Source organism: Intrasporangium calvum, from assembly GCF_028446585.1.
GTDB classification, from domain to species: Bacteria; Actinomycetota; Actinomycetes; order Actinomycetales; family Dermatophilaceae; genus Intrasporangium; species Intrasporangium calvum_A.
Window position 1 is genome coordinate 1 of sequence record NZ_JAPFQL010000045.1, and the last position, 42,853, is coordinate 42,853.

The following is a 42,853-nucleotide window of genomic DNA, read 5'->3' on the forward strand; positions in this document are numbered from 1 at the left end:
CGATGGGCGGCATGCGGGCCATCGAGTGGGCGGCGACCCGGCCGGAGCTGGTCGACCGCTCCATCGTGCTCGCGAGCACGGCCTACGCGACCGCGGACCAGATCGCCTGGTGCCAGCCACAGCTGCTCGCCATCCGCCAGGACCCGAACTTCGCCGGTGGGGACTACTACCGGACCGGCCGGTCCCCGGAGGAGGGATTGGGTCTGGCCCGGCGCATCGCGCACGTCACCTACCGCAGCGGGGCCGAGCTCGACGACCGGTTCGGGCGCCAGGCCCAGCTGGGCGAGGACCCCCTCCGGTCGGGCGACCGGGGCCGGTTCGCGGTGGAGAGCTACCTCGACCATCACGCCGGCAAGCTGGCGCGACGATTCGACGCCAACTCCTACCTCGTCCTCACCGACGCGATGAACTCCCACGACGTGGGACGCGACCGTGGCGGGGTGGCTGCGGCCCTGGCGCGAGTCACCGCGGAGTGCACGATCGCGTCGGTCGACACCGACCGGCTCTACCCGCCCTCGCTCTCCGACGAGATGCACGAGCTGCTGCCCCGGTCCGTGCGGGCGCACATCAGCTCGCGCCACGGACACGACGGCTTCCTGATCGAGGAGGAGCAGGTCGGCCGGATCATCCGGTCCGCGCTCGGCTGACCCCACCCTGGGCCGTCTCCCGCGGCACTGTGGCCGACGCACCACGACAGACACCTCCCGGACCGCCCTTTTTCGGGTAGCGTCCGAGCACAGACATTTCCGTCCCAAGGAGGTCCGGGCACAGTGGCCATTGTCGTTGGATACGTCGCGACCAAGGAAGGCCGCGCCGCACTCAAGCGAGCGGCAGAGGAGTGCGTGCTCAGGGGCACGAAACTCGTCGTGATCAGCTCGCACAGGGGAGGCAAGGACTTCGACGCAGACGAGTCCGCGCGCTTCGAGAGCGAGCTGGAACGAGTGAAGAGCGTCCTCGAGGAGCGAGGCCTCGAGCACGAGGTGCGTCAGCTGGTTCGCGGCAACGACCCGGCCGAGGACCTCATCGCGGTGGCGGAGCAGGAGAACGCCGACTTCATCGTCATCGGCCTGCGTCGTCGCAGCCCCGTCGGCAAGCTGATCCTCGGCTCGAATGCCCAGCGGATCCTGCTGGACGCGAGCTGCCCGGTCCTCGCCGTCAAGGCGGACTGAGCGTCCGCCCCGGCGGCCCCGGGTGCCGGCCGAGCCGGGAGCGGGGCCGCCGAGGGCGGACCGGGAAGGGCGGATGCCGACCTCGGCGCCAGCTGGCCGAGGCCGGCCGGGGCCTCTCGACGCGGCCGACGGGGGGCGCACGTTCGCCCGTCGGCCAGCGGGCGTTTTATAATGTCGAGAGAGCCGGATCGCACGAGGCGCACCGAGAGATCGACGGAGGGGTCGACTCCTACATGCCAAGCATTTCCGGAGCGAATCCCCATTCTCGTTCGTTGATGATTCATGCCCACCGAGGGTCATGCAGACGACGACTCCGTGCGACCGAAAGGTGACGTCCTCCGTGCCGAAGGCAACCCCAGCTGCAACCCCGACCGCCCTTCCAAAGGTGTTCCAGCACGACGCGATCATGCAGCTGCTCGTCAAGGGCCGCACGACCGGGACCATCACCGGGACCGAGATCGCCCGGGCGCAGGTGGAGGCTCAGCTCGACCCGAAGCAGATGAAGCCGGTCCTGACGACCCTCGAGGCCCACGACGTCGAGATCCTCGTCGACACCGCGGCCACCAACACCCAGACTCGCAGAGGTAGCAAGGGAGGCACTGTGGCAACCGCTCGCAAGACGACCGCCGCGGCCGCAAAGTCCGCAACCCGGACCACGACCACCAGCACCACCAGGGCGAAGCCGGCGACCAAGGCCGCCGCCGCGTCAGGGTCCACGAAGGGCTCCACGGCCGACGTGACCTCGGCGTCCGCGAAGGCAGAGCCGGCCAGGAAGGCCACCCCGGCCAGGAAGGCCACGACCAACGCGGAGGTCGCCAAGGCGGCCGCCAGCCCCGCGAAGAAGGCCGCTGCCAAGAAGGCGACCAAGGCTGCGTCGAAGAAGACCGCGACCAAGGCGACCGCTGCGAAGGCTGCCGACGCGCAGGATGCGGACGCCCTCGAGTCCGAGGAGCCGATGGAGGCCGACGAGAGCGAGCTCGAGGAGGTCGAGGTCACCGACGTCGAGACCCCCGGCGACGAGTCGGCCGAGGAGTCGACCGACACGGACGAGGAGGACGAGACGGCCACCGGTGACAAGGCCGCCTCGCCCGAGGCCGAGGAGGAGTCCGGCTTCGTCATCCGCGACGACGACGAGGACGACGCACCGGCGCAGCAGGTCGTCACCGCGGGCGCCACGGCCGACCCGGTCAAGGACTACCTCAAGCAGATCGGCAAGGTCGCGCTCCTCAACGCGGAGCAGGAGGTGGAGCTCGCCAAGCGGATCGAGGCCGGGCTCTTCGCCGAGGAGAAGCTCAACTCGGGCGAGAAGATCGACATGAAGCTCAAGCGTGAGCTGTGGTGGATCGCCCAGGACGGCAAGAAGGCCAAGAACCACCTCCTCGAGGCCAACCTCCGCCTCGTCGTCTCGCTCGCGAAGCGTTACACCGGTCGCGGCATGCTCTTCCTCGACCTGATCCAGGAGGGCAACCTCGGGTTGATCCGTGCAGTCGAGAAGTTCGACTACACGAAGGGCTACAAGTTCTCCACATATGCCACGTGGTGGATCCGCCAGGCCATCACCCGAGCCATGGCCGACCAGGCCCGGACGATCCGTATTCCGGTGCACATGGTCGAGGTCATCAACAAGCTCGCCCGTGTTCAGCGGCAGATGCTGCAGGACCTGGGTCGCGAGCCCACGCCGGAGGAGCTCGCCAAGGAGCTCGACATGACGCCCGAGAAGGTCGTCGAGGTGCAGAAGTACGGCCGTGAGCCGATCTCGCTGCACACCCCGCTCGGTGAGGACGGCGACTCGGAGTTCGGCGACCTGATCGAAGACTCCGAGGCGGTCGTGCCGGCCGACGCCGTCAGCTTCACGCTGCTCCAGGAGCAGCTCCACTCGGTGCTCGACACGCTCTCCGAGCGGGAGGCCGGGGTCGTCTCGATGCGCTTCGGTCTCACGGACGGTCAGCCGAAGACCTTGGACGAGATCGGCAAGGTCTACGGCGTGACCCGCGAGCGGATCCGCCAGATCGAGTCGAAGACGATGAGCAAGCTGCGCCACCCCAGCCGGAGCCAGGTGCTCCGGGACTACCTGGACTGACGGCTTCCTCGCCACAGCGACCCGTTCCAGGAACGGGCTGGGGTGGTCGGGACGGGCGATGCTCCGTCTCGGCCACCCCTTCGTCATGAGTGAGCCCGTCTGCAGCGGCTCAGCGCCTTCGACGGAGCGCCTGACTCCGGCGACGCCAGACTCCCTGCCACACCGACACGCCTTCCGTCGGCCAGAGGAAGGACCTGAGTCGCGTCGTCCAGGCCCGGGTCCTGGACACCTGGCGCCGGATCGAGCGGATGTCCCGGTGCAGTTCCTCCGTCTGCTGGGGCGTCGTTCGCTCGGGTCGGTCGTATCGCGCCCGCTCGAGCGTGGCCGTGACGCGCCGCAAGGCGGTGGCGTGGTCGGCGTCCAGGTGGCCGTCCGTGATGTAACGCTCTCTGGCCGTCCGCAGGGTCGCGCCTGGCGGTGCGACGAGCCCCAGGTCGTCGAGGTGGCTCCTCAGCGCCGCCCACTCGATCTCGACGAGATCCTGACGGGTGGCTGCACGGTGACGGCGGACGTTCCGCGTCAGCCAAGCGGTCAGCGGCATGAGCAGGGTGCCCAGGGCAACGACGAGGAGGGCGCTGAGGATGACGAGGTTGCTGCCGCTCAGCCACTGCTCCCACCACGACGTCCGTGTCGCCGTGCCCGTGGCGTCGCCCTCGTCCACGGGGCGGCGGGAACCCGTCGGGGTCGCCGTGTTGCTGGTCGACCCGGAGTCGGTGGTGGCCCCGCTCGTCGGCGTGTCGACCCCTGCCAGGGAGTAGACGGGTGGCCCCGACCGGCCGACAGTGGGCTCGAACCGCAACCATCCGGATCCCTGGAAGTACAGCTCGGGCCAGGCGTGGGCATCCGACTGCCGCACGAGGTTGGAACTGCCCTCGCGCCTGCCCTCGATGAACCCGATGGCCATCCGGGCCGGGATGCCCTGGGCTCGAGCGAGCATGATCATGGCAGTGGCGAACTGGGTGCAGTATCCGAGGCGCGTCTCGTAGAAGGCGCTGATGGGGTCGAGGTCCTCACCGTTCTCGTCCTGTGGGGTCTCGCCGAGGTCGAGGCTGTACTGGTAGCGGGTGGAGTCGCGCAGGTGGGCCTGGATCGCCACGGCCCTGTCGTAGTCGTTGGCGGCCCCTCTGGTCACCTCGTCGGACCATCGCCTGATGAGATCTTCTGCATCCGCGGGAAGGGTCAGGTCATCCTCGAGGATGTCCGGCGATGATGGCGGTCCGGCCGATCGAAGCTTGTCGGGCGAGGGGTTCACCACGGAGTACGTGACCTGGTAGGAGTCGACGGTCTCTCGCACCTGGATGTCGCGCGTCACGCTGTCGATGGTGAACGACGTCCCCTCGATGGCCGGGGTGACGACCGGGTAGGGAGCAGCCAGCCGGGGTGCCTTGAGGACGTTGTTGCTCACCGTCATGATGTATTCACGCCGGTCCGCCTGGGGCGGCAAGGGCACCGGACGGTCGGGCCCCTCGCTCTGTCGGCGGGCGATGCGCCACTCGCCGCTGGAGTAGTAGGACGTGGCGAAGACCCGGAGCGGCGCGGTCGCCGGCCCGGTCGAGGTGTAGCGCAGGACCGGGCTCGGGTCGGTGCTGAGCAGGCTGGTGCGCAGGTCGATGGTGTCGTTGATACCGACGGTGCCGATGCCCCCCGACCCGGTCGACCGGGCCAGGCCGTCCGTCAGGTAGCGGGGCGGCGCATGCCACGTGACGGCCGGAACGACGAGGGCGAGAAGGACCGCGATGCCACCGAGCTTCGCCGCGCCCGCGGTCAGGGAGCGCAGGGCGGTCGTGTCATCGGAGGCGGGCCCGTCCTCGCCGACGTCGGTGGCGCTCGTCGTGCTCCACCGTCCGAAGCTGGCCCGCGCGGTCGTGTGGAGCATGACGAGCCAGAGAGCGACCGGGACGACGAAGTAGCGCACGGCAGAGGTGGAGTCGCTGTTGGCCGCAGTGATGAGGTAGGCCGTGAGCAGGGGCAGCCCTGCTGCTGCTGGGGCACGCCAGGTGGCGGCCATGGCGTCGACCACGACCGCGATCAGGGCGACGGCGCCGACGAGGTAGACGGTGACGCCTTCGGTGAGCGGAGCCGGGGCAGCGTTGCGCTGGATCGTCTCGAGGGCCTGCAGGCCGAGCACGTTGAGCCGCTCGACGGTCTCGGCGGTCGGCAGGCCCCAGGTGAAGGTCTCCCGCACGGTGAGTGCGAGCACGCCGTAGAGCACGAGCACCAGCTGTGCGAACAGGGTGAGCAGGCGTGATCTCGTCAGGCCCCGGAGGAGCAGCCCGACGGCCGCGGCCAGCGCGATGACCAGCACGGCGTCCCTCAGCCACGCGTCGCTCCGGAAGAGGCTCGAGATCGGGTAGACGGCGGCGAGCGTCGCCAACGCGGCGAGCAGGGTGATGCGCCACCGTCGCCGCGTCATCGTGCGCCTCCCACCGTTGCCGCGGTCAGCACGGCCCACGCGTGTGGGACGTCCTCGTCGCGGCCCACCGGGATGGCCCGCCAGCCGGCGAGCCGGAGCGCGTCGACGTGGGCTGCCACCGGATCGGGCCGCGGACCGGAGCCCCCGGGCCGGCCCGGCGGCTGGCCGAACGCCAGCGCGTCGAGGACGAGGGCGAGGCCGGTGGTGCCGGGCTGCCGCAGGCTGGCCAGTCGTCCGGTGACCTCGTGCCCGCGCGGGCCGACCACGGCGACCACGAACCCGCCCGCAGCGGCCAGCGCCTGAGCCTCGCGGAGCATGAGGTCGTCGGTGGCCTGCGAGCGGAGCTGGGTCATGGCGAGCACGTCGAGGATCTCGTCGATCTGGAGCGAAGCCGTGACCCGCCCGCTCTCCACCGTCTCGGGGCACACCAGGTGCACCGCGTAGCCGGTCTCGCACAGGTGGGCTGCGATGGAGGCGCACGCGGACACGGCCCACTCGTAGGAACCCATGGCGCCGCTGCCGCCGTGTGCGTCGGGGCGTGGGTCGAGCAGGACGACGGCTCGCCGCTGGGCGGGGCGGTCCTCCTGGCGCACCATGAGGTCTCCGGTCCGGGCGGTCGCGGGCCAGTGGATGCGACGCAGGTCGTCCCCGTCGCGATACTCCCGGATGGTGACGTCGTCCTCGCCGTGCAGGGCGATGAGGTGAGCCAGCTCGCCCTCTGACCCGACGCCGGAGCTCGGCTGTCGGCTGGCTGACAGGGGGTGGACCTGGGGGAGGATCACGAGGTCAGCGGTGCCCTCGAGGACGGCTGCCCGGGTGGCGAGGCCGAAGGGGTCCTGGACCTGGACGCCGAGGGGCCCCAGGTGGTGGCGGCCGCGCAGGTGGGACCGCACGGTGTAGTCGATGATGCGCACCCGGCCCGGCGGGATGCGACCGACGATGAAGCGCGGCCGGTCGCCGAGGACGTAGTCGAGACGTTCCTCGGCGAGGAAGACCGGCGTGGTCGTGGTGGAGACGTTCTCGAACGCGAGGGCCACATGGGCGTCCTGCCCCACCGTGATCCGGTCGGGCGAGATGTGGCGCTCGATCCGCAGCCGGGTCTTGCGGGTGCGCACGAGCATCGCACTGATGTAGGGGAGCGCGACGAGCAGGACGCCGAAGCGGGTCAGGTCACGAAAGCCGAAGAGGATCCCGGCGAGCGCCAGGGTGACCCCGGCCCCGACGAAGGCGCGGCCTCGGGTCGTCAGCAGTCGTCGGAGCGAACGCACCTGGGCCCCCGCTCACCGCGTCCCGGACGGGACGGGCACCTGGCGCAGGAGGTCGGTGACCACCTCTGCGGTCGTCCGCCGGGCGAGCTGGGTCTCGCTCGACGGCATGAGGCGGTGAGCGAGGACGGCGACGGCGAGCGTCTGGACGTCGTCCGGGATGACGTGGTCACGTCCGCCGAGGGCCGCCTGGGCCCGGGCCGCGCGCAGCAGGTGGAGTCCGGCGCGCGGTGAGGCGCCCAGTCTCAGGGCCGTCGTGGAGCGCGACCGCGTGACGAGGTCGACGATGTACTGACGCACCGCGGGGCTGGCGTGCACGGTGGTCACCGCCTCCACGACGGTGTTGATCGTCGCCGCGTCGGTGACGGCGGCGAGGCTGTCCAGCGGCGAACGCGCGCTGTGGCTGTCCAGCATGGTCAGCTCGGCCCGCGGAGACGGGTAGCCCATCGAGATCCGCGCCATGAAGCGGTCGCGCTGCGCCTCGGGCAGCGGGTAGGTGCCCTCCATCTCGATCGGGTTCTGGGTGGCCATGACGATGAACGGCGCCTGGAGCGGGTAGGTCGTGCCGTCCACGGTGACCTGCCGCTCCTCCATCGACTCGAGCAGCGCGGACTGCGTCTTGGGTGAGGCGCGGTTGATCTCGTCGCCCACGACGACGTTGGCGAAGATGGCGCCCGGCCGGAACTCGAACCGCCGAGCGTCCTGGTTGAAGATGCTGACGCCGGTGATGTCGCTGGGCAGGAGGTCGGGTGTGAACTGGACCCGGCGCACCGAGGCATCGATGGACCTGGCGAGGGTCTTGGCCAGCATGGTCTTGCCGACGCCGGGCACGTCCTCGATGAGCAGGTGACCGCCGGCGAAGAGCACGGTGATGGTGGTGCGCACGACGTCCGGCTTGCCCTCGATCACCTTCGTCATGGTCGCGAAGAGCTGGTCCGCGACCCTTCTGACCAGATCGAGATCTCCCGCGGTCCCCACTCCACTGGTATCGGTCGTCACCCTGTCCTCCGTCTGTCACCGCCCGAGTCCTCGAGCACTGGTCCCGTCGGGTTCGTCCCGGCGCAGCGACCCGACAGTACGTGGTGGCGGCGGCGCGAACCTGTTGGTGATCCTCTCCCATGACGCGCGTCACTCGGAAGTGTCGGGAGAGTCGTGACCCGATGGAGACGTCCCGGACCAGCCGCCTCGATACGCTCCACCACTCTCCTCCACCAGTGTCGCGCCTTCCGTGGCCCGCGTCCCCTGATTTGGGCTCTTGCGCACGGATCCCGGTGCCGTATGCCGCTCAGCCCGGCCCCGCTCACCAGTGAGGGCGCGCGCGTGGCGAGCTCAGCGGCATCCTCCTCCATTTCCCTCCACCCCTCCTGACGTGCACAAATGCGCCGAGAAAGTGGTCGAAAGCGGGTTTGTTTCGTTGACGGTGGGGGAAAGTGGAGTATCGTGGAGCACCAAGGAAGGCGTTGGGGACGCCGACGGGTCGAGGTAGGGGAGGTGGCGGACCGTGTTTCTCGGTACGCACACGCCGCGCCTCGACGAGAAGGGCCGGCTCTTTCTGCCGGCGAAGTACCGCGACCGCATGGCGGGTGGACTGGTCGTGACGCGCGGTCAGGAGCGCTGCCTCTTCCTCTATCCGATGGACGAGTTCGTCAAGGTGGCCGAGCAGATGCGCCAGGCCCCGACGACGAGCAAGGCCGCCCGGGACTACATGCGCGTGTTCCTGTCCGGGGCGTCGGACGAGGTGCCCGACAAGCAGGGGCGTTTCACCATTCCGGCGAACCTGCGGCAGTACGCCGGTCTGGACCGAGAGGTGACGGTCATCGGCGCGGGGTCACGGCTCGAGGTCTGGGACAGCACCGCGTGGAACTCCTATCTCGCGGCGACGGAGCAGAGCTTCGCCGAGACGGAGGAGGAGGTGATCCCGGGCCTCTTCTAGCACCCGTGACGTTGCTGCCTCCAGCTCCCTCCACCCCCCTCCAGAACAACCTGTGCGCCGGCCTCCAGCCGCTCCGCTCCCGGAACGACTTCCCCCGTTCCGGGCGGGGACGCGGATGGGGACCAGCTCCCAGGTCGCGACAGCCCGCAGCCCCAGCTCAGCCCTCCACCCGAAGTGCACCGCTCCACGACGAACAGCCAAGACAGCACCACCAGCACCAGAGCAAACGCGCCGGCGCACCGCGCCGGGAGGGACGGGAAGGGACGAGGATGACGGACCGTGGACCGGCGCACGAACGCCACGTCCCGATCATGCGGGACCGCATCCTCGACCTGCTCGAGCCCGCCCTGTCCAGGCCCGGCGCCGTCCACGTGGACGGCACGCTGGGGATGGGAGGGCACGCCGAGGGCGTGCTCAGCCGGTTCTCCGGGTGCCGCGTCATCGGGATCGACCGGGACCGCGAGGCACTGGCGCTGGCAGGCGAGCGGCTGGCCGCCTTCGGGAGCCGTTTCATCCCGGTCCACGCCACGAACGACGAGATCGCCCAGGTGGTGCTCGATGCCGGGCTCGAGCACGTCGACGGGATCGTGTTCGACCTCGGTGTGAGCTCGCTCCAGCTCGACGAGGAGGACCGCGGCTTCGCCTACCGGGTCGATGCCCCGCTCGACATGCGGATGGACCAGAGCCGGGGGCGGACCGCCGCGGACGTGCTCAACACCTATCCCGTGGAGGAGCTGACCCGGATCCTGCGCGAGTACGGCGAGGAGCGGTTCGCCCGCAAGATCGCCTCGGCGATCGTGCGGGATCGCGAGTCGGAGCCCTTCACCACGTCCGGCCGCCTCGTGGACCTGCTGCGCCGGGTGATTCCGGTGGCTTCCCAGCGGCAGAGCGGGCACCCGGCGAAGCGGACCTTTCAGGCGCTGCGGATCGAGGTCAACGACGAGCTGGGCGGCTGGGAGCGGGCCGTGTCCGCTGCCGTGGACGTGCTGGGCGTCGGCGGCAGGATGGCGGTCCTGTCCTTCCACTCCCTCGAGGACCGGCTCACCAAACGCGCCTTCGCCCTGGGGGCCACCTCGAGTGCCCCGCCCGGACTACCCGTGGAGCTGCCGGAGCACGCGCCCTATCTCCGGCTCCTGACAAGGGGGGCCGAGGAGCCCGGCGACGCCGAGGTGCTGGCCAATCCGCGGGCAGCATCCGCGAAGCTCCGCGCCGTCGAGCGGGTGAGGGACACCGGCGCCTCGGCCGGCACGGCGGTCCAGCGGCTCCTTTCGACCCGCGACCAGACCCGGCTCGAGCGCACGTCACCCGAGAGCCCGCGGCAGCCGAGGCCCTCGCGACCCCAGACCATGCGCACCCAGACCATGCGCACCCAGCGGCACACCAAGAAGGGAGGCTCCCGATGAGCCAGGCGACCGCCACTGCCAGGCCGCTCCGCTCCCCGGGGCGCAGCCCTCGGGGTGCGCCGGCCCCCGCGACACTTCGCGTCATCCCCGCCCGCATCACGACGACGGGCCACGGCGCCTTCGCGTCCATCTGCGTCGTGCTGATGACCACCGGTCTCGTCGCTCTGCTCCTGCTCAACACCGCGCTCGCGCACGGGTCGCTCGAGCTGGGGGCCCTTCAGCGAGAGTCCGCCGTCCTGAGCGAGACGGCGGGCAACCTCCAGGAGGAGATCGACCGGGCCTCGGCGAGCGGCGCGCTGGCCAAGAAGGCGAGCCAGCTCGGGCTGGTACGGGCCAACGAGCGTGCCTACATCGACCTGACGACCGGCACGGTCACGGGCACCGCCTACCCCGCCACGAGCGCCCAGGCCCTGTCCGTCGTCACGAGCCCCACGCCCGTGGCCAAGCCCAAGGCGACGACGAAGCCCGCGGCGGCCACGCCCACCGGCACGCCATCGCCCCGGGCGTCCACGTCCGAGGCGACCGCGAGCGCCACGCCGACGAAACCGGCCGCCACCGCTTCTGGGGCTCCCACGGCGACACTGGGGACGAGCCCGACGGGTGAGCCGACCACGCCCGCGAGCGACCCAGTGACGACCCCGACGGCGACGAGGTGACCCGTGACGAACTCTCGACGGTCAGGGCCGTCCGGTCGTTCGGGTGACCCCTCCCGCGCCGGGGCGGGAGCTCGGAAGGCTGGGCCCGGAGGGAGCAGGTCTTCAGGAAGCTCGTCGCGCAGGGCCGCCCCTGACGGGGGAGCACCGCGCAGGGCGGGGTCTGCGCCCCGCCGGCAGGACGGCTCCCCACCTCAACGGAGGACTCCTCGGCCGAGCGGGGAGCAGCGGGGTCACCCGGAGCGGCGCGGCAACCAGGCGCCCCCGAATCCGGGTCGGCGCACCGCCGACACCGGGGGCCGTGGCCGTGGAGCGGCCCAGCCGAGTGCACCGGGACGACGCGCGGCGCCAGTGCAGGGTGCGGAGCGCGGCCGCGCGACGCGTGCCGCTCGAAGCGCTCCCGACCGGACTCGCACCGACCGGACCCGCACCGACCGGACCCGCACCGACCGGACCCGCACCGACCGGACCCGCACCGACCGGACCCGCACCGACCGGGCTCGGTCAGCCGGCCGCGGCCGACCTGATGCTTCCAGGCGGACGTCTGGGCGGACGTCTGGGCGGCCGCCGTCCCCCGCGCCACGCGGGCGGGGCCCGGCGGCGAAGCGCACCGGCGGTCCGCGGGGACCGCTTCGGCGCCGAGCCCTCCGGCTCTCGTCGGCCAACCCGCGGGGCCGAGCGCGGGCGATGTTCATCGGGGTGCTCTTCGTCTTCACCCTCTTCGGGGCCCAGCTCCTGCGCATCCAGGCCTTCGACGCCTCCGCGACCCAGGCGGCGGCGCTCTCGAAGCGTTCGATCAAGCTGCACACCCCGGCCATGCGGGGACAGATCCTCGACACGAACGGCCAGGTCCTGGCCGACAGCGTCGAGCGGTTCACGATCTCGGCGGATCCCGAGGCGATCCAGTGCTACGTCAAGGTCAAGGGCGAGTGTGGCTGGCAGGGGGTCTATCAGGCGGCCGCCGACCTGTCGCCGAAGATCGGGCTGGACGTCGCCCGGCTCACGACGCTCTTCACCAAGCCGGACACTCGCTACGTCATCGTCAAGAAGGACGTGTCTCCCGGCGAGTGGCGCGAGATCCAGGCGTTGCGTGTGCCCGGGATTGCCGCCGAGCGGACCAGCAAGCGTCTCTACCCGACGTCCATGGCGCTCGGCCAGCTCGTGGGATACGTCAACCAGACCGACCAGACCGCCGCGGGCGGTGTGGAGCTCATGCTGGACGGCACCCTGGCCGGACGGTCGGGGACGACGATCGCCGAGCGCGCCCAGAACGGTGCCGTCATCCCCGGGTCGCAACGCGTCGACCAGCCCGCGGTGGACGGGCGCAACGTCCGGTTGACCATCGACTCGGACATCCAGTGGTACGCCCAGAACGCGCTCGCCAAGCAGGTGACGGCGGTCAAGGCCGAGACCGGCACCGCGGTCGTGCTCGAGGTGGCGACGGGCAAGATCCGCGCCGCCGCGAGCTACCCCACCTTCGACCCCAACGACCTGTCCAAGGCGACGCAGGACAGCCTGCGCAACCACGCCTTCCAGGACGCCTTCGAACCGGGTTCGACCGGCAAGCTGATGACGATGGCGGCAGCCCTGGAGCGTGGCGTCGTCACGCCGGACACCGGGGTGATCGTGCCGAACCGGCTCCCGAGGGCCGGCATGAAGTTCAAGGACCACGAGGACCACGAGACCGAGTACCTGACGGCCACCGGAGTCATCGCCAAGTCCTCCAACATCGGCACGATCCTCGTCGGGGAGCGGGTGCCGCCGGGCGAGATGGAGCAGACCTACCGCAGCTTCGGGATCGGTCAGCGCACCGAGGTCGGCTTCGCGGGCGAGTCCAGGGGTGCGCTCCAGAAGGCGAGCGACTGGAACGACCCCCAGCGCTACACCGTCCTGTTCGGGCAGGGTTACGCGCTGACCGCGGTCCAGGCGGCCAGCGTGTTCGCCACCGTCGCCAACGGCGGCGTCCGCGCCCCCCTGTCACTGGTCGAGGGCCTCTACAACGACAGCGGGACGTTCGTCCCCGCGCCGTCCGAGCAGGGCTCCCGCGTCCTCTCGGAGCAGACGGCGACCCAGCTGAGCCGCATGCTGGAAGAGGTGACGGGGGAGGACGGCACCGCGAGCGACGCCCGGATCGAGGGCTACCGGGTTGCCGGCAAGACCGGCACCGCGGACCGGTATGACGAGAAGCTGAAGGGCTACAACGGCTTCACGGCGTCGTTCATCGGCTACGCCCCTGCCGAGCAGCCCAAGTACGTCGTGGCCGTCTTCATCCACAAGCCGCAGGCCGGGATGTTCGGTGGCGCGCTGGCAGGTCCCGTCTTCAACCAGGTGATGACCTTCCTGCTCCAGCGGGAGAACACCCCGCCGAGCACCCCGTCGGACCTGGACTATCGGGTGTGGGCCGAGGAGCGGCTGTCCCCCCAGGACCCCGACGTGCTGAGCGACGCCCGGGCTCGTCGCGATGGCCTGTAAGTTTGGGTGACGTGCCAGCTGACCTGATCCGACCCTCGACGTCGGGTGTGTCCCTGCGTGCCCTCGCCGAGCTGAGCGGCGCGGGGCGCGCGGTCCCCGACGTCCTCGTGACCGGGGTGTCGCTCGACAGCCGCTCGGTCCGTCCCGGCGACCTCTACGCCGCACTGCCGGGCTTCAACGTCCATGGCGCCCGGTTCACCGCCGACGCCGTGCGGCTGGGTGCGGTCGCCGTGCTCACCGATGAAGCCGGCGCCGAGATCATCCGCGGCCGGGGCGAGGCGACCGCGGCCCCGTCCGAGCCGGAGGGGGGCCGATCGCTTGGCGGCGACGTGCCGGTTCTCGTCGTCGACGGCCCCAGGGGTCGGCTGGGCCGGCTGGCAGCCGCGATCTATGGCGACCCCGGATCGGACCTGACCCTGGTGGGGATCACGGGCACCAACGGCAAGACGACCACGGCCTACCTGCTCGAGTCCGCCCTGCGGGCCGACGGGCGCCGGACCGGCCTCATCGGGACGATCGAGACGCGGGTCGGCGACGACCGACTCGAGTCAGCCCACACGACGCCCGAGGCCACCGACGTCCACGCTCTGCTGGCCGTCATGCGCGAGCGGGGCGTCGACACGTGCGTGATGGAGGTGTCGAGCCATGCCCTCGACCAGCACCGCGTCGACGGGGTCGTCTACGACGTCGCGCTGTTCACCAACCTGTCCCAGGACCACCTCGACTACCACCCGTCGATGGAGGACTACTTCGCCGCCAAGGCGCAGCTGTTCACGCCGGAGCGGGCCCTCACCGGCGTGGTCTGCGTCGACGACGAGTGGGGCCGCCGCCTCGCGCAGCGGGCAACCGTCCCGGTGACGACGTTGGCGACGACGGACGCGAGCGCGGACTGGGGCGTGGTCGAGCGTCCCGCCGACGGCGGCGAAGAGGTGCACGGACAGCCGTTCCGCCTCGTGCACCGGTCCGGCGACGTGGAGCTGTCCCTGGCCTCGCACCTGCCCGGGCACTTCAACGTCGCCAACACCGCCCTGGCGGCGGTGGGCCTGCTGACCCTCGGTCTCGGGCCCGAGCGGGTCGAGGCGGCCCTCGCCGTGCCGCCCACGGTGCCCGGCCGCATGGAGGTCGTTTCGGGCGGCGGTGTGGGCGAGCCGCGCTGCATCGTCGACTTCGCGCACACGCCTGATGCGATCGACGTGGCGCTGGCTGCCCTGCGGCCGTCGACGACCGGTCGTCTCATCGCCGTGCTCGGCGCCGGAGGTGACCGGGACCGCGGCAAGCGGGAGGCGATGGGTCGAGCCGCGGCGCAGCACGCGGACATCGTCCTCGTGACCGATGACAACCCCCGCTCCGAGGACCCGGCCCAGATCCGCGCCGCCGTCATCGCCGGCGCCACGGCCGCCGTCCGGGGCGGCACGGCCGTGGCTCGCAGCGTCGTCGACGGGGGAGCGCGCTCGGAGGCGATCCGGGAAGCCGTGGCCCTGGCCGTGCGCGACAGCGCCTCAGGGGTGGTCGACACCGTGGTGGTGCTCGGCAAGGGACACGAGAAGGGACAGGAGGTCAACGGGGTGAAGCACCCGTTCGACGATCGGGAGGCCGTCCAGTCGGCTCTTCTCGCTGCCACCACGGGAGGCTCGCGTTGATCCCGCTCACTCTCAAGGAGATCGGCGCGCTCGTCGGAGGTCGGATCGACGGCTGCCCGGACCCTGCCGGCGTGGTCGTCGACGGGGCGGTGAGCACGGACTCGCGCGAGTGCGGCCCGGGCAGCCTCTACGTCGCCCGCGTCGGGGAGTTCGCGGATGGGCACGACTACGCGCCTGCGGCCGTCGCGGCGGGAGCCGTGGCCGTCCTTGGCTCACGTCCGATCGGTGGCGTGCCCACGGTCGTCGTTGACGACGTCCAGACGGCCTTCGGCCGGCTGGCGCGGGGCGTCGTCGACCGCCTGCCGGGGTTGCGCGTCGTCGGCATCACCGGCTCGTCGGGCAAGACGAGCACCAAGGACCTGCTGGCCTCCGTCCTGTCCACGGCAGGCGAGACCGTCGCACCGGTCAACTCGCTGAACGGCGAGATCGGGGTGCCGCTCACCGTGTGCCGGGTCACGCCGACGACACGCTTCCTCGTGGCCGAGATGGGCGCCCGCGGAATCGGCCACATCGACTACCTCACGCAGATCGCTCCACCGGACGTGGCCATCGTGCTCAACGTCGGCAGCGCCCACGTCGGTGAGTTCGGCTCCCGGGCCAACATCGCCATCGCGAAGTCGGAGCTGCCCCGGGCCGTTCCAGCGCAGGGGCTCAGCATCCTCAACGCCGACGACCCCCTCGTCGCTGCGATGGCGCAGGGCCTCGCCTCCCGCGTGCAGCTCGTCGGTCGGGCGCCTGAAGCGGAGGTGCGCGCGGAGGACGTGGTCGTCGACGAGCTGGGCAGAGCGGCATACGACCTCGTCACCCCTCAGGGACGGGAGCGAGTGACGCTGCGGCTCATCGGCGCTCACCACGTCGGCAACTCCCTCGCCGTCGCGGCGGCAGCCCTCGAGATGGGCCTGCCCCTGCGCGACGTGGCGGCGGCGCTGTCGGCTGCGACCCCGGCGAGCCGCTGGCGGATGGAGACCACCGAGCGTCCGGACGGGGTGGTCGTCATCAACGACGCCTACAACGCCAACCCCGACTCGATGCGGGCGGCGCTCGACGCGCTCGCCGCGATCGCGACGCGGGGAGAGCGGTGGGCCGTGCTCGGGGAGATGCTCGAGCTGGGCCCCGACAGCGACCGTGAGCACGAGGCCATCGGGTCGTATGCCGCTGGGCTGGGTGTCGACCACGTCGTGTCCGTCGGCGACGGGGCGCGGGTCTACGGCGTCCCGGAGTGGACTCCGGACGTCGACGCGGCCTACGACTACCTTGCCGCCCGACTGCGTCCCGGCGACGTCGTCCTGCTCAAGTCGAGCCGGGACAGCGGGCTACGGTGGCTCGGTGACCGGCTCGCCGGCACCGGCAAGTGGTCGGTGCCCGACGACAGCCCCCACACACGACCCGAAAGGACGGTGGAGCGGTGAAGGGTGTTCTCGCGGCGGCCGCGTTCTCGCTCCTCTTCTCGCTCCTCGGCACCCCGCTCTTCATCAAGTTCCTCGTGCGGCGTGGCTACGGCCAGTTCGTGCGTGACGACGGGCCGACGACGCACCACACGAAGCGCGGCACCCCGACGATGGGCGGCGCCGTCATCCTCGCGTCCACCCTGGGCGCCTACGCCGTGGCCCACCTCGTCACCCTGACGCCGGTGACGGCCAGCGGGGTGCTCGTGCTCTTCCTCATGGCCGGGCTCGGTCTCGTCGGGTTCCTCGACGACTTCATCAAGATCTCCAAGCAGCGCAGCCTCGGCCTGCGCTCGCGCGAGAAGCTCTTCGGGCAGACCCTGGTCGGCGTCATCTTCGCCGTCCTGGTGCTCCAGTTCCCCAACGAGCAGTACCGCACCCCGGCCTCGCCCTTCATCTCCTTCGTCCGCGACACGAACCTCAACCTGGCCTTCGCCGGCACGCTGGTCGGCATGCTCCTCTTCGTGATCTGGGCCAACCTCATGATCGCGGGCACGTCCAACGGGGTGAACCTCACCGATGGTCTCGACGGGCTCGCCACCGGTGTCTCGACCATGGTCTTCGGCGCCTACGTCCTCATCAGCCTCTGGACCTTCAACCAGAACTGCCAGATCAACCCGGGCATCAAGTGCTACGAGGTCCGTGACTCGCACGACCTCGCCCTCGTCGCCGCTGCCGGCATGGGCGCGTGCTTCGGCTTCCTGTGGTGGAACGCCACTCCCGCGAAGATCTTCATGGGCGACACCGGCTCCCTCGCCCTCGGCGGTGCCCTCGCCGGCCTCGCGATCACCACCCGCACCCAGTTGCTCATCGTCATCCTGGGCGGCCTCTTCGTCCTCGAGACCCTGTCGGTCATGGCTCAGGTCATCTCGTTCAAGACGACCGGCAAACGGGTGCTGCGCATGGCGCCCTTGCATCATCATTTCGAGATGGTGGGATGGCACGAGGTCACGGTCGTCGTGCGGTTCTGGATCATCGCCGGTCTCTTCGTCGCCTTCGGACTCGGCATCTTCTACGCAGAGTGGGTGGTGGGCACACAATGACGTTCGATCCTGCCTACGAGCCCCGGTCCGGCCTGACGCACCGGGACGCGGACTGGTCCGGTCTGCGGGTGCTCGTCGTCGGCCTCGGCATCTCGGGGTTCGCCGCGGCCGACGCGCTCGCCGAGCGTGGCGCCCGGGTCACCGCGGTCTCCCGCGACACGACGGACGTGATCACCGAGCGCGCCACCATCCTCGACATCCTCGGGGTCGACGTCCGGCTGGGTCCGGAGCACGTCGTCGAGCCGCCCGACGGCACCGAGCTGATCATCACCTCGCCGGGTGTCCCGCCGCACGACCCGCTCATGCTCGCCGCGGCCACGCGTGGGCTTCCCGTGTGGGGCGAGGTCGAGCTGGCCTGGCGCATGCGCCCCCTCGAGGGCGCAGCCCCGTGGCTGACCGTCACCGGGACGAACGGCAAGACGACCACGGTCAACATGCTGGCGTCCATCCTGCGGGCTGCCGGGCTGCGCGCGACGTCGGCCGGCAACGTCGGCACCCCGATCCTCGAAGCCGTGCTGCACCCGCAGCCCTATGACGTGCTCGCCGTCGAGCTGTCGAGCTTCCAGCTGCACTGGCAGCGCTCGATCTCCGCCGTCGCATCCGCGGTCCTCAACGTCGCTCCCGACCACCTCGACTGGCACGGCTCCTACGCCGAGTACCTCCGGGCCAAGGGCAAGATCTACGACAACACGCACCTGGCCTGCGTCTACAACGTCGCCGACATCCAGACCGAGCAGCTCGTCATGGAGGCCGAGGTCGTCGAGGGCTGTCGGGCCATCGGCTTCACGACCGGCATCCCGGCCCCCTCCATGATCGGCGTGGTCGACGACGTGCTCGCCGATCGTGCCTTCGTCGAGCAGCGCCAACGATCCGCAGCAGAGCTCTGCACGCTCGACGACCTGCGTGGCGACGGCCCGACGGTCGCCCCGCATTACCTGGCCAACGCCTTGGCCGCCGCGGCGCTGGCCCGCGCCTACGGCGTGGGACCACTGGCCGTCCGTGACGGGCTGCGCGCCTTCCGGCCGGATCGACACCGGATCGCCGAGGTGGCGACCGTCCGAGGCGTCCGGTGGGTCAACGACTCCAAGGCGACCAACACCCACGCGGCCGCGGCGGCCCTCACCTCCTTCGACAGCGTGATCTGGATCGCCGGCGGACTCCTCAAGGGGGCCGACGTCGACAGCCTCGTCGAGGACGTGGCGTCCCGGCTCCGCGGGGTCATCCTCATCGGCGCCGACCGGGCCCGGATCGCCGAGGCGCTGGCCCGACACGCGCCCGATGTCCCGGTCGTCGACCTCCCGGACACCGACACTGGGGTCATGGACCTCGTCGTCTCCCATGCTGCGCGCCTCGCGCACCCCGGCGACGTCGTCCTGCTCGCCCCGGCCGCGGCGTCGATGGACATGTTCACCAACTACGGCGCTCGCGGCGACGCCTTCGAGGCGGCGGTCCGGCGGCACATGGAGGCGAGCGGGGGAGACCGGTGAGCTCGCTGACCGCGCCACAGCGGGGCGGCCCGCGTGCCCGGTCAGCCGGGGCGTCGAAGACCGGCGCGAAGTCATCGGCGGGGACCGGCCGAAGCCGCGCTCGCGCCTCGGCCCGCACCCCGGGCAAGGACTCCTCCGGCGGTCAGCCGATCGTCCACTTCGGCAAGCTGGAGTCGCCGCTGACGACCTACTACCTGCTCCTCGGTGTCACCGCCACGCTCGTCGTCTTCGGCCTGATCATGGTCTTCTCCGCCTCGAGCGTCGAGTCACTGCTCGCGGACGAGGCCTCCTACACCGTGTTTGCCAAGCAGCTCCTCTTCGCGGTGGTCGGCGCCGGGGTGGCGGCCTGGGCGGCTCGCTGGCCCATCAGGTGGTGGCGCCGGATCGCCTGGGCGGCGCTCGTGGGGGCGGTGCTGCTTCAGGCGGCCGTCTTCATCCCCGGGCTCGGGGTCACCTCGGGTGGCAACCGCAACTGGCTCGCTCTCGGGCCGGTGCAGGTCCAGCCGTCCGAGTTCGCCAAGCTCGCTCTCGTCCTCACCGGCGCCACCATCTTCGCCAACAAGGGCAGCCTCGCCGGCAACTGGCTCCACGCCGTCCTTCCCTATGTGCTGCCGATCTCCGCGGTCGTGCTCTCCCTCACCCTCGCTGGTCAGGACCTCGGCACGGGGCTCGTCATGGGGCTCATCGTCACCGGCGTGCTCTTCGTCGCCGGGGCCCCGAAGCGTCTCTTCGTCGCCGGTGGGCTGGCCGTGGTCGCCGGCATCGGTTACCTCGTCGCCACCAGCAGCAACCGGATGAACCGGATCAGCAACTGGCTCGACCCCGAGTGCCAGTCGGACCCGGACAGCTGGTGCGGTCAGTCCGTCCACGGCATGTACGCCTTGGCCGACGGCGGCTGGTGGGGCGTCGGGCTCGGCGGATCCAAGGAGAAGTGGAAGTGGCTCTCCGAGGCGCACAACGACTTCATCTTCGCCATCATCGGTGAGGAGCTCGGCCTCCCCGGGACCTTCCTGGTCCTCGTGCTCTTCGGCCTCCTGGCCTGGGGGTGCTACCGGCTCGTCACCCGCACCCAGGACCGCTTCGTCCGGATCGCCTCGGCCGGGGTGATGGTGTGGCTCATCGGGCAGGCGACCATCAACATCGGCTCCGTCATCGGCCTGTTCCCCGTCGTGGGCGTGCCGCTGCCACTGGTGTCGGCCGGTGGGTCCTCGCTCGTCACGACCCTGCTCGCCCTCGGCATGCTGCTGGCCTTCGCCCGCAACGAGCCGGGCTGCCGGGCCCTGCTCGCAGCCCGGCCGAGCGTGGTCAGGCGCACCCTCAGCGTGCTTCCCTCTCGTCTCCCCGCTCGTCCAGCTCGTCTCAGAAGTCGGTGATCCCCGTGTCCTCGCCCACCTCCGTCCTGCTCGCCGGGGGAGGGAGCGCCGGCCACGTGTCGCCGCTCCTCGCCCTGGCCGACGCGCTCGTCCGGCGCCATCCCGATGTCAAGGTGACCGCTCTGGGCACCAGGGTCGGTCTCGAGGCCCGACTGGTGCCGGCTCGTGGACTCGATCTGAAGTACGTCCCGAAGGTCCCGCTGCCGCGTCGCCCCAACGCCGACCTGCTGCGGCTGCCCCTGCGGCTCAAGGAGGCCGTGGCTGCCGCCGGGCGCGCGATCGACGAGACCGGCGCCGAGGTCGTCGTGGGCTTCGGCGGTTACGTGAGCACGCCCGCCTACCTCGCCGCGCGGAAGCGCCGGGTGCCCATCGTCATCCACGAGCAGAACGCGCGTCCCGGGCTCGCCAACCGCCTGGGGTCGCGGTGGACCCCGTTCGTCGCCACGACGTTCTCGGCCACCCGGCTGCCCGGAGCCCGCCGAATCGGGATGCCGCTGCGGCGGGAGATCACCCAGCTGGACCGCGACTCGAGCCGGCGTGGTGCCCTCGACTTCTTCGGCCTCGACCCGGATCGCACCACGGTGCTCGTCACCGGAGGCTCCTTGGGCGCCAAGCGGATCAACGACGCGTTCGCCGCGTCCGCGACGGCACTGAGCCGGGCGGGCATCCAGGTCCTGCACGTGACCGGTCTCGACAAGGACTTCACGCCGCAGCTGCCCGAGGCGGGTGCCCCGTACGTCGTCGTTCCCTACGCCGATCGGATGGAGCTGGCTTACGCCGCAGCTGATCTCGTGGTGGCGCGCGCTGGCGCCAACACCGTCTGCGAGCTCACCGCGGTGGGCCTGCCCGCTGTCTATGTGCCACTGCCGATCGGCAACGGCGAACAGCGACTCAACGCGGCCGATGTGGTGGCCGCCGGAGGCGGGCTCGTTGTTGACGATGCCGCGATGACTCCCGAGTGGGTGCAGACAACCCTGATTCCCCTCGCGCACGACGAATCTCGCCTCCGAGCCATGGCACGGGCGGCTGCGGGTCTGGGGGAGCGGGCCGCCGACGAGGCCTTGGCGGACCTGGTCGACGAGGCATGGAGGTCCGGCCGGTGAGCGCTTCACCCACGGCCGAGAGCCCCTTTGCCGCAGCGCGATTCGACTTCTCCGCGACCGTGCCTCCCGCCGAGGACCTCGGTGCCGTGCACTTCCTGGCCATCGGCGGGGCGGGCATGTCCGGGGTGGCGCGGATCATGCTCGCGCGCGGGATCACCGTGTCGGGCAGCGATGCCAAGGACGTCCCCGTCCTGAAGGCGCTCACCAGCGAAGGCGCCACGGTGTGGGTCGGTTTCGACGAGGCGCACCAGGTGGGCGCCGAGACGATCGTGATGTCGTCCTCCATCCGAGACGACAACGTGGAGCTGCGCGCAGCTCGGGCTCGTGGCGCCCGTGTCCTGCATCGGGCTCAGGGTCTCGCCAGCCTGATGCACGGGCATCGTCCGGTCGCTGTCGCCGGCGCCAACGGCAAGACGACGACGACGTCGCTCCTCACCGTCGCCCTCCAAGGGTGTGGGCTCGACCCCTCGTTCGCCGTGGGTGGCGAGCTGGCGCGCCATGGGACCAACGCGCATCAGGGCCGCGACGACATCTTCGTGGTGGAGGCGGACGAGAGTGACGGGTCGTTCATCGTCTATCGTCCCGAGGTCGCCGTCGTGACGAACGTCCAACCCGATCACCTCGACTTCTACGGCGACTTCACGGCGGTCCAGGCGGCCTACGACGCGTTCGTCCAGACGATCCGGCCGGGCGGACTGCTCGTCACGTGTGCCGATGATGCCGGAGCGAGGACGCTCGCCGATCGGGCCAGGGCCTCGGGGACCCGGGTTCTCACCTATGGCTTCGCCGATGACGCCGACATCATGCTGCGTGACCACGGCCAGGACGGGCTGACCAGCGCCGCAACCCTGCTCGACGGGGGAGTGGGACGCTCGCTCAGGCTGGGAATCCCGGGGCGACACAACGCGCTCAACGCCGCGGCGGCCTACGCTGCCGCGGTCCACGGACTGGGTCAGGACCCGGTCGAGGTGTTGCAGGGACTGGCGTCCTTCACGGGCACACGCCGTCGGTTCGAGCCGAAGGGCGAGGCCTCGGGTGTGGTCGTGGTCGACGACTACGCCCACAACGCCGGGAAGGTCACGGCGGTGGTCGAGACCGCCGCCAAGCTGGTCGAACCGCCTGCTCGCCTCATCGTCGTGTTCCAGCCGCATCTCTACAGCCGCACGCGCGACTTCGCTGCGGAGCTCGGGCGCGGCCTGTCTCCCGCCGACGTCGTCGTCGTCATGGACGTCTACGCCGCCCGGGAGGACCCAGTGCCCGGCGTCTCCGGCCAGCTCGTGGCGGACGCCGTCACGGCGGCGAACCCGCAGGCGGACGTCCACTACGTCCCATCCTGGTCAGAGGTTCCCGCCGTCGTCGCCCAGCTGGCACATCCCGGCGATCTCGTGCTCACCGTGGGCGCTGGCGACGTCACGATGATCGGGCCGGAGGTGCTGCGGCTGCTCGGTGGGGAACCCTGATGAGACTGCTGCAGCGCTCCGGTGCCCGGGACACGCTCGGCACGGGCCTGTCCTCGGCGCGGGCGCGCTTCGAGCGACGGGCGGCCCGTGCGCGGCGGCGGCCGTGGTTGCTCGGCCTCGTCGTCATCCTCATCGGGGCCGTGGCTGGGGGCCTCGTCTGGCTCGGCTGGTTCTCCTCTCTGCTGCTCGCTCAACGTGTGGAGGTCAAGGGCGTCTCCGGCGCCCAGGCACGGGCGGTTCGTGAGGTCGCCGCCCTGCCGCTCGGCACCCCGCTCATGCGGGTGGACACCGACGCGGCCGTGACCCGGTTGGAACGTGACCGTCGGTGGGTGGGCATCTCGGTGAGCCGCAGCCTCCCGCACAGCCTCGTCATCGAGCTCACCCCGCGGGTCGCCGTCCTCGGCGTCCGCCTGCCGTCCGGGCAGGTCGAGATGTACGACCGGGACGGGGTGGCCTTCCGCGAGGTCGACGAGGCGCCCCCCTCGGTGCCGCTCGTCTCGTCCGCCGGCGGAGCCAGCGCGGACGGCGTCAAGGCCGTCCTCCAGGCGCTCGCCGCCCTGGGCCGGGAGCTGCGCACCGAGGTGGTCGAGGTCAGCCTCACCGGCACGGACCGCGTCAGCTTCCAGATCGACTCCGACAGTGGTCGTCGCACCGTGGTCTGGGGCGGTCCGGGAGATGCGGTGACCAAGGCGAAGCTGGTGTCCGTCCTGCTCACGCAACCGGGGCAGACCATCGACGTCAGCGTCCCCGAGGCGCCCGTGACACGCTGAGGTCCCACCGCCCGGCGCGCCCGGCAGGGACTCTAGGCAGCGCCAGGGGCCGTGACGGGCACCGCGACAATCGGCTGGGCGACACGCCGAGGCGTGGGTTGAACCGCCTTGTCCCACGGCATACCGTCGGGGCACGGGCTCGTGACCAAACCGTAACCTTTAGGTTGACGTTTAAGGTTAGTCCGATGCGGCTCGAGCCGCGCCGGCACCAGCGCCACCCTCACCGAACAGAACATGCAGCACCCAGCAACACCACCCAGGAAGGCCCACTCTCGTGGCAGCAGCACCGCAGAACTACTTGGCCGTCATCAAGGTCGTCGGCATCGGCGGCGGTGGGGTCAATGCCATCAACCGCATGATCGAGGTCGGCCTCAAGGGTGTCGAGTTCATCGCGATCAACACCGACGCCCAGGCGCTGCTGATGAGCGACGCCGACGTCAAGCTCGACGTCGGCCGTGAGCTGACCCGTGGCCTCGGCGCCGGCGCTGACCCGGAGGTGGGCAAGAAGGCGGCAGAGGACCATGCCGAGGAGATCGAGGAGGTCCTCAAGGGAGCCGACATGGTCTTCGTCACGGCAGGCGAGGGCGGCGGCACCGGCACCGGCGGCGCGCCGGTCGTGGCGCGGATTGCCCGCGGACTCGGTGCCCTGACCATCGGTGTCGTCACCCGGCCCTTCACCTTCGAGGGCCGCCGACGGGCCAACCAGGCCGAGGCGGGCATCGGTTCGCTCCGGGAGGAGGTGGACACGCTGATCGTCATCCCCAACGACCGGCTGCTGTCGATCAGCGACCGGAGCGTCTCGATGATGGACGCGTTCCGCTCGGCGGACCAGGTTCTCCTTTCCGGCGTCCAGGGCATCACCGACCTCATCACGACGCCTGGCCTGATCAACCTCGACTTCGCCGACGTCAAGTCCGTGATGCAGGGAGCCGGGTCGGCGCTCATGGGCATCGGCTCCGCGCGCGGCGAGGACCGCGCCGTCCAGGCTGCCGAGCTGGCCATCAGCTCTCCGCTTCTCGAGGCCTCGATCGACGGCGCCCACGGCGTGCTGCTCTCCATCCAGGGTGGCAGCGACCTCGGCCTCTTCGAGATCAACGAGGCCGCGCGCCTCGTCCAGGAGGCGGCACACCCGGAGGCCAACATCATCTTCGGCGCGGTCATCGACGATGCGCTCGGCGACGAGGTGCGCGTCACGGTGATCGCAGCGGGCTTCGACGGAGGCGGCCCGACGAAGCGTCAGGACGACCGAGCGCTCGGCCAGGTCATGGGGCAGCGCTCGGCCACGGCACCGGCTCAGAACAACCACGCTCCCGCCGCGTCGCCGCACGCGGCGTCGTCACACCCGCTCCCGCCGCAGCCGGTTGCCGCCCAGCCGGTCGCCCAGCCGTCCCCGTCGGCCGGCGCCTCGGGCTCGGGTCCGGCCCCGGTTCAACCTCCCGTTCAGGTTCCGGCGCAGCAGCACCACCACCAGCAGGTCGGCCAGCCGGTCAACCACGCCCAGCCCGTCTCGCCGGCTCAGCCACCGTCCCAGCAGCTGCCCACCCAGCAGCCCTCGCGACCGGCCCAGCCGCCCCGACAGGTGACCTTCGAGGACCACGACGACCTCGACGTGCCCGACTTCCTCAAGTGAGACCGCGATGCGGGGCCCGGCTCGTGCCGGGTCCCGCATCGCGCGTCCGGCAGGCGCCCGGCCGTGGGGCAGCAGTCGGGGACCGGGGAGCACGGCGGGGTAGGTTGGGGCCGTGTTCTACTGGCGATCGACGATTCGCGGGGCCGATGGGCGCCGCTGGGCCGAGGTGGCCTTCACCGGACGAGCCGCGGCTCGCGGGCAGGAGCCCTATCTCGGGCTGAACCTCGGCGGTCACGTGGGGGACGACCCTGACGTGGTGGCGGAGAACCGCGAGGCGGTCGCGGCAGCGTTGGGGCTGCCCCGCTCTCGGTTCGTCTTCCTCAACCAGGTGCACGGCACCGACGTCGTCCAGGTCGCGGGTCCGTGGCCCGGCCCGGCTCCCGAGGCCGACGGCATGGTCACGACAGCCGACGAGCTCGGCCTGGGTGTGCTGGTCGCCGACTGTGTGCCGGTCCTGCTCCATGACCTTCGGGCCGGGGTGATCGGTGTGGTGCACGCCGGTCGGCCCGGGATGCTGGGCGGCGTCGTCCCCCGGGCCGTCGAGCAGATGCGATCCCTCGGGGCGCAGCGGTTGGGTGCTGTGGTCGGGCCGTCGGTGTGCGGGCGGTGCTACGAGGTCCCGTCCGAGCTGGTGCAGCGGGCCGCAACCGTGGCGCCGAGCTCGGTGACCACGTCCTGGTCGGGGACGCCGGCGATCGACGTGGCGAGTGGGGTGGTCGAGCAGCTGACCCAGCTCGACGTGACCGTGGACCGGGTGCCGGGCTGCACCAGAGAGGACGAGGACCTGTACTCCTACCGCCGCGAGGGAACGACGGGCCGCTTCGCGGGCGTGATCGTCATGCATGAGGATGCGAGCAGATGACGGCGGCACCGGCTCCGGAACGCCGGCTCCAGCTGTCGGCCGGGCTCGAAGCCGTCCGTGAGCGGATCACTGCCGCGTGTGCGGCGGCCGGCCGCGACCCGGCCGAGGTCACCCTCGTGGTCGTCACCAAGTACTTCCCGCCGAGCGACGTCCTCCTCCTCCACGAGCTCGGCGTGCGGGCCATCGGGGAGAACAAGGACCAGGAGGCCGGTGCGAAGATCGAGGCCGTCCGAGCCGTACTGCCGCCCGGTTCGGACCTCGAGCTGCACTTCGTGGGACGGCTGCAGTCCAACAAGGCGCGGCACGTGGCCCGCTACGCGGATGTCGTCCACTCCGTCGACCGGGAGAAGCTGCTCGCCGGCCTCGAGGCGGGCGCGCTGGAGCGCGGACACCGCCTGTCGGTGCTCATCCAGGTCAGCCTCGACGGTGACGTGTCCCGAGGTGGCGCACTCCCGGCCGACGTGACCGACCTCGCTGCTGCCGTGGCCGATCGACCCGGCCTGCTGCTCAAGGGCGTCATGGCCGTGGCCCCGCTCGACGTGGAGCCGGACCGCGCCTTCGGCGCCCTCTTGGAGGTCGCGAACGGCCTGCGGACCAATCACCCGGAGGCCGACTGGGTCTCGGCGGGGATGAGCGGCGACCTGGAGGCGGCCATCCGGCACGGAGCGACACACCTGCGTGTCGGAACCGCAATCCTCGGAACACGCCCGTCACTTCTGTAACGTCGAAGCCATCCGCATCCGAACGTTTGGGAGTTGGCATGGCAGGGGCACTGCGCAAGACGATGGTGTACCTGGGACTCAGCGAAGAGGACCCGCGTCACGATCGCTACGAGGACTACGACGCCTACGACGACCCCGACCGCTTCGAGGAGGAGTCGGACCACACGGCCGCCGTGACGCCGCTGCCGACCAAGCGACCCGTCGCTGCCGTGGTGCGGGACGCCGATGTCCACCCGCTGAACCGCATCACCACGATCCACCCTCGGACCTACAACGAGGCGAAGAACATCGGTGAGTGGTTCCGGGACCAGGTGCCGGTCATCATGAACCTGAGCGACATGGATGATGCCGACGCCAAGCGACTCGTCGACTTCGCCGCCGGTCTCGTCTTCGGCCTGCACGGCACGATCGAGCGGGTGACCTCGAAGGTGTTCCTCCTCTCGCCGGCCCACGTCGAGATCGCCGCGGACGAGCCCGAGGCGGCCGCTCCCGCCACCCGCGGTTTCTTCAACCAGAGCTGACCTTCCGTCATCGGCCTCGCGTCGGGCCCTGCTGCCGTGGGTAGCGGGGCCCGATTTCTGGCACCGCCGCATCATCAGGGACACTGAGCACCATGGACGTGATCTGGACCATCTATGGAGTGGTGGTCTTCACCTTCTTCATCGCCCTCATCGCTCGCTTCGTGCTGGAGTGGGTGCAGGTGCTGTCGCGCTCGTGGCGGCCGAGCGGTCTCGTCCTCGTGCTCGCGGAGGCGGTCTACACGGTGACCGACCCGCCCCTCAGAGCGCTGCGCAAGGTGATCCCGTCGCCGACGTTGGGTGGGGTGCGACTCGACCTGAGCTTCCTCGTCCTCATGCTGTTGACGTCCTTCGCGCTCAATCTGCCCCAGTGGTTCTGACCGCTGGCGGGTGGCCAGCCGTGCTCCCGGGGGCAGGCCCGATGCGCGGTGACCGAGCACCGGACCGCGCCGTGGGCGACCGCCCTGAGCCGATGCACATCTGTGAATGGCATCATGTGGCTTTGGGCCGTGACCTGTTCGTTAGATAAGTTGGCCCTGACCATTACGTCTGTATCGAGGTGACACATGGCGCTTACGCCGGAGCAGGTGCTGAACAAGCATTTCCAAACCACGCAGTTCCGACGTGGATATGAGGAGCGGGACGTCGATGACTTCCTCGACGAGATCGTGGCGGAGATGCGTTCGCTCATCGAGCAGCGTGACGACTACCTGAAGCAGCTCAACGACTGCCGCGCGAGCAAGAACCAGCCGGCGGTGCGCAGCGACGGGCCGACCCAGGCGATGCCACCGGTCGCACGACCGGGTGACGACGCCAAGCTGGGCGCGTTGACGGCGAAGATCCAGGACGCCGAGCGGGCGTTCAAGGCAGCATCGGACCGGGCCGCCAAGGCCAAGGCCGAGGCCGACGCGGCCGAGCGTGCGGCGCGCGAGCGGATCGAGCGCGCGAAGGCGGATGCCGAGCGTGCCGAGGCCGCAGCGCGTTCCGCGGTCGACGAGAAGAGCCTGAACGACGCGCAGGCCAAGCTGAACTCCTTGAACTCCCAGGTGGCCGAGGCCGAGTCGAAGCTGTCCAAGGCCCGCGAGCAGACGCGCGTCGCGGAGGAGGCCGCCCGACTCGCGGAGCAGCGCGCAACCACCGTGCGCAGCGAGGCGCAGAGCGCCCCGGCCAACACCGCCGGCGCCGATGCCGCGGGCGTCATTGCGCTGGCCCAGCGTCTGCACGACGAGCACGTCGCGGCAGGCGAGGCTCGCCGGAGCCAGCTCGTCGGTGAGGCCGAGGCCCGCCACCGCGAGCTGCTGTCGACCGGTCAGAGCAAGTTCGAGGAGCTGGTCTCCTCCGGTCAGGCCAAGCACGACGAGGCGGCCCGCAAGGCTGCCGAGATGACGGCCACGGCCACGGCCCAGCGGGACCGGATGATCGCCGAGGCGACGGCCCAGCGAGACCAGATGCTGGCCGAGGCCACGGCCAAGCGCGACGAGCTGCTCACGGAGGCCCGCGAGCGGTCCACCGGCATGGTCGCCGAGGCGCAGCAGAAGAAGGCCGCAGTCCTCGAGGATCTCGAGCGGCAGAAGAACCTCCTCGACCGCAAGATCGAGGAGCTGCGCGGCTTCGAGCGCAACTACCGCACCAACCTCAAGTCGTACATCGAGGGGCAGCTGCACGACCTCGATGGCAGCGTCCAGGACAGCGCCCGCACCGGTAGCCAACAGGGCTGACCCGGAGCTCGCTGCTCCAGTCACCTCGACCTCACGACGGCCGTCCGCCACCCGCGGGCGGCCGTCGGCGTTCCCGCCACCAGGGCCGAGCGGTCTCAGGAGATGAACCACTCGGCCCTGTTGGGCGTTTCACGTTTGTCTGCAGACGCTCGGACGCCTATTGTCAGCGGCACTTGTCAAGGTGGATGGCCCCAGGGACGGAGGACCCCATGGCAGCACCCAGGACGGCGTCACCGCGGACTCGGGCCGCGACGGCTCCAGCAACGAAGGCTGCCCCCGCCCGGCAGGCGGCGCCGAGCAGGACCGGTTCGAGCAAGACCGGTTCGAGCAAGGGCGCTGCCACCAAGAGCGCTGCCACCAAGAGCGCCACCAGCACGCCGGCGAAGGCCGCAGCGAAGAAGGCACCCGCGAAGGAAACGCCGGCCAAGAAGGCGCCGACCAGGAAGGCGCCGGCCAAGAAGGGCGCTGCCAGCCAGACGTCGACGCATCAGCCGGCCGCCACGAAGAAGACCGCCACCGCCACGAAGAAGACCGCCACCGCCACGAAGAAGACCGCCACCGCCACGAAGAAGGCGGCGCCCACGAAGAAGGCGGCAGCTTCTGCCCCGAAGGCGTCGTCCTCCACGGGCAGGCCGGCCAAGACGACCACCTCTACCAGGAAAGCAGCATCTGTGAAGAGCACCACCACTGCTGGGGCGAAGTCCACCGCGACGAAGACCACGGCCGCCCGGGCCCGCGGGCTGTCGGATCGGCTTCGGGTCAAGGACGACGAGAGCCCGTGGAGCGAGGCTGAGATCAAGGAGGTGCGCGGCATCCTGCTAGAGGAGATCGAGGTGCACCGCCAGGAGCTCCAGCTGGCCGAGCAGGAGCTGGATGACCTGCTGCGCGCGTCGACCGACGGCGCGGGCGACGACCAGGCTGACGCCGGGGCCAAGACCGCCGAGCGGGTCCACGAGATCGCCCTGGCTGCGAACGCCCGCGCGGGCCTGGCTCAGGCCGAGCACGCGCTCGAGCAGCTCGAGGCCGGGACGTACGGCATCTGCGAGAACTGCGGCAACCCGATCGGCAAACTTCGACTCCAGGCCCGTCCTCGTGCGACCCTGTGCATGACATGCCAACAGAAGCAGGACCGCCACTGACGCCCAGCGAGACACCATCGACGCCCCGCGCGGGCGTCGATGCCGTGTCCGAACCATCTCTTCCCGCGGGCCTGCCCGCACCTGACCGAGGAGCATCCCCAGCCACTGTGGAGGGTGAAGAGCGAGGCGAGAGCCCCAGCCGGGCTCGACGCCGCCGACTGTTCCTGCTGCTCGTCGTCGTGGCGGTGCTGGCCTACCTCAGCGACCAGGCGACCAAGCTCGTCGCCCTGGACGTGCTGGCCGACGGGCAGCCCCGACCGTTCATCGGCGACTTCATCCAGCTGCGCCTGATCGGCAACCCGGGTGCCGCGCTGTCTCTCGGAGCCGGCAACACGTGGGTCATGACGCTCATCGCGGCGGCCGTCCTGCTGGCGATCGTCTACGTCGCCAAGGACCTCGGCTCGCGCGCGTGGGCTCTCGCGCTCGGGCTGCTCCTCGGGAGCGCCCTCGGCAACCTGACCGACCGGTTCGTCCGGCCGCCTGGCGGTGGAGAGGGCCATGTCGTCGACTTCCTCGACTACAACGGCTGGTTCATCGGCAACGTGGCGGACATCTGGATCGTCGGTGCTGCGGGCCTGATCGTCGCGCTGGCCGTGCTCGGCATCGGCGTCGACGGACGCCGGGAGAGCAAGCCGACCGGGTCGGCGTCGGAGCGGGGTGAGTCGAGCGATGGCTGAGCTGCGCACTGTCCTCGTGCCGGACGGCCTGGCGGGGGAGCGGGTCGACGCCGGTGTGGCGCGCCTCTTCGGCGTGTCGCGCACCAAGGCGGCTGACCTGGCCGGGGCCGGGCTCGTCGTTCTTGACGGGAGGGCAGTGGCCAAGTCCGATCGCCTGTCACCCGGAGCGATGCTCGAGGTGTCCCTCCCGGCGGCGGACGAGAGTCCCAGCCTGCGTGTGGTGGCCGAGCCGGTGCCGGGGATGCGGATCGTGCACGACGACGATGACATCGTCGTCGTGGACAAGCCCGTGGGTGTGGCCGCGCACCCGAGTGTGGGCTGGAGCGGTCCGGACGTGGTCGGTGGCCTGGCGGCCGCGGGCTATCGGATCTCCACCTCCGGGGCGCCGGAGCGCCAAGGTATCGTCAGCCGCCTCGACGTCGGCACGAGCGGCCTGATGGTCGTCGCCAAGAGCGAGTACGCCTACTCCCGCCTCAAGCAGGCCTTCCGCACCCGGGCCGTGGACAAGAACTACCACGCCCTGGTGCAGGGGCTGCCCGACCCGCTCGTGGGGACGATCGACGCGCCGATCGGCCGGCATCCCGGCCACGAGTACAAGTTCGCGGTGATGCGCAGCGGCAAGCCGTCGGTCACCCACTACGAGGTGATCGAGGCGTTCCGCCACGCGAGCCTGCTCGACATCCACCTGGAGACGGGCCGCACCCACCAGATCCGGGTGCACACGGCTGCGATCAAGCACCCGTGCTGTGGCGACCCGCTCTACGGGGCCGACCCCACGCTGGCCAAGAAGCTCGGCCTCGACCGTCAGTGGCTGCATGCCGTGGGCCTGGGCTTCGAACATCCCGGGACCGGCTCCTACGTGCACTTCGAGAGTCAGTACCCGGAGGACCTGCAGCGGGCGCTGGACGTCGTCGCCGCCTTCTGAGGGGTCAACCTCAACCTGAGGGTTAGTGTTCCAGGGCCCCAGAACGAGGGGGTATGCCGCTCAGCTGGCTCCCGTGGGGGCCCGAAGCGGGAGCGTTGCCGGGTCGTCGGAGAACCCGACGGGGGCGATGTCGGTTGCCAGGTGGGAAGCGTCAGAGGAGCAGGCTGTCGCTGCCTCGGCCTGACGTCTCGCCGGCGTCGTGGTCTCGGACCCGTGTCCTGACGAGCGGCCACGCGGAGCCAGCCTCCCGACCACGATGGTCCCGAGCACGCCGACGAGAAGTCCGAGCAGAGCCGCGGATCCCAGAGGTGCTCCAACCGTTGCCTCGTCGGTCGGGTCGGGGGCCGCGGGGCGGGCGGCGCCAGGAGCCTCGGCGGGGGCAACGGCATCCCCGACCGTGCCGCCCACCGTCGGCTGCGCCGATGTCGGGCTGTCGCCGATGGCCCCGAGTGAGGTCAGGGTCGCGAGGAGCAGGCGCGCGTCCGCAGGCCGGTGCCACACCGCGTCCTGCTCGAACAGCTCGGCGGTGCCGGAGCTCATCGTCGTGCTCACCCAGACGTCCTGCCCGTCGATGACGAGGCCGTCGACGCGCCACGGTGTGACGTCGTGGATGAGCCAGGTCAGGCGGAGCGAGGCAGCCATGGAGTCAGCGGGCGGACGCTGCTCGCCGGCCGGTGGGCTCATCGCGTCGAGGCTGCGGACCAGGGCGTCGTAGACCGTCGACCCGGTGACGGCGGCCGCGGCCGTGGCCTCCTCGTGGTTGACGACCAACACCGAGGTGGGCCCTCCGGCCCGGGCGGATCCAACGGGGAGGGCGAGCACCGCGGCAACGGCGGCGAGGACGACGACGGCGAACCTGCGCATGAGAGTCTCCTTGGCTGGTGGGTCGACCGCGATACACCGCCGCGCGAGGTGAGGTTCCGGGCGGGCCCGTGGGGCTAGGGCCGGGACGGGTGTGCCGAGCGGGCGATCCGGAGCGCCTCGGCAAGGCGCGGGGCTCCCTCCAGGCGGTAGGTCACCTCGAGGCCGTGGGGGTCGCGGTCCACCCACACGAGCGTGGGGCCGGCGACTCTGGGTGCACTCGACTCGGTGGCGCCGGACCGGTCGACCCACTCGATGAGGTGGGGCTCGGCGAACCAGACCGCCTCCCGCCCGGAGACGTCCGTCGGCGTGACCTCACCCCACACCGACTTGAGGTAACCGAACGAGAGGCGCCCGTCGATCACGTCGAGCCGAACCGTGCCCGCACCGGCGCCCCAGGTCAGCTCGACGACTCGGCCTTCCCGAGCGAGCGCGACGACGGTGGGCTCGCCGAGCAGTGCGGGAGCCTTGATGTCGAGCCCGGTGGCTGCCTCGGCCTCGGCCAGCGAGCTGAGGCCCACCGTGCCCGCCCCCGGGGGCGACCCGGCACCGGTGGCCGGTGGAGCGGTGGTCGGGAGAGGGGACCTACTCGGCGGCGCGGGCACCTCCCGCACCGTGACGGCGCCGATCCGCAGGAGCTCGAGCACCGCCGCCCGGACCGGCGGCACGAGCGCGATGACGAGGACCCCCACGGCCGCGATCACCGCTGCGAGGCGGCGAGGGCGCGCCGCCCGCCGCCACGGGAAGGCCACGTCGGCGAAGCGCTCAGAGCGCACGCCCTCCACGGGCGCGTTGTCGGCCTCCGTGGCGATACGGGCCAGGACGAGGTCGGCGAGATCGACCGGAGGCGGCGCCACGGCGAGGCTGCGGCCGAGGTCGACGAGCTCGCGCTGGAGTGGGTCGAGGTGCTCGGCCCCCGGACGCCTGGTGTCGTCACGCACGGGACAGCTCCTCTCGCAGGCGGGCCAGACCTCGGTGCAGGCGCGACTTCACCGTGCCGGTCCGCAGGCCCAGGGTCGTCGCGGTCTCGGACTCGGACAGCTCGAGCAGGTAGCGGCACGTCACGACCTCGCGCTGGTCCTCGGGCAGGTGCCGAAGGGCGACGAGCAGGGCCGCACGACGGTCGAGGTCGAGAGCGGCCTCGGCAGGGTCCCCGCCGGGCGCTGCCGCCAGCTCCTCGCGGACGATCCGCAGCTCGCGCTCGGCCCGGCGCGTGTTGCCGCGGTGCAGGTTACGAGTCTCGTTGACGACGATGCGCAGCAACCAGGGCCGGAAGCGTCCCCCCGGTCGGAAGCGGGGCAAGGAGCGGTACGCCTTCACGCAAGCCTCCTGCACCACGTCGTCGGTGTCGGCTCCGGCGCCGCTGAGCACGGCGAGCCGTCTCGCCATCGGGGCATGGCGGTTGACGAGGACGGCGTACGCGGCCGTGTCCCCGGCCCGGACCCGGGCCAGGACCGCCTCGTCCGCCTGCTCGCGCGCCGCCTCGTCGACGACTCCGTCCGCCGCCTCGATCAGGACCTCCCGGACCTTCGTCGTGATGTGTCTCGTCGTGCTGTGTTCGTGGTGTCGTTCATCCAGTACACCGCGCTGGCCACTCCGGTTCCCACCCTGAACTCGCGACCACCGATCTGCTCACGCGCGGGAGGGCTGGTGGCGAGCGGAGGCGGGGGAGCGAGCCCAGCGGCATACGGGGTGGAGCAGGGCATGGCACGGCTCCCGCGACACGGTCGGGGACACCCGAGCCGACACGCCGAGGAGTGTCCTCGGAGCGGCCTAGACTCGACCCCGATGTCGACCCAATCCGCTCCGAGACCAGACCAGAACTTCGTGCACCTGCACGTGCACACGGAGTACTCGATGCTCGACGGAGCGGCCCGGATCGGGGACCTCTTCTCGGAGGCGGCCCGGATGGGGATGCCGGCGCTGGCGACGACCGACCACGGCTACGTCTTCGGTGCCTACGAGTTCTGGAAGAAGGCCAAGGGCACCGGCGTCAAGCCGATCATCGGGGTCGAGGCCTACATCACGCCCGGCACGCACCGGACCGACCGGACGAAGGTCAGCTGGGGCGACGGCGGCCGCGACGACGTCTCGGGCAGCGGTGCCTACACGCACATGACGATGCTCGCCGAGAACAACGAAGGGATGCACAACCTCTTCCGGATGAGCTCGATCGCGAGCCTCGACCAGGTCTACACGAAGTGGCCGCGCATCGACCGGGAGCTGCTCTCGACCTACGGCAAGGGGCTCATCGTCACGACGGGCTGCCCGTCGAGCGAGATCCAGACCAAGCTGCGCTTCGGGATGTACGACGAGGCGCGCGAGGTCGCCGGCGAGCTGCGCGACATCTTCGGCGCCGACAACGTCTACGTCGAGCTGATGGACCACGGCCTCGAGATCGAGCGGCGGACGCAGCGCGACCTCATCCGCCTCGCCCGAGACCTCAAGCTGCCGCTCGTCGCCACGAACGACCTGCACTACACCCGGGCCGAGGACGCCAAGGCCCACGCGGCCCTGCTCTGCGTCCAGTCCGGCTCGACCCTGATGGACCCCAACCGGTTCAAGTTCGACGCCGACGACTTCTACCTCAAGTCGGCCCAGGAGATGCGCCACCTCTGGCGCGAGCTGCCGGAGGCGTGCGACAACACACTCCTGATCGCGGAGCGGTGCGAGGTCTCCTTCACCGAGGGTGAGGGTCGCTACATGCCGCGCTTCCCCGTGCCCGATGGTGAGGACGAGACGTCGTGGTTCATCAAGGAGGTCGAGACGGGCCTCCAGCGCCGCTTCCCCGAGGGCGTGCCCGACTACGCGCGCAAGCAGGCGGCCTTCGAGGAGGACGTCATCGTCTCCAAGGGGTACTCCGGGTACTTCCTCGTCGTCGCCGACTTCATCAACTGGGCCAAGCGCAACGGGATCCGCGTCGGTCCGGGGCGTGGGTCCGGCGCCGGCTCGATGTGTGCCTACGCGATGGGCATCACCGACCTCGACCCGATCCCGCACGGCCTCATCTTCGAGCGGTTCCTCAACCCCGAGCGCATGTCGATGCCCGACTTCGACGTCGACTTCGACGAGCGCCGGCGGGGTGAGGTGATCAAGTACGTCACGGAGAAGTACGGCTCGGAGCGGGTCGCCCAGATCGTCACCTACGGCACGATCAAGGCCAAGCAGGCCGTCAAGGACGCCGCTCGGGTCATGGGTCACCCGTTCAGCGTCGGGGAGCAGCTGACCAAGGCGATGCCGCCGGACGTCATGGGCAAGGGTGTGCCCCTCGCCGAGATCTACAACCCCGAGCACAAGCGCTACAACGAGGGTGGCGACTTCCGGGCGCTCGTGCAGACCGAGCGGCACTTCCAGGAGGTCGTCGACACGGCCAAGGGCCTCGAGGGCCTGAAGCGCCAGTGGGGCGTGCACGCCGCCGGTGTGATCATGTCGAGCGAGCCGCTCATCGACGTCATCCCGATCATGAAGCGGCTGCAGGACGGCCAGGTCATCACGCAGTTCGACTACCCGAGCTGTGAGTCGCTCGGGCTGGTCAAGATGGACTTCCTCGGGCTGCGCAACCTGACGATCCTCGACGACGCGATCGAGAACATCAAGGCCAACCGCGACGAGGACATCGACCTCGACGCCCTGTCGAAGGACATGACGGACCCGGCGACCTACGCGCTGCTGGGGCGTGGCGACACGCTGGGCGTCTTCCAGCTCGACGGTGGCGGCATGCGCGCCCTGCTCCGGCTCATGCAGCCGGACAACTTCGAGGACATCTCGGCCGCCCTCGCGCTCTACCGGCCGGGGCCGATGGGCGTCAACGCCCACACGAACTTCGCGCTGCGCAAGAACGGCAAGCAGGAGGTCATCCCCCTCGACCCGCAGCTCAAGGGCAAGCTCCAGCCCGAGATGGTCGAGGCTCTCGATCCGATCCTCGGAATGACCTACGGCCTCGTGATCTACCAGGAGCAGGTGATGGAGATCGCGCAGAAGCTGGCGGGCTACACGCTCGGCAACGCTGATCTGCTCCGTCGCGCGATGGGCAAGAAGAAGAAGGAAGTGCTCGACGCCGAGTACATCCCCTTCTCCGAGGGCATGAAGGCCAACGGCTTCAACGAGGCGTCGGTCGCGGCCCTCTGGGGTGTCCTCGTCCCCTTCTCCGACTACGCGTTCAACAAGGCCCACACGGCGGCGTACGGTCTCGTCTCCTACTGGACGGCCTACCTCAAGGCCAACTACCCGGCCGAGTACATGGCGGCGCTGCTGACGAGCGTGCGCGACGACAAGGACAAGTCGGCGCTCTACCTCAACGAGTGCCGGCACATGGGCATCAAGGTCCTCCCACCCGACGTCAACGAGTCGGTCGCGAACTTCGCCGCCGTCGGCACCGACATCCGGTTCGGCATGGCCGCGATCCGCAACGTCGGCGTCCCGGTGGTCGAGGCGATCATCAAGGCGCGTGAGGAGAAGGGCGCGTTCGGCTCGTTCAAGGACTTCCTGTCCAAGGTGCCGGCCGTGGTGTGCAACAAGCGGACCATCGAGTCGCTGATCAAGGCGGGCGCCTTCGACTCGCTCGGCGAGAGCCGGCGGGGCATGGTCGAGGTGCACGAGCGCTACGTCGACGCGCTCGTCGAGGTGAAGAAGCAGGAGGCCATCGGCCAGGACAGCCTCTTCGGCTCGTTCGGCATGGACGACGACTCGGCGGGGGCCGGGGGAGCGGGCGCCTTCGACGGCCTCCCCGCGGTGCCGACGCTCGAGTGGGACAAGGCGACCCTCTTGTCCTTCGAGCGCGAGATGCTCGGCCTCTACGTGTCGGACCACCCGCTCTTCGGCATCGAGCACATCCTCCAGACGCACGCCGACACCTCGATCGCGTCCCTCACGGGCGACGACCCGAAGCCGGACGGCACACCGGTCACGGTCGCCGGTCTGATCACCAGCCTCCAGCTGAAGCGGACCAAGAAGGGTGATCTCTGGGCCATCGCGACGGTCGAGGACCTCGACGGTGCGATCGAGTGCCTCTTCTTCCCCTCTGCCTACCTGACCTACTCGACGATGCTCGCCCAGGACACCGTCTGCGCGGTCAAGGGGCGGATCAGCGCTCGGGACGACTCCATCTCGATCTTCGCGCAGGAGCTGACCATCCCCGACATCAAGGAGGGCCCCCGCGGCCCGGTCGTCCTGACCCTCCCGCTCGGCCAGGTGACGGCGGCGCGCGCCGAGCGGCTGCGCGAGATCCTCCGTGAGCATCCCGGTGCGACCGAGGTCCAGGTGAAGCTGACCCAGCCCGGGCGTTCGGTGCTGATGACGCTCGACGACTCGCTGCGGGTCAACGCGACGTCCGCCCTCTTCGGCGACCTCAAGGCGCAGTTCGGCGCCGCCGTCCTCGGCTGAGAGCAGTCCGTATGCTGCTGGGCTCGGTGCCGTCGTGAAGGTTGCAGATCGCAGGCGGCTGCGTCGCGCCCGGATGGCCGCGCTGGGCCTGGCTCCCGCGCTCGGCACCCCGACGGCGCCGGTGAGCGCCCTGTCGGTCACCCGGGAGCTCGGGGCCCTCCAGGCCCAGGACTACCTGAGTGGGGTCTGGTCCCTGGGCGTCCGCTCTGGACTGACCAAGGCGGAGATCGAGCAGGCGGTGCAGCAGCGGCAGGTCGTGCGCACCTGGCCGATGCGGGGCACCATCCACTTCGTCCCCGCTGAGGACGCGCGGTGGATGAGCCGGCTGCTGGCGGGCCGGGTCATCGGGTCGCTCCGGGCACGCTACGAGCAGCTGTCGATCACCGAGCGCGAGATCGGCACCGCCGCAGGCGTCTTCGCCGAGCACCTGACCGAGCCCGTGCGGCGACCCGACGTCATTGCGTTGCTGGAGGCCGCGGGGATCGATCCGTCCGGGCAGCGGGCCTACCACCTGGTCGGCCACCACTGCATGACCGGCCTGCTCTGCCAGGGGCCGATGATCGGCAAGCAGCCGAGCTTCGTCCTGATCGACTCCTGGGTCCCCGCGTCGCGCGAGCCCACCCGGGAGGAGGGTCTGGCGACCGTCGTCGAGCGCTACCTGCGCGGCCACGGCCCCGTGACCGAGAAGGACGTCGCCGGCTGGCTCGCGCACCCGCTCGGCCTCGCCCGCGAGGCCCTGGCCCTGCTTGGCGACCGCGTGCTCCGGGAGGAGCTCGACGGCGAGACCTGGTTGACCCATGCCGACGTCCCTCGGCGGGCAGCCGGACCGACGGGCGTCCACCTTCTTCCGCAGTGGGACGAGTTCCTGCTCGGCTACCGGTCCCGAGACCTCACGCTGCCGGACGAGCACCTCGCCAGAGTCGTCCCGGGCCGCAACATGGTCTTCCAGCCGACCCTCGTCATCGACGGCGAGGTCGCCGGCACGTGGAAGCGGCAGGAGAGCGCGAGCGGCGTCCGTGTCGAGGTCTCGCCCTTCAGCCCGCTCACCACGACAGCGCGGCGTGGGCTGGAAGCCAGCTCAGCGGCATACGGCCAGTTCCTCGGACGCGCGGTGGAGCTGCGCGTCACGGAGCCGTAGGTGGCCCGCGGCGCCATCCCGCCGTCGCCGCTGCCGCCTCGGCACGGCGTCGATGCCCAACGCATCCGGATGCCGCAGGACGGCCCGTGGGAGACCCTGCGCGACCACCTCGTCGAGCGGCTCACGGGCCTGACGGCAGCCGAGGTGGACCGCAAGCTCGCGGCCGGCGAGTTCGTCGACGCGTCCGGACAGCCGGTGCCCGCGGATGCGCCGTTCGTGCCACGGTCGGTCTGCTGGACCCACCGGGACCTTCCCGTCGAGGTCGAGGTCCCCTTCGAGATCGAGATCCTGCACCGGGACGAGCGCCTCGTCGTCATCGACAAGCCGCACTTCATGTCGACGATGCCGCGCGGGCGGCACGTCGTGCAGTCGGCGCTCGCGCGCACGCGCGTCCTGACCGGGCTCGACCGGCTGACCCCGGCCCACCGGCTCGACCGACCGACCGCCGGCGTCCTGATGTTCACGACGGAGCAGCAGTGGCGCGGTGCCTATCAGGGTGTCTTCGCCGACGGGCGCGTGCACAAGGAGTACCTCGCGGTCGCGCCGGTCCGTCCCGACCTGGCGCTGCCACTGGTGCGCCGCACGCACGTCGTCAAGGAGCACGGCAGGCATCAGGCGCGGGAGCTGCCCGGACGCGAGCCGAACGCCGAGACCCTGATCGAGCTGGTCGCCGAGGCCGACGGTCTCGGGCTCTACCGGCTGACGCCGCGGACCGGGCGGACGCACCAGCTGCGCTGCCAGCTCTGGGGATTGGGCATTCCCATCCTCGGCGACCCGCTCTATCCCGTCGAACGCGACGTCCCGGACGGCGACTTCTCCGAGCCGCTCCAGCTGCTCTCTGCAGTGCTCGAGTTCGACGACCCGATCGACGGGACGCGACGCCGCTTCCAGACGAGGCGGACCCTTTCCGAGTGGGCGGGACTCTCCGCCGGTGGTTTCGGTGGCGGTCACGCCCCGGGCCCCTGAAGTTTGCCGCGCCTTCGCCGCCGCACCGTGGGATGGCAGGACTAGGGTCGCTGAATCCGGGCAACGTCCTGCCCGTCGAGAGGGGAAGAAATGCAGCTCACACGTCATCTCCGACGCCGAGTCGCAGCGGGATCCGCAGTGGTTCTGGGGGTCGGGCTGATGCCCTTGGTCGGTGCGCCCAACGCTGTGGCGGCACCGGGGGAACTGTTCATCAGTGAGTACATCGAGGGCTCGAGCAACAACAAGGCGCTCGAGATCTACAACGGCACCGGTGCTCCGATCGATCTCGGGACCGGCGCCTACGACGTGCAGGTGTTCTTCAACGGCAGCGCCTCCGCCGGCCTGACGATCAACCTCACGGGGACCGTCGCCGACGGTGACGTCTTCGTCCTCGCGCACGGCTCCGCGACGGCAGCAGTCCTCGCCGAGGCCGACCAGACGAACAGCTCCAGCTGGTTCAACGGCGACGACGCCGTGGTCCTGCGCAAGGGCACCACCGTCATCGACAGCATCGGCCAGGCCGGCGTGGACCCCGGCTACCAGTGGGGTTCCGGCGACGCGTCGACGGAGAACAACACGCTGCGCCGGAAGTACACCGTGACGGCCGGCGACTCGAACGCCGCCGACGCCTTCGACCCGTCGATCGAGTGGGATGGGTTCGCCAGTGACACCGTCGGCGGGCTCGGCAGCCACTCGCTGGACGCCCCGCCCCCGCCGCCGCCCACGTCGCCGGACTGCGGCGAGCCCTTCACCACGATCCCCGCGATCCAGGGGGAGGGGCCCACTGCAGCCATCACCGGGCTGGTGGCAACAGAAGGTGTCGTCGTCGGCGACCATGAGGGCGGATCGTCCCCTCAGATCCGCGGCTTCTACCTGCAGGACCCGGCTGGCGACGGCAACACAGCGACGTCCGACGCCATCTTCGTCTTCGATGGTGGCGCCGACACGGTGTCCCTCGGCGACCACGTGCGCGTCGTGGGGTCCGCCAGCGACTACCGGGACCAGACGCAGCTGTCCAACACGACATCCATCGTGGTCTGCGCCACGGGCGCCTCTGTCGAGCCGACTGCCGTCAGCTTCCCAGTGACCGGCCCGACCTTCCTCGAGCGCTACGAGGGCATGCTCGTGACGGTTCCCCAGCCGATGACGGTCACCGAGCACTTCCAGCTCGGCCGGTTCGGCCAGGTCGTCGTCTCGTCCGGCGGGCGGCTCCCACAGCCGACCAACGTCGTCGCACCCGGCGACGGGGCGCTCGTGCTCCAGGCCGCCAACAACAACCGCAGGCTGATCATCGACGACGCGTCGCAGTCGCAGAACCCGGACCCGATCGTCTTCGGCCGGGGCGGCGAGCCGTTGACGGCGACGAACACGCTGCGCGGCGGCGACACCGTCACCGGCGCCACAGGTGTCCTCACCTACACGTGGGCCGGCAACAGCGCCAGTGGCAACGCCTACCGGCTGCGCCCGGTCAACGCACTTGGTGGGGTGGCCCGGTTCGAGGCCGTCAACGAGCGCCCCGCGATGGTCCCCGAGGTGGGCGGACGCATCCGGGTCGCCGGGATGAACGTGCTCAACTACTTCAACACCTTCGACGGCATCCCGGACCGGGTGGACAACTGCACGGGTGGGGTCGGCGGTGCCGCGATGGACTGCCGCGGTGCCGACGACGTGCTCGAGTTCGAGCGCCAGGCCGCCAAGACCGTCGCGGCGATCGTCGGGATGGACGCAGCGGTCGTCGGCGTCGTCGAGATCGAGAACGACGGCTACGGTCCGGACAGCGCCCTGGCCGACCTGGTGAACCGGCTCAACGAGGCGACCGCGCCCGGCACCTGGGGCTTCGTCGACGTCGACGAGCGGACCGGCCAGACCAACGCGCTCGGCACCGATGCGATCAAGGTGGGCGCGATCTACCAGCGCGACCTCGTGGTCCCGATGGGCGACACCGCGGTGCTCAACACGCGGGCGTTCGTCACGGGAGGCGACAGCGGTGAGCGGAACCGTCCCGCCCTCGCCCAGGCCTTCGTCGAGAAGAGCACCGGTGGCAGCTTCGTCGCGGTGGTCAACCATCTGAAGTCCAAGGGCAGCCCCTGCGACCAGCCGGCAGCGAACGACGGGCAGGGCAACTGCAACGACGTCCGGCTCACCTCCGCGGGCCTGCTCGCCGACTGGCTGGCCACCGACCCGACGGCCACGAGCGAGAAGGACGTCCTGATCCTGGGCGACCTCAACTCCTACGCCATGGAGGACCCGATCACCGCGCTTCGCGACGCCGGATACACCAACCTCGTCAAGAAGTTCGGCGGGGACAAGGCGTATTCGTACGTCTTCGACGGCCAGTGGGGCTACCTCGACCACGCCCTGGCCACGGCCAGCCTGGAGCGACAGGTCACCGGGGTGGCCGAGTGGCACGTCAACGCGGATGAGCCGTCGGTGCTGGACTACAACACCAACTTCAAGACCGCGGCGCAGATCGGCTACCTCTACGACGCCGACCAGTTCCGCAACTCGGATCACGACCCCGTGATCGTCGGGCTGGACCTGACCCCGGGGCAGCACGGCAAGGGCCAGCGCTGACGCAACCCTGAGCTGGGTCACCAGCGGGGCCC

Annotated in this window: 35 protein-coding genes and 1 pseudogene; 28 read left to right on the top strand and 8 right to left on the bottom strand. The window is 70.7% G+C overall.

Going from position 1 to position 42,853, the window contains the following annotated elements:
• From OO014_RS11315 to OO014_RS11325, 3 genes and pseudogenes are all read left to right on the top strand, one after another.
• Positions 1-647 (top strand): annotated as a pseudogene (locus OO014_RS11315) (alpha/beta fold hydrolase); the annotation flags it as partial.
• Positions 648-770: 123 nt separating this feature from the next.
• Complete coding sequence (locus tag OO014_RS11320) at positions 771-1,169, top strand: universal stress protein (RefSeq protein WP_272462424.1); 399 nt, start codon at positions 771-773, stop codon at positions 1,167-1,169.
• A 385-nt stretch (positions 1,170-1,554) separates the two neighbouring features.
• Positions 1,555-3,249 carry an RNA polymerase sigma factor gene (locus tag OO014_RS11325; protein ID WP_420485503.1) on the top strand — a complete coding sequence of 565 codons (1,695 nt, stop codon included), beginning with the start codon at positions 1,555-1,557 and terminating at the stop codon, positions 3,247-3,249.
• 109 nt (positions 3,250-3,358) lie between these two features.
• Here the strand turns inward: OO014_RS11325 and OO014_RS11330 are convergent, their stop codons facing one another.
• From OO014_RS11330 to OO014_RS11340, 3 genes are read right to left on the bottom strand one after another with little or no spacing between them, the layout of a single operon-like run.
• The gene (locus OO014_RS11330) at positions 3,359-5,662 is read right to left on the bottom strand and encodes a DUF3488 and transglutaminase-like domain-containing protein (RefSeq protein ID WP_272462426.1); all 2,304 of its coding nucleotides are present in this window, start codon (positions 5,660-5,662) and stop codon (positions 3,359-3,361) included.
• A complete protein-coding gene (locus OO014_RS11335; RefSeq protein WP_272462427.1) occupies positions 5,659-6,930 on the bottom strand; it encodes a DUF58 domain-containing protein in 1,272 nt (423 codons plus the stop codon). The genes OO014_RS11330 and OO014_RS11335 overlap by 4 nt, the downstream gene beginning before the upstream one ends.
• 12 nt (positions 6,931-6,942) lie before the next feature.
• Positions 6,943-7,926 (bottom strand): AAA family ATPase, encoded by a 984-nt coding sequence (locus OO014_RS11340; RefSeq protein WP_272462428.1) that lies wholly within the window; start codon positions 7,924-7,926, stop codon positions 6,943-6,945.
• A 502-nt stretch (positions 7,927-8,428) separates the two neighbouring features.
• Here OO014_RS11340 and mraZ point away from each other — a divergent pair.
• The 18 genes from mraZ (at position 8,429) to OO014_RS11430 (ending at position 29,159) form a co-directional block, all read left to right on the top strand.
• Positions 8,429-8,860: a division/cell wall cluster transcriptional repressor MraZ gene (gene mraZ / locus OO014_RS11345; protein WP_272462429.1), complete on the top strand. Its 432-nt coding sequence runs from the start codon at positions 8,429-8,431 to the stop codon at positions 8,858-8,860.
• Between the two features lie 269 nt (positions 8,861-9,129).
• Positions 9,130-10,263, top strand: a complete 1,134-nt coding sequence (gene rsmH, locus OO014_RS11350; RefSeq protein ID WP_272462430.1) for a 16S rRNA (cytosine(1402)-N(4))-methyltransferase RsmH — start codon at positions 9,130-9,132, stop codon at positions 10,261-10,263.
• Positions 10,260-10,919, top strand: a complete 660-nt coding sequence (locus tag OO014_RS11355) for a hypothetical protein (RefSeq protein WP_272462431.1) — start codon at positions 10,260-10,262, stop codon at positions 10,917-10,919. Before rsmH ends, OO014_RS11355 begins: the two co-directional genes overlap by 4 nt.
• 684 nt (positions 10,920-11,603) lie before the next feature.
• Entirely contained in the window at positions 11,604-13,388 is a 1,785-nt protein-coding gene (locus OO014_RS11360) for a peptidoglycan D,D-transpeptidase FtsI family protein (RefSeq protein WP_272462432.1), read from the top strand.
• 11 nt (positions 13,389-13,399) lie between these two features.
• On the top strand, positions 13,400-15,028 hold the full coding sequence (locus OO014_RS11365) for a UDP-N-acetylmuramoyl-L-alanyl-D-glutamate--2,6-diaminopimelate ligase (RefSeq protein WP_272462433.1): 1,629 nt from the start codon (positions 13,400-13,402) through the stop codon (positions 15,026-15,028).
• The gene (locus OO014_RS11370) at positions 15,025-16,437 is read left to right on the top strand and encodes a UDP-N-acetylmuramoyl-tripeptide--D-alanyl-D-alanine ligase (protein ID WP_272462434.1); all 1,413 of its coding nucleotides are present in this window, start codon (positions 15,025-15,027) and stop codon (positions 16,435-16,437) included. The genes OO014_RS11365 and OO014_RS11370 overlap by 4 nt, the downstream gene beginning before the upstream one ends.
• Entirely contained in the window at positions 16,434-17,516 is a 1,083-nt protein-coding gene (gene mraY, locus OO014_RS11375) for a phospho-N-acetylmuramoyl-pentapeptide-transferase (RefSeq protein ID WP_272462435.1), read from the top strand. The genes OO014_RS11370 and mraY overlap by 4 nt, the downstream gene beginning before the upstream one ends.
• The gene (gene murD / locus OO014_RS11380) at positions 17,513-19,003 is read left to right on the top strand and encodes a UDP-N-acetylmuramoyl-L-alanine--D-glutamate ligase (protein WP_272462436.1); all 1,491 of its coding nucleotides are present in this window, start codon (positions 17,513-17,515) and stop codon (positions 19,001-19,003) included. The genes mraY and murD overlap by 4 nt, the downstream gene beginning before the upstream one ends.
• Complete coding sequence (gene ftsW / locus OO014_RS11385) at positions 19,000-20,376, top strand: putative lipid II flippase FtsW (protein WP_272462437.1); 1,377 nt, start codon at positions 19,000-19,002, stop codon at positions 20,374-20,376. Before murD ends, ftsW begins: the two co-directional genes overlap by 4 nt.
• Positions 20,373-21,479 carry an undecaprenyldiphospho-muramoylpentapeptide beta-N-acetylglucosaminyltransferase gene (gene murG / locus OO014_RS11390; protein ID WP_272462438.1) on the top strand — a complete coding sequence of 369 codons (1,107 nt, stop codon included), beginning with the start codon at positions 20,373-20,375 and terminating at the stop codon, positions 21,477-21,479. The genes ftsW and murG overlap by 4 nt, the downstream gene beginning before the upstream one ends.
• Positions 21,476-22,939 (top strand): UDP-N-acetylmuramate--L-alanine ligase, encoded by a 1,464-nt coding sequence (murC, locus tag OO014_RS11395; protein WP_272462439.1) that lies wholly within the window; start codon positions 21,476-21,478, stop codon positions 22,937-22,939. The genes murG and murC overlap by 4 nt, the downstream gene beginning before the upstream one ends.
• Positions 22,939-23,709, top strand: a complete 771-nt coding sequence (locus OO014_RS11400; protein WP_272462440.1) for a cell division protein FtsQ/DivIB — start codon at positions 22,939-22,941, stop codon at positions 23,707-23,709. Before murC ends, OO014_RS11400 begins: the two co-directional genes overlap by 1 nt.
• A 274-nt stretch (positions 23,710-23,983) precedes the next feature.
• Positions 23,984-25,339: a cell division protein FtsZ gene (gene ftsZ / locus OO014_RS11405; protein WP_272462441.1), complete on the top strand. Its 1,356-nt coding sequence runs from the start codon at positions 23,984-23,986 to the stop codon at positions 25,337-25,339.
• A gap of 112 nt (positions 25,340-25,451) precedes the next feature.
• A complete protein-coding gene (gene pgeF, locus OO014_RS11410; RefSeq protein ID WP_272462442.1) occupies positions 25,452-26,201 on the top strand; it encodes a peptidoglycan editing factor PgeF in 750 nt (249 codons plus the stop codon).
• Positions 26,198-26,923 (top strand): YggS family pyridoxal phosphate-dependent enzyme, encoded by a 726-nt coding sequence (locus tag OO014_RS11415; RefSeq protein ID WP_272462443.1) that lies wholly within the window; start codon positions 26,198-26,200, stop codon positions 26,921-26,923. Before pgeF ends, OO014_RS11415 begins: the two co-directional genes overlap by 4 nt.
• 38 nt (positions 26,924-26,961) lie before the next feature.
• Positions 26,962-27,444 (top strand): cell division protein SepF, encoded by a 483-nt coding sequence (locus OO014_RS11420; protein ID WP_272462444.1) that lies wholly within the window; start codon positions 26,962-26,964, stop codon positions 27,442-27,444.
• A 92-nt stretch (positions 27,445-27,536) separates the two neighbouring features.
• Positions 27,537-27,821 (top strand): YggT family protein, encoded by a 285-nt coding sequence (locus OO014_RS11425; protein WP_272462445.1) that lies wholly within the window; start codon positions 27,537-27,539, stop codon positions 27,819-27,821.
• Positions 27,822-28,007: 186 nt separating this feature from the next.
• On the top strand, positions 28,008-29,159 hold the full coding sequence (locus OO014_RS11430; RefSeq protein ID WP_272462446.1) for a DivIVA domain-containing protein: 1,152 nt from the start codon (positions 28,008-28,010) through the stop codon (positions 29,157-29,159).
• Between the two features lie 163 nt (positions 29,160-29,322).
• Here OO014_RS11430 and OO014_RS11435 read toward each other — a convergent pair whose 3' ends face one another.
• Together OO014_RS11435 and OO014_RS11440 are read right to left on the bottom strand one after the other, a co-directional pair.
• Positions 29,323-29,616 carry a hypothetical protein gene (locus OO014_RS11435; protein WP_272462447.1) on the bottom strand — a complete coding sequence of 98 codons (294 nt, stop codon included), beginning with the start codon at positions 29,614-29,616 and terminating at the stop codon, positions 29,323-29,325.
• 30 nt (positions 29,617-29,646) lie between these two features.
• Positions 29,647-29,799, bottom strand: a complete 153-nt coding sequence (locus tag OO014_RS11440) for a hypothetical protein (RefSeq protein ID WP_272462448.1) — start codon at positions 29,797-29,799, stop codon at positions 29,647-29,649.
• A gap of 31 nt (positions 29,800-29,830) precedes the next feature.
• Here OO014_RS11440 and OO014_RS11445 point away from each other — a divergent pair, with 31 nt between their 5' ends.
• The 3 genes from OO014_RS11445 (at position 29,831) to OO014_RS11455 (ending at position 31,900) form a co-directional block, all read left to right on the top strand.
• A complete protein-coding gene (locus OO014_RS11445) occupies positions 29,831-30,298 on the top strand; it encodes a TraR/DksA family transcriptional regulator (RefSeq protein ID WP_272462449.1) in 468 nt (155 codons plus the stop codon).
• A gap of 107 nt (positions 30,299-30,405) precedes the next feature.
• Positions 30,406-30,975: a signal peptidase II gene (gene lspA, locus OO014_RS11450; RefSeq protein ID WP_272462450.1), complete on the top strand. Its 570-nt coding sequence runs from the start codon at positions 30,406-30,408 to the stop codon at positions 30,973-30,975.
• Complete coding sequence (locus OO014_RS11455) at positions 30,968-31,900, top strand: RluA family pseudouridine synthase (protein ID WP_272462451.1); 933 nt, start codon at positions 30,968-30,970, stop codon at positions 31,898-31,900. The genes lspA and OO014_RS11455 overlap by 8 nt, the downstream gene beginning before the upstream one ends.
• A gap of 60 nt (positions 31,901-31,960) precedes the next feature.
• Here OO014_RS11455 and OO014_RS11460 read toward each other — a convergent pair whose 3' ends face one another.
• The 3 genes from OO014_RS11460 to OO014_RS11470 form a co-directional block, all read right to left on the bottom strand.
• Entirely contained in the window at positions 31,961-32,764 is an 804-nt protein-coding gene (locus OO014_RS11460; protein WP_272462452.1) for a hypothetical protein, read from the bottom strand.
• A gap of 74 nt (positions 32,765-32,838) precedes the next feature.
• Entirely contained in the window at positions 32,839-33,702 is an 864-nt protein-coding gene (locus OO014_RS11465; protein ID WP_272462453.1) for a hypothetical protein, read from the bottom strand.
• Positions 33,695-34,339: an RNA polymerase sigma factor gene (locus OO014_RS11470; RefSeq protein WP_334685044.1), complete on the bottom strand. Its 645-nt coding sequence runs from the start codon at positions 34,337-34,339 to the stop codon at positions 33,695-33,697. The genes OO014_RS11465 and OO014_RS11470 overlap by 8 nt, the downstream gene beginning before the upstream one ends.
• A 210-nt stretch (positions 34,340-34,549) precedes the next feature.
• Here OO014_RS11470 and dnaE point away from each other — a divergent pair, with 210 nt between their 5' ends.
• From dnaE to OO014_RS11490, 4 genes are all read left to right on the top strand, one after another.
• Positions 34,550-38,143, top strand: coding sequence for a DNA polymerase III subunit alpha (dnaE, locus tag OO014_RS11475; RefSeq protein WP_272462454.1), 3,594 nt, complete (start codon positions 34,550-34,552; stop codon positions 38,141-38,143).
• Between the two features lie 34 nt (positions 38,144-38,177).
• Complete coding sequence (locus OO014_RS11480) at positions 38,178-39,281, top strand: winged helix DNA-binding domain-containing protein (protein ID WP_272462455.1); 1,104 nt, start codon at positions 38,178-38,180, stop codon at positions 39,279-39,281.
• On the top strand, positions 39,282-40,247 hold the full coding sequence (locus OO014_RS11485) for a pseudouridine synthase (protein WP_272462456.1): 966 nt from the start codon (positions 39,282-39,284) through the stop codon (positions 40,245-40,247).
• Positions 40,248-40,406: 159 nt separating this feature from the next.
• Positions 40,407-42,821: an ExeM/NucH family extracellular endonuclease gene (locus OO014_RS11490; protein WP_272462457.1), complete on the top strand. Its 2,415-nt coding sequence runs from the start codon at positions 40,407-40,409 to the stop codon at positions 42,819-42,821.
• Positions 42,822-42,853 lie beyond the last annotated feature (32 nt).

Bases quoted from the DNA above. Each gene is read 5' to 3' on its own strand.
- murD (WP_272462436.1), top strand. From the start codon at position 17,513: ATGACGTTCGATCCTGCCTACGAGCCCCGGTCCGGCCTGACGCACCGG.
- OO014_RS11355 (WP_272462431.1), top strand. From the start codon at position 10,260: ATGAGCCAGGCGACCGCCACTGCCAGGCCGCTCCGCTCCCCGGGGCGC.
- OO014_RS11430 (WP_272462446.1), top strand. From the start codon at position 28,008: ATGGCGCTTACGCCGGAGCAGGTGCTGAACAAGCATTTCCAAACCACG.
- dnaE (WP_272462454.1), top strand. From the start codon at position 34,550: ATGTCGACCCAATCCGCTCCGAGACCAGACCAGAACTTCGTGCACCTG.
- OO014_RS11455 (WP_272462451.1), top strand. From the start codon at position 30,968: ATGGCTGAGCTGCGCACTGTCCTCGTGCCGGACGGCCTGGCGGGGGAG.
- OO014_RS11425 (WP_272462445.1), top strand. From the start codon at position 27,537: ATGGACGTGATCTGGACCATCTATGGAGTGGTGGTCTTCACCTTCTTC.
- OO014_RS11360 (WP_272462432.1), top strand. From the start codon at position 11,604: ATGTTCATCGGGGTGCTCTTCGTCTTCACCCTCTTCGGGGCCCAGCTC.
- OO014_RS11415 (WP_272462443.1), top strand. From the start codon at position 26,198: ATGACGGCGGCACCGGCTCCGGAACGCCGGCTCCAGCTGTCGGCCGGG.
- OO014_RS11330 (WP_272462426.1), bottom strand. From the start codon at position 5,662: ATGACGCGGCGACGGTGGCGCATCACCCTGCTCGCCGCGTTGGCGACG.
- OO014_RS11400 (WP_272462440.1), top strand. From the start codon at position 22,939: ATGAGACTGCTGCAGCGCTCCGGTGCCCGGGACACGCTCGGCACGGGC.
- OO014_RS11460 (WP_272462452.1), bottom strand. From the start codon at position 32,764: ATGCGCAGGTTCGCCGTCGTCGTCCTCGCCGCCGTTGCCGCGGTGCTC.
- OO014_RS11420 (WP_272462444.1), top strand. From the start codon at position 26,962: ATGGCAGGGGCACTGCGCAAGACGATGGTGTACCTGGGACTCAGCGAA.
- rsmH (WP_272462430.1), top strand. From the start codon at position 9,130: ATGACGGACCGTGGACCGGCGCACGAACGCCACGTCCCGATCATGCGG.
- OO014_RS11490 (WP_272462457.1), top strand. From the start codon at position 40,407: ATGCCCTTGGTCGGTGCGCCCAACGCTGTGGCGGCACCGGGGGAACTG.